The 57,671-nt window shown below is 51.9% G+C and carries 47 protein-coding genes (2 of these 47 cut by a window edge); 22 read left to right on the plus strand and 25 right to left on the minus strand.

Features of this window, described 5'->3' with window-relative positions:
* Positions 1-378, plus strand: partial view of a DMT family transporter gene (locus ACSTTO_RS03190; RefSeq protein WP_439271691.1) — the final stretch only. The gene continues 537 nt to the left of window position 1, outside the view; only the last 378 of its 915 coding nucleotides appear in the window; its start codon lies beyond the left edge, outside the window; the stop codon is at positions 376-378.
* A 76-nt stretch (positions 379-454) separates the two neighbouring features.
* Here the strand turns inward: ACSTTO_RS03190 and ACSTTO_RS03195 are convergent, their stop codons facing one another.
* On the minus strand, positions 455-2,041 hold the full coding sequence (locus ACSTTO_RS03195; protein WP_439271692.1) for a DHA2 family efflux MFS transporter permease subunit: 1,587 nt from the start codon (positions 2,039-2,041) through the stop codon (positions 455-457).
* Positions 2,042-2,051: 10 nt separating this feature from the next.
* Entirely contained in the window at positions 2,052-3,332 is a 1,281-nt protein-coding gene (locus tag ACSTTO_RS03200) for an HlyD family secretion protein (RefSeq protein ID WP_439271693.1), read from the minus strand.
* Between the two features lie 273 nt (positions 3,333-3,605).
* On the opposite strand from ACSTTO_RS03200, the gene ACSTTO_RS03205 reads away from it, so the two are divergent.
* From ACSTTO_RS03205 to ACSTTO_RS03215, 3 genes are all read left to right on the plus strand, one after another.
* The gene (locus ACSTTO_RS03205) at positions 3,606-4,301 is read left to right on the plus strand and encodes a TetR/AcrR family transcriptional regulator (protein WP_439271694.1); all 696 of its coding nucleotides are present in this window, start codon (positions 3,606-3,608) and stop codon (positions 4,299-4,301) included.
* A 113-nt stretch (positions 4,302-4,414) separates the two neighbouring features.
* Positions 4,415-5,131, plus strand: coding sequence for a lysoplasmalogenase (locus tag ACSTTO_RS03210; protein ID WP_439271695.1), 717 nt, complete (start codon positions 4,415-4,417; stop codon positions 5,129-5,131).
* Complete coding sequence (locus ACSTTO_RS03215; RefSeq protein WP_439271696.1) at positions 5,128-6,531, plus strand: coniferyl aldehyde dehydrogenase; 1,404 nt, start codon at positions 5,128-5,130, stop codon at positions 6,529-6,531. The genes ACSTTO_RS03210 and ACSTTO_RS03215 overlap by 4 nt, the downstream gene beginning before the upstream one ends.
* A gap of 188 nt (positions 6,532-6,719) precedes the next feature.
* Here ACSTTO_RS03215 and ACSTTO_RS03220 read toward each other — a convergent pair whose 3' ends face one another.
* From ACSTTO_RS03220 to ACSTTO_RS03250, 7 genes are all read right to left on the minus strand, one after another.
* A complete protein-coding gene (locus ACSTTO_RS03220; RefSeq protein ID WP_439271697.1) occupies positions 6,720-12,221 on the minus strand; it encodes an alpha-2-macroglobulin family protein in 5,502 nt (1,833 codons plus the stop codon).
* A gap of 360 nt (positions 12,222-12,581) precedes the next feature.
* The gene (locus ACSTTO_RS03225) at positions 12,582-14,234 is read right to left on the minus strand and encodes an OFA family MFS transporter (protein ID WP_439271698.1); all 1,653 of its coding nucleotides are present in this window, start codon (positions 14,232-14,234) and stop codon (positions 12,582-12,584) included.
* A 145-nt stretch (positions 14,235-14,379) separates the two neighbouring features.
* Positions 14,380-14,604 (minus strand): formate dehydrogenase subunit delta, encoded by a 225-nt coding sequence (locus ACSTTO_RS03230; protein WP_439271699.1) that lies wholly within the window; start codon positions 14,602-14,604, stop codon positions 14,380-14,382.
* Between the two features lie 2 nt (positions 14,605-14,606).
* Positions 14,607-17,492: a formate dehydrogenase subunit alpha gene (gene fdhF / locus ACSTTO_RS03235; protein WP_439271700.1), complete on the minus strand. Its 2,886-nt coding sequence runs from the start codon at positions 17,490-17,492 to the stop codon at positions 14,607-14,609.
* A 12-nt stretch (positions 17,493-17,504) separates the two neighbouring features.
* Positions 17,505-19,073, minus strand: a complete 1,569-nt coding sequence (locus ACSTTO_RS03240; protein ID WP_439271701.1) for a formate dehydrogenase beta subunit — start codon at positions 19,071-19,073, stop codon at positions 17,505-17,507.
* Positions 19,070-19,591, minus strand: a complete 522-nt coding sequence (locus tag ACSTTO_RS03245; protein WP_439271702.1) for a formate dehydrogenase subunit gamma — start codon at positions 19,589-19,591, stop codon at positions 19,070-19,072. The genes ACSTTO_RS03240 and ACSTTO_RS03245 overlap by 4 nt, the downstream gene beginning before the upstream one ends.
* A gap of 109 nt (positions 19,592-19,700) precedes the next feature.
* A complete protein-coding gene (locus ACSTTO_RS03250) occupies positions 19,701-20,600 on the minus strand; it encodes a LysR family transcriptional regulator (protein WP_439271703.1) in 900 nt (299 codons plus the stop codon).
* Positions 20,601-20,762: 162 nt separating this feature from the next.
* Between ACSTTO_RS03250 and pbpC the strand changes: the two genes are divergently transcribed.
* The 4 genes from pbpC to ACSTTO_RS03270 all read left to right on the plus strand — a co-directional run bounded on the left by pbpC (position 20,763) and on the right by ACSTTO_RS03270 (position 25,987).
* A complete protein-coding gene (gene pbpC / locus ACSTTO_RS03255) occupies positions 20,763-22,835 on the plus strand; it encodes a penicillin-binding protein 1C (protein ID WP_439271772.1) in 2,073 nt (690 codons plus the stop codon).
* A 442-nt stretch (positions 22,836-23,277) separates the two neighbouring features.
* Positions 23,278-24,129 (plus strand): MetQ/NlpA family ABC transporter substrate-binding protein, encoded by an 852-nt coding sequence (locus ACSTTO_RS03260; protein WP_439271704.1) that lies wholly within the window; start codon positions 23,278-23,280, stop codon positions 24,127-24,129.
* 201 nt (positions 24,130-24,330) lie between these two features.
* Positions 24,331-25,341, plus strand: coding sequence for a methionine ABC transporter ATP-binding protein (locus ACSTTO_RS03265; protein ID WP_439271773.1), 1,011 nt, complete (start codon positions 24,331-24,333; stop codon positions 25,339-25,341).
* Positions 25,322-25,987 carry a methionine ABC transporter permease gene (locus ACSTTO_RS03270; RefSeq protein WP_439271774.1) on the plus strand — a complete coding sequence of 222 codons (666 nt, stop codon included), beginning with the start codon at positions 25,322-25,324 and terminating at the stop codon, positions 25,985-25,987. Before ACSTTO_RS03265 ends, ACSTTO_RS03270 begins: the two co-directional genes overlap by 20 nt.
* 66 nt (positions 25,988-26,053) lie before the next feature.
* Here the strand turns inward: ACSTTO_RS03270 and ACSTTO_RS03275 are convergent, their stop codons facing one another.
* The 3 genes from ACSTTO_RS03275 to rpsU all read right to left on the minus strand — a co-directional run bounded on the left by ACSTTO_RS03275 (position 26,054) and on the right by rpsU (position 28,210).
* A complete protein-coding gene (locus ACSTTO_RS03275) occupies positions 26,054-26,464 on the minus strand; it encodes a VOC family protein (protein ID WP_439271705.1) in 411 nt (136 codons plus the stop codon).
* A gap of 89 nt (positions 26,465-26,553) precedes the next feature.
* Entirely contained in the window at positions 26,554-27,402 is an 849-nt protein-coding gene (locus tag ACSTTO_RS03280) for a tetratricopeptide repeat protein (protein WP_439271775.1), read from the minus strand.
* Between the two features lie 580 nt (positions 27,403-27,982).
* Complete coding sequence (rpsU, locus tag ACSTTO_RS03285) at positions 27,983-28,210, minus strand: 30S ribosomal protein S21 (RefSeq protein ID WP_439271706.1); 228 nt, start codon at positions 28,208-28,210, stop codon at positions 27,983-27,985.
* Positions 28,211-28,804: 594 nt separating this feature from the next.
* Here rpsU and ACSTTO_RS03290 point away from each other — a divergent pair.
* The 5 genes from ACSTTO_RS03290 (at position 28,805) to ACSTTO_RS03310 (ending at position 35,364) form a co-directional block, all read left to right on the plus strand.
* Positions 28,805-30,058, plus strand: a complete 1,254-nt coding sequence (locus ACSTTO_RS03290) for a sarcosine oxidase subunit beta family protein (protein WP_439271707.1) — start codon at positions 28,805-28,807, stop codon at positions 30,056-30,058.
* Positions 30,059-30,069: 11 nt separating this feature from the next.
* Positions 30,070-30,417: a sarcosine oxidase subunit delta gene (locus ACSTTO_RS03295; RefSeq protein WP_439271708.1), complete on the plus strand. Its 348-nt coding sequence runs from the start codon at positions 30,070-30,072 to the stop codon at positions 30,415-30,417.
* Complete coding sequence (locus ACSTTO_RS03300) at positions 30,414-33,416, plus strand: sarcosine oxidase subunit alpha (protein WP_439271709.1); 3,003 nt, start codon at positions 30,414-30,416, stop codon at positions 33,414-33,416. Before ACSTTO_RS03295 ends, ACSTTO_RS03300 begins: the two co-directional genes overlap by 4 nt.
* Entirely contained in the window at positions 33,409-33,966 is a 558-nt protein-coding gene (locus tag ACSTTO_RS03305) for a sarcosine oxidase subunit gamma (RefSeq protein ID WP_439271710.1), read from the plus strand. The genes ACSTTO_RS03300 and ACSTTO_RS03305 overlap by 8 nt, the downstream gene beginning before the upstream one ends.
* A gap of 231 nt (positions 33,967-34,197) precedes the next feature.
* Positions 34,198-35,364 carry an alpha/beta hydrolase gene (locus tag ACSTTO_RS03310; RefSeq protein ID WP_439271711.1) on the plus strand — a complete coding sequence of 389 codons (1,167 nt, stop codon included), beginning with the start codon at positions 34,198-34,200 and terminating at the stop codon, positions 35,362-35,364.
* Between the two features lie 4 nt (positions 35,365-35,368).
* Here ACSTTO_RS03310 and ACSTTO_RS03315 read toward each other — a convergent pair whose 3' ends face one another.
* Positions 35,369-35,842 (minus strand): MaoC family dehydratase, encoded by a 474-nt coding sequence (locus tag ACSTTO_RS03315; RefSeq protein WP_439271712.1) that lies wholly within the window; start codon positions 35,840-35,842, stop codon positions 35,369-35,371.
* Positions 35,843-36,314: 472 nt separating this feature from the next.
* On the opposite strand from ACSTTO_RS03315, the gene ACSTTO_RS03320 reads away from it, so the two are divergent.
* Entirely contained in the window at positions 36,315-37,634 is a 1,320-nt protein-coding gene (locus ACSTTO_RS03320) for an NAD(P)H-dependent oxidoreductase (protein WP_439271713.1), read from the plus strand.
* Between the two features lie 177 nt (positions 37,635-37,811).
* Here the strand turns inward: ACSTTO_RS03320 and ACSTTO_RS03325 are convergent, their stop codons facing one another.
* The 7 genes from ACSTTO_RS03325 to ACSTTO_RS03355 all read right to left on the minus strand — a co-directional run bounded on the left by ACSTTO_RS03325 (position 37,812) and on the right by ACSTTO_RS03355 (position 46,241).
* Positions 37,812-39,212: an NAD(P)(+) transhydrogenase (Re/Si-specific) subunit beta gene (locus tag ACSTTO_RS03325; protein WP_439271714.1), complete on the minus strand. Its 1,401-nt coding sequence runs from the start codon at positions 39,210-39,212 to the stop codon at positions 37,812-37,814.
* Between the two features lie 11 nt (positions 39,213-39,223).
* Positions 39,224-39,640, minus strand: a complete 417-nt coding sequence (locus ACSTTO_RS03330; protein WP_439271715.1) for an NAD(P) transhydrogenase subunit alpha part 2 — start codon at positions 39,638-39,640, stop codon at positions 39,224-39,226.
* The gene (locus tag ACSTTO_RS03335) at positions 39,637-40,959 is read right to left on the minus strand and encodes a Re/Si-specific NAD(P)(+) transhydrogenase subunit alpha (RefSeq protein ID WP_439271716.1); all 1,323 of its coding nucleotides are present in this window, start codon (positions 40,957-40,959) and stop codon (positions 39,637-39,639) included. The genes ACSTTO_RS03330 and ACSTTO_RS03335 overlap by 4 nt, the downstream gene beginning before the upstream one ends.
* A gap of 325 nt (positions 40,960-41,284) precedes the next feature.
* Entirely contained in the window at positions 41,285-41,509 is a 225-nt protein-coding gene (locus tag ACSTTO_RS03340) for an aa3-type cytochrome c oxidase subunit IV (protein WP_439271717.1), read from the minus strand.
* A 184-nt stretch (positions 41,510-41,693) separates the two neighbouring features.
* Positions 41,694-42,440 (minus strand): N-acyl amino acid synthase FeeM domain-containing protein, encoded by a 747-nt coding sequence (locus ACSTTO_RS03345; protein WP_439271718.1) that lies wholly within the window; start codon positions 42,438-42,440, stop codon positions 41,694-41,696.
* Between the two features lie 306 nt (positions 42,441-42,746).
* Positions 42,747-45,068 carry a putative bifunctional diguanylate cyclase/phosphodiesterase gene (locus ACSTTO_RS03350; protein WP_439271719.1) on the minus strand — a complete coding sequence of 774 codons (2,322 nt, stop codon included), beginning with the start codon at positions 45,066-45,068 and terminating at the stop codon, positions 42,747-42,749.
* Positions 45,069-45,470: 402 nt separating this feature from the next.
* On the minus strand, positions 45,471-46,241 hold the full coding sequence (locus tag ACSTTO_RS03355) for an SDR family NAD(P)-dependent oxidoreductase (RefSeq protein ID WP_439271720.1): 771 nt from the start codon (positions 46,239-46,241) through the stop codon (positions 45,471-45,473).
* Between the two features lie 430 nt (positions 46,242-46,671).
* On the opposite strand from ACSTTO_RS03355, the gene ACSTTO_RS03360 reads away from it, so the two are divergent.
* Complete coding sequence (locus ACSTTO_RS03360) at positions 46,672-47,433, plus strand: gamma-glutamyl-gamma-aminobutyrate hydrolase family protein (RefSeq protein WP_439271721.1); 762 nt, start codon at positions 46,672-46,674, stop codon at positions 47,431-47,433.
* Positions 47,434-47,554: 121 nt separating this feature from the next.
* Here ACSTTO_RS03360 and ACSTTO_RS03365 read toward each other — a convergent pair whose 3' ends face one another.
* From ACSTTO_RS03365 to ACSTTO_RS03375, 3 genes are all read right to left on the minus strand, one after another.
* Positions 47,555-48,496, minus strand: coding sequence for an omptin family outer membrane protease (locus tag ACSTTO_RS03365; RefSeq protein ID WP_439271722.1), 942 nt, complete (start codon positions 48,494-48,496; stop codon positions 47,555-47,557).
* Between the two features lie 139 nt (positions 48,497-48,635).
* Positions 48,636-49,649: a LacI family DNA-binding transcriptional regulator gene (locus ACSTTO_RS03370; protein ID WP_439271723.1), complete on the minus strand. Its 1,014-nt coding sequence runs from the start codon at positions 49,647-49,649 to the stop codon at positions 48,636-48,638.
* Between the two features lie 161 nt (positions 49,650-49,810).
* The gene (locus ACSTTO_RS03375; RefSeq protein ID WP_439271724.1) at positions 49,811-50,473 is read right to left on the minus strand and encodes a MarR family winged helix-turn-helix transcriptional regulator; all 663 of its coding nucleotides are present in this window, start codon (positions 50,471-50,473) and stop codon (positions 49,811-49,813) included.
* Positions 50,474-50,587: 114 nt separating this feature from the next.
* On the opposite strand from ACSTTO_RS03375, the gene ACSTTO_RS03380 reads away from it, so the two are divergent.
* The 3 genes from ACSTTO_RS03380 to ACSTTO_RS03390 all read left to right on the plus strand — a co-directional run bounded on the left by ACSTTO_RS03380 (position 50,588) and on the right by ACSTTO_RS03390 (position 53,707).
* Positions 50,588-51,424 carry a creatininase family protein gene (locus tag ACSTTO_RS03380; protein ID WP_439271776.1) on the plus strand — a complete coding sequence of 279 codons (837 nt, stop codon included), beginning with the start codon at positions 50,588-50,590 and terminating at the stop codon, positions 51,422-51,424.
* Between the two features lie 175 nt (positions 51,425-51,599).
* Positions 51,600-52,730 (plus strand): CobW family GTP-binding protein, encoded by a 1,131-nt coding sequence (locus ACSTTO_RS03385; protein WP_439271725.1) that lies wholly within the window; start codon positions 51,600-51,602, stop codon positions 52,728-52,730.
* 2 nt (positions 52,731-52,732) lie between these two features.
* Entirely contained in the window at positions 52,733-53,707 is a 975-nt protein-coding gene (locus tag ACSTTO_RS03390; RefSeq protein ID WP_439271726.1) for a WD40 repeat domain-containing protein, read from the plus strand.
* A gap of 115 nt (positions 53,708-53,822) precedes the next feature.
* On the opposite strand, the gene ACSTTO_RS03395 is transcribed toward ACSTTO_RS03390, so the two are convergent.
* Positions 53,823-54,824, minus strand: a complete 1,002-nt coding sequence (locus ACSTTO_RS03395; RefSeq protein ID WP_439271727.1) for an alpha/beta hydrolase — start codon at positions 54,822-54,824, stop codon at positions 53,823-53,825.
* Between the two features lie 241 nt (positions 54,825-55,065).
* Here ACSTTO_RS03395 and ACSTTO_RS03400 point away from each other — a divergent pair, with 241 nt between their 5' ends.
* Complete coding sequence (locus ACSTTO_RS03400; RefSeq protein ID WP_439271728.1) at positions 55,066-56,085, plus strand: Lnb N-terminal periplasmic domain-containing protein; 1,020 nt, start codon at positions 55,066-55,068, stop codon at positions 56,083-56,085.
* Positions 56,086-56,128: 43 nt separating this feature from the next.
* Here ACSTTO_RS03400 and ACSTTO_RS03405 read toward each other — a convergent pair whose 3' ends face one another.
* Positions 56,129-56,476, minus strand: a complete 348-nt coding sequence (locus tag ACSTTO_RS03405; protein WP_439271729.1) for a RidA family protein — start codon at positions 56,474-56,476, stop codon at positions 56,129-56,131.
* Positions 56,477-56,763: 287 nt separating this feature from the next.
* Here ACSTTO_RS03405 and rpmH point away from each other — a divergent pair, with 287 nt between their 5' ends.
* From rpmH to yidC, 3 genes are all read left to right on the plus strand, one after another.
* Complete coding sequence (gene rpmH / locus ACSTTO_RS03410; protein WP_439271730.1) at positions 56,764-56,898, plus strand: 50S ribosomal protein L34; 135 nt, start codon at positions 56,764-56,766, stop codon at positions 56,896-56,898.
* Between the two features lie 93 nt (positions 56,899-56,991).
* Positions 56,992-57,288, plus strand: coding sequence for a ribonuclease P protein component (gene rnpA, locus ACSTTO_RS03415; RefSeq protein ID WP_439271777.1), 297 nt, complete (start codon positions 56,992-56,994; stop codon positions 57,286-57,288).
* A gap of 208 nt (positions 57,289-57,496) precedes the next feature.
* On the plus strand, positions 57,497-57,671 hold the 5' portion of the coding sequence (gene yidC, locus ACSTTO_RS03420) for a membrane protein insertase YidC (RefSeq protein ID WP_439271731.1). 1,679 nt of this gene lie beyond the right edge of the window; the window shows 175 of its 1,854 coding nt (coding positions 1-175); the start codon lies at positions 57,497-57,499; its stop codon lies off the right edge, out of view.

Here is a 57,671-nt window from a genome sequence, read left to right on the forward strand (position 1 = left end):
ACCAGCTTTGAGACACCGGCCAGCATCTCTGTCTATATGCTGGTACTGCTCACCCCCATCAATGCCACATTGTGGCTTGCCTCAGGCATCGGCATACCGCAAATCGCAGCGCCTGCAGCAGAAATTTGGTCTGTCCTGCTCACTATCGGCATGCTCACCGCTCTGGCACAATATTGCCAGATCAGCGCTTATTCCGCAGCCGATGCAGTCTATCTGCAACCCTTTGATGATCTCAAACTGCCGCTTAATGTTATTCTCGGCTGGATCGTTTTTGCCGCCACGCCTGCCATTAATTTCTGGCCGGGCGCCTTTTTGATTGTCGGTGCATCGCTTTATCTGATGCGGCAAGACAGCGGAAAATCAACTCATACAGCATAAATAAATATGGCGGGCAGCATAAATAAAAACGGCGGGTCTTCCCGCCATTTTCTTTCCTGCTGAATTTTCAGCCCGTTCAGTGCCCGGCGGCATCTTTCGGCACTTCACCGGGTTTGCGCATCATCATGGCAAAAAGTGCCAGCACGCCAAACATCGCCGTCAAAATCATAAACACATCTATAAAAGACATAACCGCTGCCTGCCCGCGCACCATGCCAGAGAGCTTAACCAGCGCGATATTTGCGCCATCAAGCCCTGCCGCATTATATTTTGCCGCAAGACCGGCCAGCATTTCCTCTGCGGCGCGGTTACCCTTGTTCAAATGTTCAGACAATTGCGCATAATGCAAATCACTGCGGCGCATCAGCATTGTGTTAATCACCGCAAGGCCGATAGCCCCGCCAAGATTACGCATCAGGTTAAACAGGCCGGAAGCATTTTTAAGCTGCGCCGGCGGCAGGGTGCCAAGCGCCAGATTATTAATCGGCACCATACACAGCATCATTGAACAACCGCGCAAAATCTGCGGCAACAGCAACTCATCAAAATCCCAGTCCGCTGTCAGCCCTGTCATCAGATAAGTACCGGAAGCAAAACCGATAAAGCCGATCATCATCATCAGGCGCGGATCCATGCGTGCAGAAAGAAAACCCGCCAGCGGCGCACTCATAAACATAGCAAGCCCGCTGACAAACAACGCCTCGCCAATCATCAGCGCATCATAACCGCGGATACTGCCAAGATAGAGCGGATAGAGATAAGTCAGCCCGTAAAGCCCTACCCCCATTACAAAGGAAAAGCCGGAGCCGAGGGTAAAATTAACATCGCGAAAGGCGGTCAAATCAACAATCGGCTCTTCTGCCGTAAAAACCCTGTAGAAAAATACCAGCGCCCCCGCCGCCAGCACAAGGCTCATCATGACAATATGATGATCTTCAAACCAGTCATTGCGCGGCCCCTCCTCCAGCACATATTCCAGAGAGCCGAGAAAAGCCGCCATGCCAGCAAGCCCCCACCAGTCGAATTTATCGAGCAGGGATTTGTCACCCTTGTCAAAATCAATCAAGCTCCATGCGGCAATTGCCACCAGAATACCAGGCCCCACATTGACAAGAAAAAGCCAGTGCCATGAAAATGTGTGCGACAAATACCCCCCGATTGTCGGCCCGACAGTCGGGGCTAATGTTGCCACCAGCCCGACAATGGGAGAGACAACCGAACGTTTTGACGGCGGAAAAATCGTATAAGCCGCTGCAAAAACACTCGGGATCATTCCCCCGCCGATAAAGCCCTGTATCGCACGGTAAATGATCATCTGCTCAATATTGGTCGCCGTTGCGCATAGCAGGCTGGCAAGCGTGAAACCGGCAGCAGAAACCATGAATAATACACGCGTGGATAATAACCGCCCGAGAAAACCGGAGAGCGGGATCATCACCACTTCAGCAATAAGATATGAGGTCTGAACCCAGGAAATTTCTTCAGAGCTTGCCCCAAGCCCGGCCTGAATTTCAGCCAATGATGCAGACACAATCTGAATATCGAGAATAGCCATAAACATGCCAAAAACCATTGCCAGAAAAGCAATGGCTTTTTTCGGATCAATCCTGTCTGCATTTCCGGCGCCTGCAGATGCGCCCGCTATGGTGGTTGAGGCTGTCATGACAGCAGCCCTATTCTTTTGCTGCCGCAGACTGCCCACTGCTGCCGGTGCGCGTATCCACATCCACAACAACACTTAAACCCGCGCGCAATTTGCCGCTTGCCAGTGCAGCGGCGGGAATAGCAATGCGCACCGGCACCCGCTGCACAACCTTAGTGAAATTGCCCGTGGCATTTTCTGGCGGCAGCAGCGAGAAGACAGAGCCCGAAGCCGGTGACAGGGAATCCAGCCGCCCCTCAAATTTCTCGCCATCAAGGGCATCAACAGTAAAATAAACCTTCTCGCCGCCATGCAGCCGTTTCAGCTGTGTTTCCTTGAAATTGGCATCAATATAAAGCGCGTCAACCGGCACCAGCGCAGCAATACGCTGCCCCGCGCTCACCAGATCACCCTTTTTGCCGGTCAGATTGCCGATCACCCCGTCAAACGGCGCGCGGATTGTGGTGAAAGACAAATCGCGCTGCGCTTTATCCCGCGCCAGTTCAAGGCTGCGCGTCTGGCTCTCAGCCTCGCTATATTGTGCTTTTAAAACGGCAATATTGGCCTGTGCTGCCTCAATCTGTGCCTGTGCATTGGCATCAGAAGCTCTGGCCTGTGCCAGCGCCGTTACCGCCTTATCCAGATCCGAATTGGAGACAAAGCGCGTATTATGCAATTTGGTTATGCGCTCCATGCTTGCCTGCGCATTGGCAAGCACTGCCGCTGAGGCCTGCTGTGAGGCACGCGCCTGTGTTAAAGCTGCCTCAGCTGCAAGAATTTGCGCCCGGATGCGTGCAAGTGTCTGTTGCTGGGTGGCAAGTGCTGCCTCTTTTTCGCGCAAGGCAATCTCATAATCGCCGCGATCCAGCTGAAACACCGGATCCCCTGCTTTTACCCTGCTGTTGGCGCTTACCAAGACATCCTCAATATAGCCGGTAACCTTTGGCGACATGGTCATGATATCACCCTGTATATAGGCATCATCAGTGGATACCATAAACCGCCCTGTCGTCCACCAATCATAGCCATACCATGCCGCACCTGCCACAATCACCGCCAGAAGGCCGCCGAGAATTTTGCGCTTGCGGGAGGGTTTGGCAGGCAGGGATACCGCAGCATCAGGCTTTTTCTGCCCGGCATAATCTGTGTGATCAGGCGCAGTGTCAGATCTTGCACCGTCTCCGGTCTGCGGCACACGTTTAAACGCAGCCGGCGCCACAATATGCTCTGTCTTTGCATGGTCAAATCGCGGTGCATCTTCTGCGGATGTTTCATCCGGATTAAGCTGTTCAGCGGGTTTAAGAGCGGACATGGGCGGCTTTCTCTACAAAACAGGCATAGGACGAGTAAATTTTGTCATATGGTAATCGGCGGGCGGTATTCATAAAACCGGAACCGGCAGATATAAAAAAGATAAAATAATGCAGGTTGCCGTTGTGACTGCCCCCGCAATCTGCCACATATCAAACCGATCAGTTCGATGTTGACATAGAGCAAGCGGCGCGGCATATCAATTAAAATCTTACTGATCGGTTCAAATGTTCAGGATTTCCCGCTCACATTTTATTGAAAGGAGCCAGCCAGTATGACCGGTGTCAAAAGGCTGTCCAGTCGCTGCAGTGCAGGACAGGATCCGGTAAAACGTCAGCAAATTCTGGACGGGGCACAGCGTGTTTTCCTGCATATGGGTTTTGATGCCGCCAGCATGAATGACATTACCCGTGAAGCCGGAGTTTCCAAAAGCACAATCTATGTCTATTTTGATAGCAAGGACGATCTTTTTGAAGCCCTTTGCGAGCAGCATCGCAATATCCTGTTTACCGAGATCAGCAATAATCACGGCGATAAACTCACCAGCCGCGAGAGCCTGATAGCCTATGGCATTGCACTGGTGCGCCTGGTAACATCCGATATCGTCATCAGCGCCCAGCGCACAATCCTTGGTGTTACAGAACGCAAGCCGGAAATGGGGGTGCGTTTTTATGAGCGCGGCCCGCGCCGTGGCCTGTCCGTACTGAAAAATTATATCGAAGAACTGAACAGACAAGACATTATCAAAGTGCCGGATATACAACATGCCGCCCATCAGCTGGCGGAGCTTTTTCTTGCCAGTATTTACCGCCAGCGCCTTTTTGCTGTTATGCAGGATATGCCGGACGAGGAACAGATCCGTTATAATGTGGAATCTGCGGTTGATATGTTTTTTGCAGCCTATGGCGCAAAAAATACTCCCGGATTATCAGAGGAGAAAGCCCATAATCTGCCCGCGCCGGCCAAATGATTGCAGTTGCACAGAAACAGATTTGCGCTACTCTTATATGATGCAGTTTACGTTCAGGTAATATCCGGCGGTTCTTATCCGGCTGCATCATTCATACAAGGGAGGCCGGCAAGATGACGGACAGCAATCCTGCACTCAAAAGCAGACAGACTGCCAGCATTATAACCCTTATCTATGGCCTGCTTGCCGCAGGTGCCATAGCAGGTACATTGCTTGGTGCAACCATCGCTCCGCAATGGCGTTGGCTGCATTATCTTACCAAACCGGCAGCCACAGCCTTGCTGCTTTACTATACACTCTCATTGGCAGCACCTTTTTCCGCACGCTACCGCAATGCCATTGCGCTCGGCCTTGCCTTTGCCATTGGCGGCGATTTCTTTTTAATGCTGCCGCAAGATTATTTCCTGGCCGGTCTGATTTGCTTTCTCCTCACCCATTGCGCTTATATTTATGCACTTTTATCTGATCATCTTCCTGTCAAACCGCTTATTTTCACCGGTTTTGCACTCATAGCCCTGCTGATTTTTGCCGGTCTCTGGCATACCTTGCCAACAGGCATGGCCGTGCCTGTTGCCATTTATGCTGCCGCATTGGCGCTAATGGCGGCATTGGCTGTTAACCGCGCTTTTTGCCTGCCTGCAGCCGGCAAGGCGCAACAGCAAGCTGCACAAATTGCAGCCCTTGGCAGCGTGCTGTTTGTGATCAGTGATTCCATCCTTGCTTATGGGCGATTTCGCTTTGACATTCCGCTTAATCCGCTATTCGTGCTCGGCACTTATTATGCCGCACAATGGTGCTTTGCCCGTTCAGTCACAGGAAAACCCGCATGACAGACCCGTTGCGCACCACATTTGAAACCTTGCAGGCGGCATGGCAGAAAAACCGCCCCGATGAACGCCAGCGGCGTGAGGATCTGTTGCGCCTGCGCACAGCGTTCAAAGCCAGCCTGCCTGCTATGACGGCAGCAATTTCCCGCGATTTCGGCCACCGCTCAACACATGAAAGCATGATGGCAGAGGCCATGATTGTGCTGAAGGAAATCGATTTCTGTCTGCGTCGCCTCAAAAAATGGCTGAAACCACAAAGACGCAGCGCAGGCTGGCAATTCTGGCCTGCACGGGCTGAGATCCGCTGTGTTCCGCTTGGCGTTGTTGGCATTATGTCACCGTGGAACTATCCGGTTAACCTGTCTCTCACGCCACTTGTATCAGCACTTGCTGCGGGCAACCATGTCTATCTCAAACCATCGGAACATACACCTCATACCAATGCCTATCTGGCGCGTCTTTTGGGTGATATTTTCCCTGCAAACCGCGTCAATATCGCACAAGGCGATGCACAAACTGCGGCAGCTTTTGCACAATTGCCTTTTGATCATCTGTTTTTTACCGGTTCATCGGCTGTGGGCAGGAAGGTTATGGCTGCGGCAGCGCAAAACCTCACGCCGGTTACGCTGGAACTTGGCGGCAAATCCCCTGCCCTGATCGCACAGGATGCCGATCTTGCCCGTGCCACCGCCCGCATTCTGACCGGAAAATTCTTTAATGCCGGGCAAACCTGCATTGCACCGGATTATGTGCTGCTGCCGCAAACAATGCTGGAACCCTTTATCAATGAGGCAAAAAAGCAGGTCGGCCAACGCTATGCGCAGCCGCAGGCACAAAAAGATTATACCGCAATCATCAATGCTGCACAGTATAAGCGCCTGACAGGTCTGGCAGATGATGCCGCTATCCGCAGTCATCAGATTGTGCCGCTCTGGGAAAAACGCAACGCGGCTGACACACAGGAAAATCATAGTCTTCCGCCAATGCTGATAATTAATCCGGCCGATGACAGCGCCATCATGCAGGAAGAGATTTTTGGCCCGCTGTTACCGGTAAAAACATATACTTCCTATGAAGAGGCAATTCACTTTATTACCAGCCGCGACCGGCCGCTGGCACTTTATTGCTTTTGCAAGGATCGGGATTTTACAGAAACCGCATTATCCAGAATTGTTGCGGGCAGCGTCTGCATCAATGACACGCTCTACCAGTTTGCCTGTTCCGGCCTGCCCTTTGGCGGCGTGGGCATGAGCGGCATGGGGCATTATCATGGCGAGGAAGGCTTCAAAACATTTTCCAAGGCCATGCCGGTATTATACAAATACAGCCCTGCAGTAACAGATTATCTTCACCCGCCCTACGGGTGCATGGCAGATTGTATTATCCGTTTTCTTACCAGATAAAATCTGCAGCTCTCCGCCGGCCATATGAGCGCATATGCAGGGCATAAGCGCAAAATGGGTTTGCCTGCCATCTGTATTAAACACAAATATTTAAAGCGGTTTCCGCGCATTTATCGCAACCAAAGCCGCCAAAGATAAAACCCCGCCTGATCATCTCACGCGGGGTTTTTAAAGTTTAGTTCAGGGTTTCATTTCGCTTTCTGCACCTGCATCATGCCGGTTGCACCGCGTGCAAAATATTGCGGACGATACATATCTTCCACAAAGGGAGCCGGATGCGCATAGGTTCCGGGCGTGACCGCACGAACAATATAGGCAACCGTATATTCACGGGCATCATCGCCACGGCTGTTGAAAGCTGCCACAAAACGATCACTGCGGAACTCGCTATGAGCAATTTCCGTTTCCCCCAGCCAGCCGAAATTGCTCAGATCTGCACTGTTAACAATACGTGGATTATCAATCTCAAAACCGGCAGGCAAGAGATCGGTAATCATCACCCGCGAAGGCCAGTTATTGCCTTCAGCCGCTTTCAGAACAACCACATAACGCTCATTCTGCTTAACTTGTGAAACGCTAACCTCCTCACCATCCAGCGTATAATAGCTGCGGCTGATCGTAAAACCATTGCCCCCTGCAGATGGTGCTGTTACCGGCGCCGCCACTGTGGTGATCACCGCCTCTGCCGGCTTGTCACCGCGATTGCCAAGAGCCACAGGCTGCGCCTCCAGTTCCTCACCGGTCAGACGTTCGGATAATGCGCCCTGATGCGGCTCACCATTATAGGTGAGTGACAAGTCAGCATCAGAATCGTGCAAGCCTTTGGCAGCAAGCAGCAACCAGGCCTGTTCCTGCGTGCTGGTATAGCGGGCTTTATTGCTCATATCCCCGACCATTTTAGTCAATTGCGGCATAATGGAAGGCATTGGGCGGCTTTCGGCAGCCAAGGCCAATATTGCCGCACCATCACGCAATGGCGAGCCATAATCCGCGCGTGCGGCAATTGCCTGCTCGCTCTGCGCCAGACGCAATGCCGCGGCAAAGGCTTTTTCTGAACGCTGCCCATCACCATAAAGCGCAAGGCTTGCTCCCAATTGGGCGCGCGCCAGAGGGGTTGCAAACTCTTCCAGTCGCGTATCTGCATAATAGCGCAGATCAGCAATGGATGCGCGGCGATTTCGCGACAGCACATAAAAAGCATAGGCTATCGCATCGCCGTTATCCTTGACGGAAACATCATAAGCCAGCGCATTTTGCAGATTATCCAGCGCCTGCACCATAGAATGCTGCGGCACATCAAATTTCTGCTCACGGGCGCGGGTCAGAAAATCCGTCACATAAGCATCCAGCCACAAATCGCCGCTATCTGGCGACCAGAGGCCGAAGCTGCCCGAAGATGACTGATTATTCAGCACTTTATAAATTGCGTCCTGTATACGCTTATGCAGGTCTTCCTCGCTCTCCTGCATCGTCATGCCGGCCTGTTTTGCCAGTTCACTCATATAGAGCAATGGCAAGGCACGGCTGGCAGTCTGCTCCGTACAGCCATAAGGATAGCGGTCAAGCGATGTCAGCAATCCCGGAATATCAAAACCGGCTGCGTTGGAAACATGAATACTGACAGAAGCCCCGTCCATGCGCTGTCCGGCAAGCAATTCACGGTCAATCACCAATGAGCCATTAACCGCAGCAAGGGTGATTGTCTCACGTGTTGTTTGCGGCAAAATTGCAGACCGCACCGGCAAAATCAGATCCTGTGTGATGGCAAGCCCGCTTTCATGGGTCAGCTGAACCGTCAGCTCTTCCACGCCTGCACGTTCGGCCTGCAGCGGCAGAATCAGATGGGTCTTTTCTCCCTGCGCCAATGATATGGTTGCAGGCGCCTGATCCTGCACAACAGAAACCAGACCGGAGCCGGCTACGCTGATTTTATAATTGCCGGCAGGTCCGTCCGTATTGGCAATATCCAGGCGCAGTTGTGCCTGATCATCCGGCGCCATAAATTTTGGCAGGGCAGCAGTAACAACCACCGGATCACGGATAATCACATCAGACTGGGCATTGCCCACGGCAGTTTTTGTCCAGGCCACGGCATTGATGCGTACCGTGCCGTTAAATTGCGGAATATCAAAACTGACATTTGCCTTGCCATCAGCGCCCACATCTACAGGGCCTACAAAAAACGCAACCAGCTTTTCGGTTGGCGGCGATCCCTCAATGGCCATTTGCGCACCATCACCACCGGTGCGCAAACGCCCCATAGTGCCAAGCGAACCATCAATCAAACGCCCGTAAAGATCACGTATCTCCAGACCAAGCTGGCGCTGGCCAAAATACCAACCCGCAGGATCGGCCGGCTTGTGATGGGTAAGATTGAGTATGCCAACATCAACAGCCGAGATCATAACAAAGGCCTTATCGCCGGATTTGAGGCCGCCGATGGATAGCGGAATAGTCAGAGCCTGCCGCGGTTCGGTCTTTTCAGGGGCTTCAATACGGACCGAGAGTTTGCGCGCGGCCGGATCAACAGCCAGCCAGCGTATGCCCATCGCACGTGCCGGCATGCGGTTTTCCTCAGCCTTCCCCGGCCGGTAAAGGCTGGCGGTAATATAGGCGCCTGCACCCCAGCTTGCACTGACCGGAATTTCCACCTCTGCCCCGCCGGCCGGAACCGAAACCGTTTTGGTCATCAGCAGACTGTCTGCGCCCACGGTCACCAGCAATTCACCGGCAAAACGCGGTGAGATTTTAAGTCTGGCGGTCTCTCCGTCTTTATAAAGCTCCTTATCCAGCGCCACTTCCAGCCCGTCCGGCGTTTCCGTGGAGCGGGCTTCAACATACCAGCCTGCATCAAATTCAATGCTGGTTTGCGGGCCGTCCGCATCAGCCGTTGCAACCTCAAGACGATAACGTCCCCATTGCACCGGCACCTGAATATTTCCGGCGCTCTGTGCGCTTGTGGAAACTGTGCCGCCGGCAACTTTTCTGACATAGGTGACCGGCTCATATTTCCATGCATTACCACTGCGATACCATTGATAATTGCGCTCAAGCCTGACCAGCGACCATTCCAGCCCCTCTTCATCCAGACGCTGCCCCTGCTGATTGCTGACAATAACCGAGAATTGTGCAACCGTATTTTCAGCAAGGCTGTCACTTTCAAATTCCGGTTTAATGCCAATCATCGCACTCTCGGAAGCAATCGGCAAAGTGAGTGTGCGCTCCACGGCCCGCCCGCCGCCTTCACGCATGCGCACCACAATATCGGCATTAAGGCGCTGTGTTGTAACCGGCAGATCCTCAAGAAAAACAGCAATATCAGCCCTGCCCTTGCCGTTCAGGGCTGGCAGGTTATCCAGCGGAATACGGCTATCTTCCGGCTGCTCTTCATCTGCAAGGCCAAAAACATATTTCGGAAACAGCTCCCATATGCGTGTCGGGCGGATATTCACCTCACCTTCAAGGGTCAGCCCTTCCGCCGGAGCGCCATAAAGATAGCGGCCATCCGCATGAATAACAGCTTCTTCTCCGGCGTGAATTTCCTTGGCATCTGAAGTCAGATCAAGCTCTGTGCGATCAGGCACAAAATCTTCCACCAGAAACTGTTTTTCAGCCAGCGGCTCAGCTTTCGGATCACTCAAAATGCGCAATGTCCATGTGCCGCGCATGGCATTTTCTTCCAGCGGCAATTCAACCGCATGGCCACCGGCTGCCTGCGATGTGCTGACAATGGCACGATCCTCCACCCCGTCCGGACGCAGAAACGAGAAAGTGAGCGGCAGATTTTCAACAGCTCTGGCCGCATTGTCGCGCACCAGCGCCGCAGCATGAACAGTCTCCCCAGTGCGGTAAATGCCCCGTTCCGTCCAGCCATAAACATCCAGCGCCCCCGGAGCCGGACGCCCCGTCACACCACGATCCGAAAGATCGAAGCCTGCGCGTTTCATATCCAGAAAGACATAATCCTCCCCGCCTTCTGCCCCCTTGGAGCGCGCGGTCAGGATTGCCGGTGTCATAGCCGCAGTACCGCGCATCAAACCGGCGGTAAAAGTGGCGCGGCCGTCACTGTCGGTTGTCGCCGTGCCCAGCACTTCATTATTGGTTGCCAGCAATTGCAGCTCAACGCCTTCCAGCGGCTTGGCGGTTGCAAGCGAGCGGGCAAACACATTAAGCCCGTCTTCTCCGGCAAAGGTTGCAAGACCGATATCCGAAACCAGAAACCATTGTGTGGCCTGCGCCGTCCAAAATTCCGATCTCTCCCCCTCGCCTTTGGCAGTCATGACATAAATGCCGGGCTTGCGCTTTGGCAAAGCCTCATCCACCGGAAATGCCGAGATAATTTCCTTGTTCAGATCGCTTTCAACATCAAGCTTGCCGGTATAAACCTTTTCTCCAAGCGTATTAACAATCTGCGCTGTGGCATAGCCATCCAACTGCCCGAAAAAGCTGATCCCGTCCATAGCCCGGGTCAGTGCCCGCTCACCAACGCGGTAAATCTCCAGATCAATGGTTTTCACATTAATACTGACAAGCGGAATACCGCGGCGCATAGTGCTTGGCAGCACAAAGGCATCACCGTTAAAACGCACAGCCGGCGCGCGGTCACGTACATAAACATTCAGCGCCACCGGCGTTTCAATCATTTCGCCAATGGCTGCAGGCAGGCCTGCACGCAAACCGATACGGTAATTTTTACCATGTTGCAGACCCTCAATACATATTTGCCGGTCTTTGGCTTCCACACCTTTCGGGCTTGCATCATCCACAGTTACAAAAGAAGCATAATCAATGCCGCTCTTCATCAATGCTTCTGAAAACTGAATGCAGATACGCGGACTGGCGCTATCGCTGTCCACCGTATGATCCAGCACACGAAAACCCTTGCGCGCGCGCAATTCCTCATAAGCGGCGCTGACCGCGGCAGAATTCTGCACAGCAAGGCTTGCTTTATAAGTATCAATCGCTGGTCGGAAATAATCCCGCAATTCCAATGCCTTTGCCAGATTGCTCAGAGCCTGCGCACGGTTTGAAACCGCATTGCTCAACTGATAAGCAATTATAGCTGAGGCTGTGGCAGCACGGCGCTGCTGCCAGGATGCATCTTCCCCTTGTGCCACAGCCAGTGTTGCGCTGCTCAGCCCCTGCCAGACGGTGCTGTTTTCTTTTGCAAGCGGCACAAGACGGGCAAATTCATCAGCCGCGGCAGAAACATTGCCCGCTTCATAATTTTTCCGGGCATCCCGCAATAATTTGGCAAAATCACCGGCAGGCTTTTCAGCATTATTGAGCTGATTGCGATAGGTGCGCGCTTCATCAAGCAGGCTTGCCGGCACAAATTTAAGCGGAGCTGGCGCACCAAGTGTTGCCTCTGCAGCGGCTGCATCAACAATTTTACCGGCAACAGCGCCTTCAAAAACATTAAGCTGCTTATAATCCGTTTTCAAAAAACACCATTGCGCCTTCACATTATAGGTAAAAGCGCGGCACTGCTCATCCTGCAGGCAGATATTTTGGCACGCATCCAGGCTGACATTTTTCTCGGTGCGCAGGTCAAAGCCCGGATAATCAGCATCCTGCGTGGTTTCTATCATCCTTGTGCTATTCTGCCCTCCCTGTGCCAACAGAGGCTGAGAAGACAAGACAAGTGCTGCAGACATGATAAGGCCAGTAAAGACGGCACGCATCGACATCGGGATTCTCCGGTCAATTAAATATAAAACAGCATGAAACTTGTCCGCACTGTCTTGTCAAGAGAAGGCTGATAGCAATACCGGCAGGCAAATAAGCTTTTAAATAGACAAATAAATGTAAATTGCAGCCCTGCCGCTCTCAATATCATATCCGGAATAAGCGGAATATCCGGATGCATTTGCAGTGTGATAAAAACAATCAGAGCGGCTCCGGCTATTTTGATTAACCGGAACTGCTCTGATCAAATTCCGGCAATGCAAAATTGCTGTATTACAATACGAAACAATTTTACATGCACAGAATATGACTTGATAAATATACTAAAGCACTTTCGGCGCTTCTGCTTTATCGAAACCGCATTAACGGAACAGGATCAACGACTTTTCAAAAGTTGTCCACACGCCCCAGGCAATCGGAATTCCAACCGCCAGCCATGCCAGTGCCGCTTTCATATCCAGTCCGCCTTTACCAATGCCAAAAGATCCGCCGGCGCCGCTATCCTCGGCCTTGGTTGCCGCCTGCAGCTTTGCCACTTCTTCTTCAGACATGAACCATTTATCAGACAAAGGCCGGATGAAAAAATTGGCGATCAGGCCAAGCGCCAGCATACCGGAAAGAATATACATCGTATAATCATAGACCTGGGCGCGCGGCACACCGGCAGCGATCTGAAATTCGCGGATATAATTGACCACCACAGGCCCGACAATACCTGCCGTGGCCCAGGCCGTTAAAAGCCGTCCGTGAATTGCGCCCACAAATTGCGTACCAAAAACATCGGCCAGATAGGCAGGAACGGTGGAAAACCCGCCGCCATACATGGAAAGAATAATGCAGACCATGACCACGAATAATGTGACAGACCCCATATGTGCCGCTGTCGGCAAAAGCATATAAAGGGCAATGCCAAGCGCAAAAAATGTATAATAAGTCGCCTTGCGCCCGATCCGGTCTGACAGGGATGCCCAGAAAAACCGCCCGCCGATATTGAACAATGAGATAAGACCGGTAAATCCGGCTGCAATTGCTGCAATGGCTACTTTTTGTTCAGAGCTCAATTCCGTAAAGGACAATCCGTCCTGCCCGATCAGCTTGCCGCCAAAAATTTCCTGCAACATCGGCGAGGCCATACCGATCACCCCGATACCGGCAGAAACATTCAGGCACAACACTGCCCAGATCAGCCAGAATTGCAGTGTTTTATGAGCATCGCGCAAATGTACATGGCGCGTTGTAATCATGGTTTTCTTTGCCGGCGGCGCAACCCAGCCTTCAGGCTTCCAGCCGGCCGGCGGAATACGATAACCAAAGGCCCCGCCCATCATAAATACAAAATAACCGGCAGCCATAACCAGAAAAGTCTGCCATACGCCAATCGAATCCGGTGTCTTGAAATATTCCATCAGCAAATCTGCCAGCGGAGCGCCGATCATCGCACCACCGCCAAAGCCCATAATTGCCATGCCCGTTGCCATGCCGCGCCGGTCCGGAAACCATTTTATCAAAGTGGAAACCGGCGAAATATAGCCAAGCCCAAGGCCAACGCCGCCAATAAAGCCGGCTCCCACCCACATGAGCCATAATTGATGCGTCATCACGCCAACAGCGGCAATCACCATGCCGCCACACCAGCACAGAGCAGAAACAAAGCCGGCCTTGCGCGGACCGACCCGCTCCAGCCACCCGCCCCATAATGCGGCCGAACAGCCAAGCAACACAAAAAACAGCGTATAAATCCAGCCAAGATCTGCCACCCGCCAATTACAGCTGGTGGTAAACAAGGCTGTAAAGAGGCTCATATCAGCACAAGCGCCAGTTGCAGCCTCCGGCAATGCACGGCTGAGCGGCAGCCAGAACACGCTAAACCCGTAAGCCATGCCGATACAAAGATGAATTGCCAAAGCCGCCGGCGGCACCAGCCAGCGGTTAAATCCGGGTTTTGCTATGATGCGCTCCCTGTCCAGAATGCCCGGCCCGTGCAAACTGCCCAGCGTCTGATCACTCACTGCCATTATAAAGCCCTCCCTTTATATAGTTCTCCTGTCTGCAGACAAGCCGCAGCCTGCCCTCTCCCACGGGCAATGTTGAATTTTCAGGCAAAATATATTGCTGCCGCCACGTCCATCCGGCTTGATCAAAACCGGATGGAACCGCCTCTTATGAAGCGGGGCGTTTTATATACGGGGCTGCAGCCACAACCAAAGGGTGCAACCCCTCGCCGCCTGCATCTAACAGCGCAAAAAGCTGTGTACGCATGCGGGGTTCCCAAAACATATTAATATGTTTAGCCACATTTTCAGCCTGTCCCTCGCCGGGTTGCGTGGCAAAAAAAGTGGCAATCTGTGAGGCCATCATCGGAATACGGCTGCGATATTCACTCATGATCAACCCGCCGTTTCCAGATTATGCGCAATGCGGCGGCTCTGTTTTGTATGCGCCTCATAATCACGCTGCCATTCAGACGGGCCGTTGGAAGCACTGACCTGCACTGCAGTTACCTTATATTCCGGACAATTGGTTGCCCAATCAGAAAAATCCGTGGTCACAACATTGGCCTGTGTGCCGGGATGGTGGAAAGTTGTATAAACCACACCCGGCGACACACGATCGGTAACCAGCGCGCGCAAGGTTGTTTCTCCCGCACGGCTGGCAATTTTCACCCAGTCGCCATCACGCAGGCCGCGCATCTCCGCATCATGCGGATGGATTTCCAGCCGGTCCTCCTCATGCCATGCCACATTGCCGGTACGCCGTGTCTGCGCCCCGACATTATATTGCGAGAGAATGCGCCCTGTGGTGAGCAAAAGCGGAAAACGCGGGCCTGAACGCTCATCCGTTGCCACATATTCCGTGCGGATAAACTTGCCCTTGCCGCGCACAAAACCATTAATATGCATAACAGGCGTGCCAAGCGGCGCCTTTTCATTGCACGGCCATTGTACTGAGCCCTCCCGCTCAAGAAGATCATAGGACACACCGGCAAAGCTTGGCGTTGTCATGGCTATTTCATCCATAATCTGCGACGGATGAGTATAATTCCAGCCAAGTCCCATTGCACGCGCCAGATTCTGCGTCACCTCCCAATCCGCATAGCCGTTTTTCGGTGTCATCACCTTGCGCACACGGTTAATCCGGCGCTCGGCATTGGTAAAAGTGCCATCTTTTTCAAGGAAGGTAGAACCCGGCAGAAATATATGGGCGTAATTTGCCGTTTCATTCAAAAACAAATCCTGCACAACCACGCATTCCATAGCCGCAAGGCCGGCGGCAACATGGCGCGTGTCAGGATCAGACTGCAAAATATCCTCACCCTGAATATAAATGCCCTTGAATGTGCCCTCCACAGCCGCATCCAGCATATTGGGAATGCGCAATCCTGGCTCATTTTCCAGCGTCACACCCCAGACACTTTCAAAAATTTCACGCGTGGCAGCATCAGAAATATGTCTGTAACCCGGCAATTCATGGGGAAACGACCCCATATCGCAGGAGCCCTGCACATTATTCTGCCCGCGCAGCGGGTTAACCCCCACACCTTTGCGGCCGATATTGCCGGTTGCCATAGCCAGATTGGCAATAGCCATCACCGTGGTGGAGCCCTGGCTGTGTTCCGTTACACCAAGCCCGTAATAGATAGCACCATTACCGCCGGTTGCAAAAAGCCGTGCGGCACCGCGCAAATCCTCCGGCGGCACACCGGTGAGCTCTGCAATTGCTTCAGGGCTATGGCGTTCTTCGCTCACAAATTCCGCCCAGTCCTGAAACTCGTCCCAGTCACAACGCTCCCGTATAAACGCTTCATTGTAAAGGCCTTCTGTCACAATCACATGTGCCAGCGCCGTTACAACCGCCACATTGGTGCCGGGGCGCAGCGGCAAATGAAAACTTGCCTCCACATGCGGCGAGCGCACCAGATCAATCCGCCGCGGATCAATCACAATCAGCTTGGCGCCCTGCCGCAGGCGCTTTTTCAGACGGGAGCCAAAAACCGGGTGTCCGTCTGTCGGATTGGCACCGATGACCAAAACCACATCGCTGTGTTCCACACTGTCAAAATCCTGTGTGCCTGCCGAGGTGCCAAAAGTCTGGTTCAAACCATAACCGGTAGGAGAATGGCAAACACGCGCACATGTATCGACATTATTATTGCCAAAACCTGCACGGATCAGTTTCTGCACCAAAAATGTCTCTTCATTGGTGCAGCGTGAGGAGGTGATGCCTCCGATAGCGTTTTTGCCATATTGCTTCTGCAGGCGTTTAAATTCTCCGGCAGCGCGCGCATAGGCCTCCTCCCAGGAGACTTCCCGCCACGGATCCGTAATTTTTTCACGGATCATCGGCTTGAGGATGCGGTCTTTATGGCTGGCATAGCCATAGGCAAAGCGCCCTTTAACACAGGAATGGCCACGATTGGCCTTGCCGTCCTTATAAGGCACCATACGTACCAGTTCCTGCCCGCGCATTTCAGCCTTAAAGGAGCAGCCAACACCGCAATAGGCGCAGGTTGTGACCTTGGAATGCTCAGGCTGACCGATTTCAATCACCGATTTTTCTGTCAGTGTTGCCGTCGGGCAGGCCTGCACACAGGCACCGCAGGACACGCATTCAGAACCCAAAAAGCTCTCATGCATCCCGGCAGAAACACGCGAATCAAAGCCCCGCCCCTCAATAGTCAGCGCAAAAGTGCCCTGCACTTCCTCACAGGCGCGCACACAGCGCGAGCAGACAATACATTTGGAAGGATCATAGGTAAAATAAGGGTTGCTTTCATCTTTGGGCAGCCATTTTGCATTCAATGCGCCGTCATTGCGCCCCTGCCTGAAAACATGGTTGGCGCCATCCTGGCCATAGCGCACATCGCGCAGCCCCACAGCACCTGCCATATCCTGCAATTCACAATCACCATTGGCAGCACAAGTCAGGCAATCCAGCGGATGATCGGAAATATAAAGTTCCATCACCCCTTTACGCAGGGATTTGAGGCGGCTGGTTTGGGTATGCACCACCAGCCCCTCAGCCACCGGTGTTGTGCAGGAAGCCGGCGTGCCGTTGCGCCCTTCAACCTCCACAAGGCACAGGCGGCAAGAGCCAAAAGCATCCAGCATATCCGTTGCGCAGAGTTTGGGAATGCTGATTCCCGCCTCCATGGAAGCCCGCATGATCGAAGTGCCTTCCGGCACGCGCACCACATGGCCGTCAATTGTCAGCGTCACCATGTTTTCTGAATGAGAAACAGGGGTACCGTAATCTTTTTCCTTGATCAAAGACATGAGAAAACCCTCCTATTCCGCTGCCTGTGCCAGATGCCGGTCAACAGGTTGCGGGCGAAAATCCTGCGGGAAATGTTTAAGCGCACTCATCACCGGATAAGGCGCAAATCCGCCCAGCGCACAAAGGGAGCCGAATTTCATTGTCTGGCAGAGATCGGTCAGAATTTCGATCTGCGTGTCACATTCAATACCGGCTGCCAGCCGGTCAATCACTTCAACCCCGCGGGTTGAGCCGATGCGGCACGGTGTGCATTTTCCGCAAGATTCTATGGCGCAGAATTCAAATGCAAACCGCGCCTGTTTCAGCATATCCGCCTGATCGTCAAAAACAACCAGACCGGCATGGCCGATCAGGCCATCTTTGGCTGCAAAAGCTTCATAATCAAACGGCGTATCAAACAGGCTGCGGGAGAAATAAGCCCCGAGCGGCCCGCCAACCTGCACCGCCTTGACCGGACGTCCGGTTGCGGTTCCCCCGCCGATAACCTCAACAATTTCACCCAGCGTCAGGCCAAAAGCGGTTTCAAACAGCCCGCCATATTTAACATTACCGGCAATCTGTAACGGAATGGTGCCCCGTGACCGCCCCATGCCAAAATCACGGTAAAAATCCGCACCCTTATCCATAATCACCGGAACAGAAGCGAGCGAAATCACATTATTAATCACCGTTGGCATGCCAAACAGCCCTTTATGAGCAGGAAGCGGCGGTTTGGCGCGCACAAGGCCGCGTTTGCCTTCAAGGCTTTCCAGAAGTGCGGTTTCCTCACCGCAGACATAGGCACCGGCACCGGTGCGCACCTCCATATCAAAGGCAAAATGCGAACCCATAACCGATGCGCCAAGTATGCCGGCCTTGCGGGCAATCGCTATGGCCTGCTGCATCATGGCAATCGCATGAGGATATTCCGAACGCGTATAGAGATAGCCCCGCGTGGCTCCCACCGCGATACCGGCAATAGCCATCCCCTCAATCAGCACAAACGGATCACCTTCCATGATCATACGATCAGCAAAAGTGCCGCTGTCGCCCTCATCGGCATTGCAGACAATATATTTACGCGGGCTTTGCGTATCGTGAACCGTCTTCCATTTGATCCCCGTCGGAAAACCGGCGCCACCGCGGCCGCGTAAGCCGGAATCCGTAACCTGCGCCACGATTTCCGCAGGCTGCATGGCAATAGCCTTTTGCAAGCCCTTCAATCCGTCATGGGCGCGGTAATCCTCCAGCGACAAGGGATCAGTCACACCGCAACGGGCAAAGGTCAAACGGGTTTGTTTCTTTAAAAACGGGATCTCTTCTGTCAGCCCCTGACAAAGCGGATGCGCAGCGCCCTGCAAAAAGCCACTGTCAAAAAGCGATGTAACATCTGAAACATCAACAGGGCCATAGGCCACACGCCCCTGATCCGTCTCCACTTCCACCAGCGGCTCAAGCCAGATCATCCCGCGTGAGCCATTGCGCACCAGCCTGATATCCTCGCCCCGCCGCACAGCCTCCTGTGCAAGCGCAGCCGCCACCTCATCGGCACCAAGGGCAAGCGCTGCAGCATCACAAGGCACATAGATTTTCACACTCATGCCCGCGCCTCCGCAATTATCTTCTGTGCTTTTGCCTCTGTAAGGCGGCCAACCGGCCGGTCATCTATTTGCGCGGCAGGCGCACAGGCACACAGGCCAAGACAATAAACCGGCTCCAGAGTAACTTTGCCGTCAGCAGTCGTCTGGTGCCAGCCAATGCCCAGCAATTTCTGCACTGCTGTGGCTATCTTATCCCCCTCCATCGACTGGCAGGCCTCGGCGCGGCACAGGCGGATCACATGGCGCCCTGCAGGTGCCGCACGAAAATCGTGATAGAAAGTCATGACACCATGCACTTCCGCGCGCGACAGGTTGAGCACCTGCGCAATCAGCGTCAATGTTTCTGCGGGCACATAGCCAAATTCTTCCTGTATGGCATGCAGGATCGGCAATAGCGGCCCTTCAACGGCCTTATATTCATTGATAACATCTATTGCCCGCGCGAGCGTATCAGAACCCGGCACTGTCTTTGCAACGCCGTTACCACTGCGCTTTTGCTCCGGATATATGCCTGACATGAATATCAAGCCCTCCTGTCACCTTTTATTTTTATCCCCAATCTAGAACAGATCAAAACTAAGCACCAAGTTCAATAAGCGAAATCCGTCAAGCGATAGAAAAAATCAATCACATCGAAATCATCATCTGCCTGGAGAGTGCCCTTGCCTCATGGAGCAGGGCGGCGATCAGGGGGGTATGGGGTTCACGATGAGCAGCAATCAGCCCCACACTGTGGCTCGCCTGCGGCTCGACAATGGGAATGGAGCGGATCGGCTCGCTAAAGCCGAGAATATGTGTCAGATTGAGTGGCATAATGCTTGCCCATTTGCCCGTGCGGATATGAGAAAACAGCACAATCATGGAATTGGACTCAAGCGTTGGCTGCACATTGACACCCGCCTGCTCCAGATGCTGGTTTATGATGCGCCGGTTTTGCATATCTGTGGTCAAAAGGCAGAGCGGCAGATTGCCGACCTCGCTCCATGTGACGCTTTCACGCTCTGAAAAGCGGCTGCCTGCCGATGTGATCAACTGATACCGCTCCCGATATAGCGGCACCGCCGTTACCTTTCCAAGCGGCTCATTATCCAGATAACTGATACCCGCATCTATATCAAAATTATCAAGCGCGGCCAGCACTTCCACCGAGGTGCGGGAAATCACCGTAAAAGTGACATCCGGATGTTTTTCACGAAAGGGTGTCGTTAATTGCGGAACCATCGCCAGAGCTGTGGGAATAGCCGCAATGCGGATATGCCCGCCAAGGCCGAAGCGCGCTGCACGCATTTCCTCTTTCATGGTGCGTGCATCACCAACAATGCGGCGCGCCCATTCCAGCACCCGCAAACCTTCCGGTGTCAGCCCCTGAAAACGCGAACCGCGCTGCACCAGCATCACCCCCAGCATATCCTCAAGCTGGCGGATACTGGCAGAAAGCGTGGGCTGCGTGATGCCGCAATCTTCCGCAGCGCGCCCGAAATGCTTTTCCCGCGCAAGGGCGATAAAATATTCAAGCTTGTCGATCATGGTGTTCCCCGTTATTTTTAACCAGTTATATGCAGCAAAAGACCTCCGGCACAATCTGTAGCACAACCGGTTATGCTTTGATCATGCCTGCCCGGCAGGCGGAGACGGATTTTGGATAAAGCCCTGAAACCTTATAAACATCCTGTTTCTGTCCGGCTGATCATGGCGCTCACTGGCACCGCCGTTTTTATCAGTGTGTTTTTGGCAAGCCTTCTTATTCTCGACAAGGCTTTCCCGCCCCCGCTGGAGATTGTCCGCCACACATCCAAAGAGGTGCTGGATCGTGATGGCAGGCTGTTACGCGCTTTTGCAATTCCGTCAGGCCATTGGCGGCTTGCCGCAACCAGAGAGGATGTTGACCCGCAATTTATTGCAATGCTGATTGCCTATGAGGATCAGCGTTTTCGCAGCCATGCCGGTATTGACCCGCGGGCAATGTTGCGTGCTGTTATTCAGCTTGTGCGTAACAGGCGTATTATTTCCGGCGGCTCCACCTTGTCCATGCAGGTTGCACGCCTGATTGAACCGCGCAGCGAACGCTCGCTCACTGCCAAGCTGCGCCAGATGTTGCGCGCCCTGCAGATTGAGCGCCGCCTCAGCAAGGATGAAATTCTGGATGCCTATCTTACCCTTGCCCCTTTTGGCGGGAATCTTGAAGGTATTCGTGCGGCAAGCCTTGCTTATTTTGGCAAGGAACCACGCCGCCTCACCACATCCGAAGCCGCATTATTGATTGCCTTGCCGCAATTGCCGGAACGCCGCCGCCCGGATCGCTACCCCGATAATGCCCGCACCGCGCGCGATCGTGTGCTGAACCGGCTCACCGTTACAACACTGCTCGGCAAGGATGAGGCAGAGCGCGCCGCCCGTCTGGCTGTGCCCGCACATCGCCTGCCCTTGCCGGCACTGGCTGCCCATGTAAGTGAGGCGGCTTTGCGCCAAAATCCCGCAGCCAATATGCATCATGTCTCACTGAAGCGCTCCGTGCAGCAGGCACTGGAAACCGTGGCACGGGATGCAGCCAAGCGGCTTGGCCCTAAAATTTCTGTTGCCATGGTTATGGCCGATGCAATGAGCGGCGAAATTATCGGGCAGGTCGGCTCATCCGATTATTTCGATTCCGGCCGCAGCGGCTGGATTGATATGACAGATGTGCAACGCTCCCCCGGCTCCGCGCTCAAGCCCTTTATCTTCGGACTGGCCTTTGAAGATGGTCTGGTGATGCAGGGAACCATTATTGAAGACCGGCCAACTAATTTTTCCGGCTATCGCCCGCGCAATTTTGATATGAATTATCAAGGCGATGTAACCGTGCGTGAGGCTTTGCAGCTGTCGCTCAATGTGCCATCCGTCCGTCTGCTGGATAGTGTGGGCGCAACAAGGCTGATGGTGCGCATGCGCCGCGCACAGGTTAAAACCACATTGCCGCCGGGGGAAAGCCCGGGGCTGGCAATCGGCCTTGGCGGGCTTGGCATCAGCCTCAAAGATCTGGTGCAGCTCTACACTGCGCTATCCAATCGCGGCAAGGCGGTTATTATCTCCAATGGTGTAGACGGCCGCTGGCAAAATGGCAGTCCGGCAATCAGTGGCGAGCCGTTGCTGCAACCAGCAGCCGCATGGCAGGTGGCCGATGTGCTGGCAGGGGTTAAGCCTCCGCTTGGCAGCCTGCAACGCGGCCTCGCCTATAAAACCGGCACCAGCTATGGTTATCGTGATGCATGGTCAATCGGTTTTGATGGCCGCTATGTGCTGGGCGTTTGGGCCGGCCGTGCCGATAACAGTGCCGTGCCCGGCCTGAGCGGCTATGGTTCCGCCGCTCCGATCCTGTTTGAAGCTTTTGCAAAATCCGGTGTCGGTTTTACCCCTCTGGCACCGGCGCCTGCAGGCACAATGCGGCTGGCACAAGCGGAGTTGCCGATTTCTCTGCGCCGTTTTACCCCTCATCTCTCGGCTCTTGTAAGCGCTTCCGTGCGGGAGCCGGCGCCGCAAATCCTCTATCCGCCGGAAGGCGCCCGCATTGAGCTGACCAATAAACAAGACGGCACAACAGCACCGCTCGCACTAAAAATGCAAGGCGGCCGTGCGCCTTTTCTCTGGCTGGCCAATGGCAAACCACTGCCAAAAACCTCACGCAAACGCACCGGCCTGTGGCAGCCGGATGGTGCGGGCTTCTCCACCCTTACGGTGATTGATGCGGCAGGACGTGCTGCAAGCGTTCGGATTTTTATCGACTGATGACAGCGCATTTTGCCCCTGCCTGACAGCTTAACATCAATCTTGCAGCTTTATATCAGCCTTTTAAAACCTTGTTTCGGGCGTGGTTTTTACCACGCCTTTGCCACTTTTTATGTGCCGGAACCACAATAGCCGCGCCGCAATGGCGCGATATTTTCGCTTGATCGATTCCGAAAATACAAGCCAGATATCACTGTACATACAATGATAAATATAAACATATATTTATCTGCGATAGTTTTATTTGTTAAAATTAAAAATTACGCAAAATTATCCTAATAATTATGAATTCATAGATTATTGTTTCTTGTTATCGCAGCCCGTTCTGTGAAGAATGGGATCATACGCATTGCCGCCCTCCCGATGGAGAAAACCGGCAGGCGTTTGGAGAAATAATTTGACGCTGATTTCGCGTCTCATCAAACATAAAAGGAAAACAGCAATGTCGTTGTCAGATATCGCCCGCGTTAGAACCTTAATTTCGCGCCGCACCGGCATGAAAATGATGCTGCTTTCCGCTGTTGCCATGAGCGTTGCTCTTGCCGCTCCGCTAACGGCTCAGGCCGGGGAAAAAACTGTTAAAGTCGGCATTATGGGCGGAGAAGATGAAGATGTCTGGAAAGTTGCCGCAGAACAGGCAGCCAAAAACGGATTGAAAATCGAAACCGTTGTCTTCAATGATTACACCCAGCCCAATGAGGCGCTGGAGCGTAAGGAGATTGATGCCAATGCTTTCCAGCATGAGCCTTATCTGAATGAACAGATCAAGCAGCATGGCTATAAAATCTCGGTTGTCGGCTATACGGCGCTCTGGCCGATCGGCATTTATTCCCGCAAGGTTGAAAAGCTTGAGGATCTTAAAGAGGGCGCCATTGTCGGTGTGCCCAATGACCCCACCAATGAAGGCCGCGCCCTGCGTGTGCTTGAAAGCAAAGGGCTGATCAAACTCAATCCGGATGCCGGTATTCTTGCAACCCCGATTGATATTGTTGAAAATCCAAAGAAAATCGAGATCAAGGAACTCGATGCCGGCGTTGTCGGCCTCTCCATTGATGATCTTGATGCTGCGGTGGTCAACAATAACTGGGCGGCAAAATCGGGGCTTGATCCGGTCAAGGATGCAATCGGCTGGGAATCCAAGGAAAACAATCCTTATCGCAACTTTATCGCTGTGCGCACGGAAGACAAGGATGCTGACTGGGTAAAACCGCTTGTGGCTGCATTCCAGAATGAACCGGTCAAGGCCGAGCTCGACCGCGCCTATAAGGGCACCGGCATTCCGGCCTGGGAATAAAAGCTGGTTTTTGCATCAGCTTATCCTGTAATGTAAACGGTCCGGATCTTCCGGACCGTTTTGCACTTGAATTTGCATCTTTTAATTGAACAAAAACCCGGGGATAAAGTGGTTACTTCAGCTCCCAATAATAATAAACCAACGCAACCGCCCTCATCCGGCGCTGATGATGAGGTTGTCAAACTTTTAAATATTAAACGCATGTTCGGCTCCACACCGGCCGTCAATAATATTTCCCTTTCAGTAAAACGCGGTGAAATTCTTGGCATTATCGGCCGCAGCGGAGCCGGAAAATCAACCCTGATCCGCTGCCTCAACGGGCTGGAGCGCCCCGATAGTGGTTCTGTGATTATAGAGGGGCAGGAAATTACCGGCCTGAGCGAAAATCAGTTGCAACCGGTGCGCCGCCGCATCGGCATGATTTTCCAGCATTTCAACCTGATGTCAGCCAAAACCGTGGCACAAAATATTGCAATGCCGCTTAAAATTGCCGGCATCATTAAAGAAGAGCGCCGCAAAAGGGTAGATGAATTGCTGGAGCTTGTCGGCCTGTCTGACCGTGCGCAGCATTATCCGGCACAACTCTCCGGCGGCCAGAAACAGCGCGTCGGCATTGCCCGCGCATTAGCGGCAAAACCAAGCCTGCTGCTCTCGGACGAGGCCACCTCAGCCCTTGATCCGGAAACCACACAATCCATTCTGGCGCTTTTGAAAGATATCAACCAAAAACTCGGCCTGACGATTTTGCTCATCACCCATGAAATGGATGTGATCCGCAGCATTGCAGACCGTGTCATTGTTCTCGATCACGGCACGATTGCCGAACAAGGCTCTGTCTGGGAGGTTTTTGCCCGTCCGCAGGCCGAAACCACCAAAAATCTTTTACAGATGCTCACCCCTGCCCTGCCCGAAAGCATTGCCGCCATTCTGCAGCAACAGCCTGCAGCTGAAGCCATTATCCGCATCCGTATTTCCGGTGCGGCGGCACAAAAGCCGCTCATGGCAGATATTGCACAGGCCTGCGGCCTGAATGCGCGCCTTATTCATGGCGGTATTGATACTGTTCAGGGGCAACCTGTCGGCACCCTGTTTCTCGGGTTACCTGCGGGCAATGCCTCGGCACTGCAAAAAGCCACGGCTTTTCTGCAAACAATTTGTGATGAAACGGAGATTGCCGGATATGTTCCAGTTCCTGACACCCGCAATGCTTGATCTGCTCTGGCGCTCGCTTGGCGAAACCCTGATCATGACCGGTTTCTCCTGTTTTTTCACGCTGATTTTTGGCCTGCCGCTGGGGCTTCTTCTGGTGCTGACCGATCGTAACGGCCTGATGCAGAACCTTTTTGTCAACCGTATCATCGGCGCAATCGTCAATGCATTCCGCTCTGTGCCTTTCATCATTCTTCTGGTGGCACTCATTCCCTTCACACGGCTGATCATGGGTACCGCGCTTGGCACATGGGCATCCATCGTGCCCTTGTCCGTTGCCGCCATTCCCTATTATGCGCGTATGGCAGAGGTTTCCCTGCGTGAAGTTGATCACGGCCTGATCGAGGCCGCGCGCTCAATGGGCGCCAACCGCCACACAATCATTCGCGATGTGTTGATACCGGAATCCATGCCGGGGCTGATTGCCGGTTTTACTGTAACCATCGTTACGCTGATCGGCGCATCTGCCATGGCCGGCGCAATCGGCGCCGGCGGGCTTGGCGATCTCGCAATCCGCTATGGCTATCAGCGTTTCAACTATCCGGTTATGGCCGCAGTTGTTGCCGTTCTGATCATTCTTGTCTGCCTCATTCAATGGGCAGGCGACAAATTGGTGCAAAAGGTTGATAAACGCAGCATAAAACGCTGATAATCATCTGCAATCCAGTAAAAAGGCCGGCTACAGACCGGCCTTTTATAATGTCTTTAAACACAACTATATGCGCGGCTCATGCACGCCAACCTCTATAGTATTGCCATCAGGGTCATAAACCAACGCCACGAAATATCCCATCTCCTGCGGCCCCTGATAGGAAGGCGCGCTGTTATCCTTGCCGCCTGCCTGCAGCGCAGCATGATAAAAAGCCTCAACCTGCGCCTGACTTTCTGCCCTGAATTTGAGATATAGCCGGTTTGCAGGATGAATATCCGCATCTTGCGCATTTTCGTCATGCGCCGCACAAATACGGATAAACGGCATGGGATCATGTGCATCGCCGCTGATAAAAAACAAATTATCAGATGTTTGTAAAACTTTAAGCTCCAGAATTTTCATGGTTCCGGAGTAAAAACGATAGGAATCTGTAATATTACGGCTATCAAAGCCGACATGATCAAATAAAGACATAGCAAATAATATAACGCACTTATGCTATAAAAAAAGAGCCGCCGGAAATCATATCCTGCGGCTCTTTTACATCATCACCCTGTCGGCTTTTATCGTGTGCGGCTCAACCCGTCCTTGGCAGGCTTATATTGCGGATCAAGCTGCACAGCGCGCGCGTAAGATGCGGCAGCACGCTTCCTGTCGCCGCGGTGCTCATAAACCAGCGCCTGATTGGCCCAGCTCTCCGCCACCTTGTCATCAAGACCGATTGCCGTGTTAAAATCATCAAAGGCATTATCATAATCGCCAAGAGCGGCATAGGAAATACCACGCCCGTTATAAGGCTCCGGCGCATTGGATTGCAGCGAGGCGGCAGCCGAAAAATCCTCAATCGCCTTTTTGTGCTGGCCGCGTGCCTGATAGATCAGGCCACGATTATGATAGGCGCGGCCATCGGTCGTATCCAGCTGGATGGCACGGTTAAAATCAAGCATTGCTTCATCAAGCCTGCCCGCCTGACGATAAACATTACCACGGCCGATATAGGCGGCATCATATTGCGGATTGATCTGAATGGCGCGGCTATAATCCTCCACCGCGGCAACATCATTTTTCAGATAACGCTGGATCAGGGCGCGATTGGCATAGGCCTGATAATAATTAGGATCCAGCTGGATTGCCGTATCAAAATCCTTCAGCGCCTCACGGTAGCGCCCTGCCTTGCCATAGGCCGAACCGCGCACATTGTAACTTTCAGGATTACGCGGATTATTCTGGATCACCCTTGTCAGGGAGCCGATATTTTCACTGGAGCCCTGTGCCAGATCAATTGGATTTAAAATAGAATTGGATGTGCTTTGACAGCCTGCCACACCCAAAACGGAAACAGAGGCTGCAACAAACAATGCGCGCTGCAAAAAAGTGCTCCGCACGGATGAAGCCCTGTCGATAATTTCCAAAGACGCCATATTCGGTCTCCCTGAGCATTTCCGGCAAAAGTGCGAGCGGTTTTGCGTTCGGATAATGCGTAAAAATAAAGAATCAGAACATTTCATCATTTCCGTAAAAAACAGAAATGTCCCAACAGCAGCCTTGACACGCGCCTCATCGGAATATTTCACTCCGGCATATCAGGCAATTTCACCAGAAAACTACCTATCTTGCTGAAATTGCGTCAATCAGCAATTTGTCAGACCGCTGAAATGCCACCCCCAATAATACAATCAATTATCAACTTCATAGCCACACAGAAAAAGGCGGAAGTGAAAATCACCCCACCTTAAAACTGTTTTGCAGTGATGCAAACATCCCTGTGTGCTCAATCTTATAATGATGCTGTTATATTGCGTTAAAAAACTTTCAGCAAAAGGCACAATCAGATGATTATGAACCAGCATATTATAAATCAATTTCCAGCTGCCTGAAAATATAAGTCCCATACCTGTCATCAGGCTGAGACAAACCGGCCAATAAGCCACAAAAAGCCAATGCCCGGCAACAAAGCCGCCGGCCGGTTAGTTAAACCGCCGGCACCTTTTATCAGCGGGCTGCTACGCGGCCGCCTACCAGACCTTCACGCTGTGCGCGCTTACGAGCCAGCTTACGGGCGCGGCGAACAGCTTCAGCTTTTTCGCGAGCGCGCTTTTCAGACGGCTTTTCATAATGACCGCGCATTTTCATTTCGCGGAAAATACCTTCGCGCTGCATTTTTTTCTTCAATGCGCGGAGAGCCTGATCAACATTATTATCGCGTACGAGTACCTGCACGTGTAATCCCGTTCCGTTTCAGTTAGATTTTTCAGTTTAGCCTGAAGGCACTGGTGAGCGTCGAAGAAAACTCAGTCTGGCAGTTCCGGTAAGGGAGCCGTCTTATGGCTGACAAATCTTAAGACTTCGCAACGGCCTTCCGATGCAAATTCGTGAGCCGTCTAGCAGTATCTGACGCAATTGTCCACACAGAATCCGCCAACACACAGCCTGTCAGGCTTTATTGACGCTATTATTACAGTTTCAGCCTTTAAAATCACCCCTGTTTTGCAAAAAATTGATAAAATTTCTTTTCTCCGACACAAATATGCCGGCAATTTCAGCGCGGCTTTGCATAGATTCTCTGACCAGCAGGCAGAGATTCTCTTAAACCTTTCAACAGGTCTTTCAACAGGCAAGGCCGCAAACAGGCAGGCCGGCCGCCAATAAAATTTCCACCAAGCGGCCTTACTGTCCGTTTTTATCAAAATTCCCCTGCCCCCGTATTTCAAACGCCATAACCCGTCGCAAAATGGCAAAGTTACTGTCGTCATCTGGTTTAGTTATAAAGGAGACAAGCGGGACAAAATACACCGCTCCCAAAGAGGGAACATTATGCGTAAATTTTCAGTATTTGCAGTTGCCCGTGAAGCACTGCGCGGAAATAAGGGCTGGGAACCGCAATGGACTTCGCCGGAACCGCGTGCCAGCTATGATGTGATTATTGTCGGCGGCGGCGGCCATGGCCTTGGCGCAGCCTATTATCTGGCCAAGGAGCACGGCATTACCAATATTGCGGTACTGGAAAAGGGCTGGATCGGCGGCGGCAATACCGGCCGCAACACCACCATTATCCGCTCCAATTATCTCTATGAAGAGAGTATGAATATTTATGAGCATTCGCTCAAAATGTGGGAAAGCCTGTCGCAGGAACTGAATTATAATGTGATGTTCTCACCGCGCGGCGTGATGATGTTGTCGCATAATATTCACGATAAACAATCATTCCAGCGTCATATTCATGCCAACCGCCTCTATGGCATTGACAATGAATGGCTCACCCCCGAACAGGCAAAAGCCTACTGCCCGCCGCTGAATATTTCGCAAAATTCCCGCTATCCTATCAATGGCGCAGCCTTGCAGCGCCGCGGCGGCGTAGCCCGCCACGATGCTGTTGCCTGGGGCTATGCCCGTGCCGCCTCAGACCGCGGCGTGCATATTATCCAGAATTGCGAGGTAATCGGCATTCGCCGCAATGCAGATGGCAGTGTCAGCGGCGTCGAAACCAATCGCGGCTTTATCGGCGCCAAAAAAATCGGGGTTTCCGCATCCGGTCATTCATCGGTCATTATGAATATGGCTGATGTGCGTGTGCCGCTGCAAAGCTCGCCACTGCAGGCGCTGGTTTCAGAACCGATGAAGCCGATTGTCCCCTGTGTGATCATGTCCAACAGTGTGCATGCCTATATTTCTCAGTCAGACAAGGGGGAGTTTGTTATTGGCGCGGGCACGGATCAATATAATTCCTATTCCCAGACCGGCGGCTTGCAGATCATCACCCATACGCTGGACGCAATTTGCGAATTGTTTCCGATGTTCCGGCGGGTAAAAATGATGCGCCAATGGGGCGGTGTTACCGATAATACTGTCGACCGCGCCCCAATCCAGAGCAAAACCCCTGTGCCGAACCTGTTCATCAATGCAGGCTGGGGCACCGGCGGTTTCAAGGCAACGCCGGGCTCTGCCCATTTATTTGCCCATCTGATCGCCCGCGGCGAGCCGCACCGGCTTGCTGCCGGTTTTACGCTTGATCGTTTCCGCACCGGTCGCCTGATCGACGAGGCAGCCGCTGCCGCAGTTGCGCATTAAGGAACCCGCCCATGTTACTGATCCATTGCCCCTATTGCGGTGAAGACCGCTCGGAACTGGAGTTCCGTAATGCTCATGATGCCCATATTGTCCGTCCGGCCAATATAACCGAGCTTTCAGACGAGGAATTTGTGGAATTTCTCTATTGGCGCGACAATCCCAAAGGTGTGATTTTTGAACGCTGGCGGCATATTCACGGCTGCGGGCGCTTCTTCAACGCAGCGCGCGATACGGTGAGTGATAAATTTCTTGTCACCTATAAAACCGGCGAGCCAAAGCCTGACCTCAACACAATCACACAGGGCAAAAACTCTGCCACACAGGGCAAAAATTCTGCGATCAGGGAGAGTGGTCAATGAGCGGCTCAAAACGCATTACCGGAAAAGGCCGTTTAATCCCGGCAAAAACCGCCCGTTTCACCTTTGATGGCAAAACCTATACCGCATTGGCCGGTGATACTGTCGCCTCTGCACTCCTTGCCCATGATATTCATCTGGTCGGGCGTTCGTTCAAATATCACCGCCCGCGCGGTTTTCTCTCAAGCGGTCCGGAAGAGCCGAATGCGCTTTTGGATATTGCCCGCGATAAATCCCGCCGCCAGCCCAATGTGCGCGCCACCGTGCAGGAAGTTTTTGACGGTATGCAGGCGCAATCCCAAAATCGCTGGCCGTCCTTATCTTTCGATATTGGCGCGGTGAATGATTTATTCTCGCCATTCTTCGGAGCAGGCTTTTATTACAAAACCTTCATGTGGCCCAAAAAAGCCTGGGAAAAGCTCTATGAGCCGGTTATCCGCCGTGCAGCAGGGCTTGGCGTTACCCCGACAGAACCGGATCCCGATCGCTATGCAGGCCGTTATGAGCATTGCGATGTGCTGGTTGTCGGCGGCGGTGTTGCGGGTCTGAGCGCCGCTCTTGCCGCTGCACGCACCGGAGCCAAAGTTATTCTCTGTGATGAACAACCGGAGGTTGGCGGTGCCCTGCATCATGAAAACGGCACGCAAATCAACGGGCGTGATGGTTTTGACTGGGCGCAGGACACAGCCGCACAATTATGCGCCATGCCCAATGTACGCCTTCTCACCCGCACCACGGCTTTTGGCTATTATAACCATAATTTTGTGGCGCTTGCTGAGCGGGTTAGCGATCACATTGCACAACCAGAAAAAAACACTGCACGTGAACGTTTATGGCAGGTGCGTGCCAAACGTGTTATCCTCGCCAATGGTTCTATTGAGCGGCATATGGTGTTTGCCAATAATGACCGCCCGGGTGTGATGCTGGCTTCTGCCGCCCGCACCTATCTCAATCATTTCGGTGTGGCTGTCGGCTCAAATATTGGCGTTTTCACCGCCCATGACAGTGCCTATGAAGCCGCCTTTGATCTGAAAAATGCCGGTATTGATATTCCGGTGATTGTGGATAGCCGCGCCTATCCGGGCGAAGCGGTGCTGGCCGAAGCCCGCCGGTTGAATATTCCGGTTTTGACCAATCATTGCGTATTAACCGTTGGCGGCAGGTTACGTGTCAAATCCATGACCGTTGCCACCAATGGCGCAAAATCAGGCCGCAAATATGCTATTGATGCCCTGATCACCTCCGCCGGCTGGACACCATCGGTGCATCTGTTTTCACAATCACGCGGCAAGCTGCGCTTTGATGAAACAAAACAGCGTTTTCTGCCGGATATTTATGCGCAAGATTGCATTTGCGTGGGCGCATGCAACGGCACAGATGATGTGCAGGCAATGGTTGACGAAGCTGTCAGGGCCGGCACCGATGCAGGGCTTGCCACCAGTCCGTCTGGCGGCAAGGTGCAGGAGAGCCCCGCAATCACCGCAAAAACGGCCTATAGCTGGAGCGGCGGCATGGTGGGCACAACAGCCGGTGCAGGCCCCGACAGCAATGTAAAAGCCTTTATTGATTTTCAGCATGATGTCTGCGCCAAGGATATCCGCAATGCTGTGCGGGAGGGCATGCATTCTATCGAGCATATCAAACGCTTCACCACCAATGGCATGGCCTCCGATCAGGGCAAGATGTCCAATATGCACGGGCTGGCAATCGCTTCTGAGGCGCTGGATAAACCGATCCCGCAGGTCGGCCTCACCACTTTCCGCCAACCTTATACGCCGGTAAGTTTTGGCACGCTGATCAACGCCTCGCGCGATCATCTGTTTGATCCGGCACGCCACACAGCCATGCACCGTTTTGAAGAGAAAAACGGTGCGGTTTATGAAGATGTCGGCAATTGGAAACGCGCCTGGTATTATCCGAAACCGGGTGAGACCATGCATGATGCGGTTGCACGCGAATGCAAAACCGTGCGTGAAATTGCCGGGATTTTTGATGCCTCCACCCTTGGCAAAATCGAGGTTGTGGGGCCCGATGCGGCAAAGTTCCTCAATCTCATGTATACCAATGCCTGGGATACGCTGAAACCAGGGCGCTGCCGCTATGGTATCATGACCGGTGAAGACGGCTTTGTAATGGATGACGGCGTGGTTGGCCGCATGGCACATGACCGTTTCCACGTAACCACCACAACAGGCGGTGCGCCGCGTGTGCTCAACCATATGGAGGATTATCTCCAGACCGAGTTTCCGCATCTCAATGTCTGGCTCACCTCCACCACCGAGCAATGGGCGGTGATTGCCGTGCAAGGGCCAAAAGCGCGTGAGATTATCGCGCCGTTTGTTGAGGGCATTGATATCTCCAACGAGGCCTTCCCGCATATGAGTGTGGCGGAAGGTAAATTCTGCGGCGTGCCTTGCCGCCTGTTCCGCATGTCCTTTACCGGCGAGCTCGGCTTTGAAATCAACGTGCCGGCCGATTACGGCCAATCGGTGATTGAAGCCGTATGGGAGCAGGCACAATCCATGGGCGCCTGCCTCTATGGCACAGAAACCATGCATGTGCTGCGCGCGGAAAAAGGCTATATTATTGTTGGTCAGGATACGGATGGCACACTAACACCCCATGATGCCGGTGTTGCATGGGCTGTTTCCAAAAAGAAAACCGATTTTGTTGGTATTCGCGGTATGCGCCGCCCTGATCTGGTGAAGACAGGCCGCAAACAGCTGGTTGGCCTCCTCACACAAAATCCGAATACAGTGCTGGAAGAAGGGGCGCAGATTGTGGCAGACCCCAACCAGCCCAAACCGATGACAATGCTTGGTCATGTCACCTCGGCCTATTGGTCGGCCAATTTGGGGCGCTCCATTGCCATGGCAGTGGTACAGGACGGATTTAACCTGCATGGCAAAACCCTTTATGTGCCGATGAATGACCGTGTCTTGCAAGTTGAAGTAACGAGCCCCGTCTTTATTGACGAAAAGGGAGAGCGCCTGCATGTCTAAATCAGAAATAACCGCACAGCGCGTCACCGTTTTAGGCAAGTGCCGCACTGGCAATAATGCGGTGCAGATCACAGCGGCAGAACCGGCAGAGCGTATCTCGCTGCGCGCCCGTGCCGCTGATATTGCCGCCCTTTCCAAAATTCTCGGCGTTTCCCTGCCGCAGCAGCCAAAACACAGCGCCACCAAAGGCACGCGTTCAGCCTTATGGCTCGGGCCGGATGAATGGCTGGTGATTGATACCGGCGGAAAATCGCCTTTTGCCGATTTGCAGGGTGTGGATATCCTTCATTCCGCGACAGATATTTCACACCGCAACACGGCTATCCTTGTCTCAGGCGAAGGCGCAGAGGCAACCATCAATGCCGGTTGCCCTCAGGATCTGTCACTGACCGTCTTTCCTGTCGGCGCTGCATCGCGCACAATTTTCGGCAAGGCGGAAATCGTGCTCTGGCGCCTCTCCGAGACAGAATTCCGCGTGGAATGCTGGCGCTCCTTCGCTGCTTATGTCTTTGCCTTATTGAGTGAAGGGGCGCTGGATGCAGCGGTTTAAAACAGCCCGTTAAAGCATTTGCAGACAACAAATGTGAAACTGTTTTAAGCTTATTGCTTTAAATGTCCTCAAAGCGTCATAATTCACTTTTATAGCGCCGCGTCACACTTTTGACGCGGCGCTTTTGTTTTTTAAATCAACGGGAAATCATCAAATTAAAAGTGATCACTCATTTGCGCCATTTTACAGTAAACACACGGCCTCACGCATTCATTTTTACAAGCCATCTTCATGACCATTCAAAAACGCCTCATTGTCAATTTTACCGGCTATGAGGGGCTCCACCCCAAAGCTGTTCGCATCCGGCACCGCAAAATCATGAGTGATTTTGACAAGCTCTGGGGCACCAAAACCACACTGTCGCCTATGTCCGCCGAGCAGAATGGCAGTGCAGCCATGCAAATTGTCGTACAGGCAAAAAACTGGCGCACACAAAGCGAGTTCTGCCAGTTTGGCACTGCTGATATTTTTGATGATTATGCGGCACGCTCCCTGCCTCTTCGCCTTTTTACCGGCAGTCGCGCTTTTCTCAACATTCTGTTGACCGGCACACTATGGCGTTACGGCCGCACCAGCTGGCGCTTTGTGCTGTTTTTTCTGTGGCCGTTTTTAATGGTGCTGGCATTGCTGACCCTGACACTCGGCATAACGGCAGCACCGGTTCTGGCGGGTTTTTCCGCATGGCATATGCTGTGGTCGCTGCCGCTTGCACTTGTCATTTGCAATCGCCTGATAAAAGCACGCGATGAAAAACTGTTCATCTCCTATCTGCTGGATGACTGGTCAGCCGCCTATGACCGGATTTACAACAAAAATGCCGCACTGCTTGCACGTAAACAGGCTTTTGCACAAATGCTTGCTGAAAAATTGCGCGCAATCGATGCGGATGAGGTTATCATTATGGGGCACAGCCTTGGCACGGTGCCCGCCATTGAGGCATTGGCAGAAATTGAGCGCACAGAACCCGAGCTGTTGCGCAAACAACCGGTCTCATTGCTTGCCGCCGGCTCCTGCCTGTTGATGATTGCCCTGCATCCGCATGCAAGAAGCCTGCGGGAAGATGTGCGCCTGCTTCTCAATCACAGTCCGGTTTTCTGGGCAGAGTTTCAGGCACTGACCGATATTATTCATTTTTATGATTCCGATCCGGCACAAGCCCTGAAGATTACCACGCAAAATGCACCGCTGATCCGCCATATCCGGTTCAAACATATTCATTCCCCTGCCCGCTATAAGCAGGCCAAGGGTAATTTTTTCAAAATGCATTTGCTGTTTATTTCCGGCAGTCAGCAAAAAAATGCCTATGATATCGGCATGTTTCTGCACGGGCCCTTTGCCTTCAGATCATTGCTGGAAAATTATCCGGATCAGCCCGCACCGCTTGATAAGCTGCAGTGAAACCTCAGCCCTGGGGAGGAACGACAGCGATGGTCAGCCACCGCGCTGTCAAAGCCGGCTTGGCCAGCCCCTCCACTTCCAGCGTCACATCATAATGATTGACCACGCGGCCGGAAGGCCGGATATCGGCATCTGCCAGTTTAAAACGCGCGCGCACACGAGTGCCGGTTTTTACCGGAGACATAAAACGCACATTGTCAAAACCATAATTAATACCCATTGTAGCGCCCTGCAACATAGGCAGCGCCTCAAAAGCCAGAGTGGAAAGCAGGGACAGGGTCAGAAAACCATGAGCGATCGTGCCGCCAAAAGGGGTTTCTGCCGCAGCGCGCTCCGGATCAACATGGATAAATTGATGATCATCCGTTGCATCGGCAAACTGATTGATCATTTCCTGAGTCACCAGCCGCCATTCAGAACAGCCGATTTCCGTGCCGATTGCTTCGCGCAGCTGATCCAGAGTGATCGCATCTTTCATGATTACCAACCTTTATAACGGAATCACCATTGCAGAAAATATTATTCTTTATCTCTTGCCGGGTGCTATAAACAACTTTGGCAGCTTTTTCCAAAAGCTTTTGCCTGTGTTTTTATAACTCTATCCGCAGCTATACGGCGAATTGCTGCGCAATTCGCCGGTCAGAGCATAATATCTGCCTGTTTCTCTCCCGCATATTAGGCTGCAGGATCATCCGGAACCGGTATATTATAACAGGCACAGATATTACAAAAAGCCTCTGCGGCAAGCCGCGCACTATCAACCGGCTCCTGTTGCGGTCATAAATCGTCAAATTCCGCTTATCATCATCCTGTCCGGCACTTTATACCCTTGATATGTGCTGATGAGATGGCTGATGAGCCCAAACAGATTGAATTTCAAACCAGTCTTTTATAGGTGTCATTATCAGACTGGTATGTCAGCCGTAAAACAACAGATGCGGAGAATAAAAATGGCCACCAATGTCGCCCTCACCGGGCTTGCCCGCGATATGAAAGCCCGCGCAGATTCCGGCAGACCCATCCGCATCGGGCTGATCGGCTGCGGGGAAATGGGTACGGATATTGTAACCCGCGTTGCCCATATGCCCGGCATCGAGATTGGCGCAATTTCTGAAAACAGGCCTGAACGCGCTCTAAAAGCCGCAGAGATTGCCTATGGCGAACAAGGACATGCCCGCGAGATCACATCCGGCTCTGACCTGAGCCTTGCGCTTGCAGCCCATAAAATTGCTGTTACAGACAATGCAGACCTTATTTTGAATAATGAGCAGATTGATGTGGTGATTGATGCGACCGGCATTCCTGCCGTCGGGGCGGAAATCGGCCTGCGCGCCATGGAACATGGCAAACACCTTGTCATGATGAATGTTGAAGCAGATGTCACTATCGGCGCTTATCTTAAACGCGAGGCCGACCGTCTTGGCGTCACTTATTCACTTGGCGCCGGCGATGAGCCTTCTGCCTGTATGGAGCTTATCGAATTTGTCACGGCAATGGGCCACCCTGTTGTTGCCGCCGGCAAGGGCAAGAACAACCCGCTTAATATTGATGCAATCCCTGATAATTATATGGAAGAAGCCGCACGGCGGAATATGAATGTGCGCCTGCTGGTGGAATTTGTTGACGGCTCCAAAACCATGGTTGAAATGGCAGCCATTGCCAATGCCACCGGCCTTGTGCCCGATATTGCCGGCATGCATGGCCCTGCCGCCACCCTTGACCAGCTCTCTTCCACACTTATTCCGGAAAAAGACGGCGGTGTGCTCTCAAAAACCGGTGTGGTGGATTACACCATTGGCAAGGGGGTGGCACCGGGCGTGTTTGTGGTGGCCGATATGTCCCACCCGCGCATTACTGAGCGCATGGAAGATCTGAAAATGGGCAAAGGCCCTTACTTCACCTTCCACCGTCCATATCACCTGACATCGCTGGAAGTACCGCTGACCTGTGCCCGCGTTGTGCTCTATGGCAAGCCGGATATGGTGCCGCTGGACAAACCTGTGGCAGAGGTGGCTGCCGTGGCCAAAAAGAATATAGCTGCCGGTGAAACGCTGGATGCGATTGGTGAATATTGCTACCGCGCATGGATCATGACCGCAGGTGAAGCCCGCGCGGCCGGAGCCATTCCCTGCGGCATGCTCACAGGTGCAACAGCCACCAAACCAATCCAGAAGGGTGAGCTTATCACCTATGATAATGCCTGCCTGCCGGCCGGCTCCCGTCTTGCGGAACTGCGCGCCCGTCAGGACAAGCTGATTTATGGCCAATAGGCTGCGCATTCGTTGAATCTCCGCATCAAGGTACAGAAACAAGCAACTGACAACAGAGGCATTTGCCTGCTATATATTTGAAAAACCAACAAAAGACGGCAGAAATATTTTATAAGAACACAATAATAAAAAGGCGGCCAAAGGCCGCCTTTTCTTCAATCTTTATTATGATCTTGTTTATTCCAGTGCCTTGACAATATTTTCAACCATCTTCTTCGCATCAGCAAACAACATCATCGTATTGTCACGGAAGAACAATTCATTCTCGACACCGGCATAGCCAGAGCCCATACCGCGCTTGATAAACAACACGGTTCCGGCCTTGTCGACATCCAGAATAGGCATGCCGAAAATCGGTGATTGCGGATCGGTCTTTGCAGCCGGATTGGTCACATCATTTGCACCAATCACAAAAGCCACATCTGCCTGCGCAAATTCAGAATTGATATCCTCCAGCTCAAAGACTTCATCATAAGGCACATTAGCTTCAGCCAGAAGCACATTCATATGCCCCGGCATACGCCCTGCCACCGGATGAATGGCATATTTAACCTCTACACCCTCTTCCTTCAGCTTATCGGCCATTTCACGTAAGGCATGTTGTGCCTGTGCCACAGCCATACCATAGCCCGGTACAATAATAACCTTGGAAGCATTTTTCATGATGAAAGCTGCATCATCGGCCGAGCCCTGCTTAACCGGACGCTGCTCAACTTCGCCACCGGCACCGCCAGCCGCCGCATCTCCGCCAAAACCGCCAAGGATTACGGAAATGAATGAGCGGTTCATACCCTTACACATAATGTAAGACAGGATAGCACCGGACGAACCAACCAGAGCACCGGTAATGATCAGCGCCAGATTGCCCAATGTAAAGCCGATGCCAGCCGCAGCCCAGCCCGAATAGGAATTGAGCATGGACACCACCACCGGCATATCCGCACCACCGATCGGAATAATAATCAGCACGCCAAACAGCAGCGACAAAACCACAATTACCCAGAACACCAGATGGCTCTCGGTCATTGCCAGCATAATAACCAGCACCACAATGGCTGCACCCAATGCGGCATTGATCATATGGCGCGATGGCAGCATGATCGGCTTGCCGGACATGCGTCCGTCAAGTTTAAGATAGGCAATAATTGAACCGGTAAAGGTGATGGCGCCAATGGCCACACCAAGCGACATCTCCACCAAAGCCTGCGCATGAATGGTGCCAACCTCACCAATTCCAAAAGAATGTGGTGAATAAAGCGCGGCTGCAGCCACCATGACCGCGGCAAGGCCAACCAGCGAGTGAAAGAACGCCACCAGTTGCGGCATGGCGGTCATGGCAATACGTTTGGCCACAACTGCGCCGATACCCCCGCCGATTGCCAGCCCCAGCACGATCAGCGCCAGACCGCCAAAAGACGGCTGCGCCAGCACCAGAGTGGTGACAATGGCAATGCCCATGCCGAGCATACCATAAAAATTACCCTGACGGCTGGTTGTTGGATGAGAAAGTCCGCGCAATGCCAGAATAAACAACACGCCTGAGACAAGATAAAGAAAGGCTGCCAGATTAACACTCATATCCACGCCCCTCACTTATCTTTTTTCTTATACATGGCAAGCATACGCTGGGTAACCAGAAAGCCGCCGAAAATATTAACACTGGCCAGTATCAGGGCTACAAAACCAAAACCGGTAGCCCAGCCGGAAAGTGAAAGCCCGACAGCCAGAAGCGCACCCACAACAATCACCGAGGAAATTGCATTGGTCACAGCCATCAAAGGTGTGTGCAAGGCGGGCGTTACCGACCAGACCACATAATAGCCGACAAAGATCGACAATACGAAAATTGCCAACTGGAAAACAAAAGGATCAATCACCCCGCCACTGGCCGCATGCACGGCATTGCTGATGGAATCCGCATTACCCAGATTTTCCGCCACAGAGCGCAGATTCTCAACCGCCTGATCAACCTGCCCAAGCGCCTCTTTCAAAGTTTCCGCACTCATGCCTCACCTCCTTCACCGCCGGCTTTCTCGTTTGTGCCGGCCTTTGCGGCCGGTTTTTCAGCAATAACTTCTTCCGCAACCTTTTTCGGCGTAACCTTTTTCGGTGTTGTCTTTTTCGGGGCTGTCTTTTTCGGTGTTGCCTTTTTCACTGGCGTTTTTTGGGGCGCGGGTTTTGCAGCGCCGCCAGCCACCGCACGCTCAGCAAAAGCCGGATGCACAATCGCGCCGTCACGGGTCAGCAAGGTTGCCTTAACCAGCTCATCCTCAAAATTAATCGCCAATGTGCCCTTGTCAGCCAATGTTTCAAGAAATGACAACAGATTGCGTGCATAAAGCTGCGAGGCAGAAGCCGCAATGCGGCCGGCCATATTCATATGACCAACAATCTTCACGCCATTCACTTCCGTGATCTGGCCTGCCACAACGCCTTCCACATTGCCGCCGCGTTCAACCGCCAAATCCACCAATACGGAGCCGGGTTTCATGCTGGCAACCATAGCAGCACTCACAAGGCGTGGCGCTGCACGCCCCGGAATAAGCGCGGTGGTAATCACTATATCCTGTTTGGCAATATGTTCTGCCACCAATGCGGCCTGTTTTGCCTGATAGTCGCTCGACATTTCCTTGGCATAACCGCCCGCTGTCTCCGCAGCCTTGAATTCCTCATCCTCAACGGCCACAAATTTTGCACCAAGCGATGCCACCTGTTCTTTAGCTGCAGGGCGCACATCGGTTGCAGTGACCACAGCACCCAGACGGCGCGCCGTTGCAATGGCCTGCAAGCCTGCAACCCCTGCCCCCATGACAAAAACCTTGGCTGCGGGCACGGTACCGGCTGCAGTCATCATCATCGGCATGGCGCGGTCATATTCCGCCGCCGCATCAATCACCGCCTGATAACCGGCAAGATTGGCCTGTGAAGAGAGCACATCCATCACCTGCGCGCGGGTAATACGCGGCATAAATTCCATGGTAAAAGCGGTAAGCCCCGCTTTGGCAATTGCGGCAACCGCCCCCTCATGCCCGTATGGATCAAGCATCGCAATGAGCACAGCGCCCTGTTTGTAATTTTTAAGCTCCGCCTCAGACGGACGGCGCAATTTCAAAATAATATCTGCGGTTTTGATATCAGCAGTTTTGCCAAGCGTGGCACCGGCATCGGCAAATGCCTGATCGGTAATGCGCGAGGCAAGACCTGCACCGCTTTCCACAATAACTTTAAATCCGGAACTGATCAGCTTTTTCACGGTTTCCGGCGTTGCCGCCACTCGTGTTTCAACCGGATCAGTTTCAACAGGAATGAATATTACCTGAGACAAAACTGCCCTCTCTTTCCTTATCCCCAATCATTTCAAAAAACGGCCCATGCTTCGCGCCTGGCACAATTTTGAACGAGGGCAGTAAATCACGGAAAAATCAGGCTGCAATAGCCATTATGCAAAAAAATCCCTGATGTGATCGAAAATACGCACAATCCTGGTAAATCGGGCAGGATAACCCCGCAAAACAGATGTCGCACACAGAACAATCTGTTGTTATACACAGGCAATCATTATCAATTATTATCCTGACAGGCTTTCAAAAGCACTTTTCCTGCGCCGCGTTTGGCAGGCGGCACAGGTAATAGAGGGCATTTGCAACAACTCAGGCCAGAAAAAACGCAGCCGCAATAATCAGCACAAACAAAATAAGCCCCGAGAACCAGCCCGCAGCAAAAAAGGCAAAAGCCATTGAGATCAGCACAGCGCAAAGAGTGATTATTCCCCATTTCACCAATTTGGTAAAACCCTGATAGGTGCGCTCATGCTCAGGATAATCCATCGGCGCTCCCATCCCCATTTCAGCAGAACCATGTGGTATTCTGGACATCGCTTACCCCTCCCAAGGTCAATATCTGCAACGCTTTCCCGTCTGCCTGTTATCCGGGTCAAAATTGGCATGTTCCGGATAACATCCAGTTGATACAATTATCTGCCCACAAGCAAGTATCCGCACCAATCTCCCCTTGCGACAATCTGCAGCAAGGCAATCTGGTGCACGCGCAAAAGCCCGCTCAGGCACCAAGTCCGGTATATTTTGCCGTTGGCAGAATGGTCAGCGGAATATTGCCCTGCCCAATATCTGCAAACATATTGCGTCTTTCATGAACTTGCGATTTGAAAAAAGGAAATCTTATCGCCACTGCATCACGAATCGAGCTGACCGCCGCAGCCCCCAACCCCACCTGTATGCCATAACCCTCATGATCACGCGGATCGGCCAGCATTTGCGAGCCAAAAATACGTTTATAGAAAGCCATATGCTCAGGTTTAACGGCGGCAAGACAAAAATTCGCGTTAAAATGCTCTGATGCCATCGCAGCAATACGCAAGGTAAGATAAGGAATTGCAGGAAACTCCGTCAGATAGACAGGATCAGCAGCAAAACGGGTTGGGTCTACAAAACTCAGTTGCTGATCAAGCATCGGCTCAAGCACATCCGGAAACAGCTTGACACTGGTGCCAATGCGGTGATCTGCGGTAATGTAATGTATGCGCAAGGTGCTGACCAGAATCCCGTCAATATACACACCATAGACATAGGCCTGCGGATCGCGATCAACATCATCAATAATAGTGCCAAGGCAATTATCGGTCATGACATTGCGCGTCATATAGGAGCGATAGCGCAACCTGCCAATCTCTTCGAGATCTTCCGCATGGATAACCCGCCGGTATTCCACCCTGTCGAGAAATTCCAGCATATGCCGGGCAAAATTAGAAAGAACCGGTGCTGCCGCAGCCGTTTGTGAGACCGTCATATATATTTGTCCGCTGCCGGTAAATTCAGCATGATCATAGCCCGCCATGCACAAATGCACATTTCAGCAGGCAAATACTGAATCTTCAGGAAACTCCATACCATTACAGGCATTACTCTATATCTGCGATGCGAATAACATGCGGATATATTGATAATCATTTCCCTTTATGTGCGTAAAAAAGCAAGAGTCCAAAAACAAACAATTAAAATTTTTTTATTTTTCAGCCAGCTCACACCGGCAAATCATTTTATCGGTCTTCAGAAACAGCGCCAAAGGCGCCTGTAACCATAGAAAAGCCGGCATTTAAGGCCGGATCGGCTCGCTGTCATGCCCCTGTTTGAATATTGCCGGCGTGACCGACAGGGAACGGCGCAATTGCGCGCTGATTTCCCCGCTGCTCAGCGGCGTGCCAAGCAAATATCCCTGCACCAGATCAGCGCCACCGGTATTGCGGATCAGCTTCAGTTGCTCTTCCGTTTCAATACCTTCAATTGTAACACCAAAACCCAGCTCATGGGATAATTGCGTCACACCACGCAGCAACATGAACGCACGGCGATCATTCACAATATCGCGCACAAAAGAGCGGTCAATTTTTACCTTGGTCAAAGGCAATGTATTAAGATAGCTCAGGCTGGAATAGCCGGTGCCAAAATCGTCAAGCGCAATATTAATGCCGGAATTTTTAAGACGCTGCAGCATTTCACAGGTCTTCAGCCGATCGCTGATAATCGCACTTTCTGTAACTTCCACTTCCAGAAGATAAGAGGGCAGCTGCGCTTCTTTCAGCGCATTGGTGACCATATCAACAATATCCGGATTTTTCAGATCAATTGCCGAAAGGTTGACAGAAACACCAATCCGGTGCCCCCATGTGCTGCAATCCTCACAGGCACGGCGCAGCATGAAACGCGTCAGTTCCGTGATTATGCCCATTTCTTCGGCAAGCGGAATATAATCGGCAGGGCTGATCGGCCCCAGTTCCGGATGATGCCAGCGCGACAAGGCCTCAACGGCAACAATACGCAGGGTATTAAGGCTGACGATCGGCTGATAAACCACTGTCAGGGTGCCTTCAGCGATTGCTTCCCGCAATTCGTTCTTCAGTTTCTGGCGTGAGCGATATTTGGTATCCATCGCATCAACAAATTTTACCCAGCGATTATGCTCACTGCTTTTGGCTTCAGATAAAGCCAGATCCGCATTCACATGCAGGCCACGCAAATCAAAGCTGCCGGCTTTATCAATTGCAACACCGGCGCTGATATCGAGATAAATTTGCTGTGAATCAAAGTCATAAACCCCGCATAAATTGGCAATCACCTCATCCATAAGCTCGCCAAGATGCTGATGATCGTGAATATTTTGAATAAACAGCACAAATTCATCGCCACCAAAACGTGATGCCACATACCGGCCGGGGTCAAGGCCGCCCAGCCGCTTGGCAAACTGGCATAGCAAGGCATCACCGGCATGGTGGCCATGTGTGTCATTCACATGTTTGAAATGGTTAAGATCAATCACAGCCAGCGCCACCAGCGCATCCGGCTGATTATTAGCAACACGCGAGCGAACCTTGCCCTCAAAATAATATCTGTTTGCCAGTCCGGTAAGCCCGTCATAGCGCGCCATATGCTGGATCTGTTTTTCCGCCTCAATGCGCGATGTCACATCATCAAAGATCAGCACAGTGCCTTCATCACGGCGCTGATTGCACATCACTTCCACATAGCGTTTTTCGCCAAAGCGAAAAATCTCCCTCTCACACCGTCCTTCAAGAAGATCGATAATACGCAGGCGCACATCATTCAGCTCATGACGCGGAAACAGACCATGTTTGGCGCTATAACGCAAAACCACCTCAAAAGACCGGTTTAAAAGGCTGATATCCTGGGAAATATTCAGCATGCTGCGCACCTGTTTATTCACAACGGAAATCATACCCCTGCCATCCAGCATCATTAATCCCTGCGGCATATTATTCAGCGCCGCATCAAACCGGCCAACAACAGTGCTAAGCCGGCGCTCATTCATAACAGAGGAGAACAGTGACTTTCGCAGGCCGTTGGCCATTTGCACATTGCTGAGAAAATACGGCACCAGCAAAAGGCCGATTGCGATATGAAAAGGACTGTTAACCATGATAAAACCGGCAAGCACCGGCATCAGAGTGCATACAGACATCATAATAACAGCACTGCGCGATGCATAATTGCGCCCGACAATGGACACAACTGAAGCGAGCATAATGGAAAGACTGGCCAGTTCAGCAAGCGGGTCAGCAATAATATATGTGCTGTAGAAACATAAAGTGCCAAGCAGGAAACAGACAGCGCAGGCGCCGATAAGATAATGCGTTTCCCAGCGATCAATATCGCGGTGCTCCAGACGGCTGAAGTCACTCCTGTCAAACAGGTACATATCAAACATACGGATACTGGTGACCAGCGTGAACAAACCGGCAAAAATCAGGAATTCCATATGTCCGGTTTTGAGATATATAACCAGACAGGCAAGAACATGGGCAGCCAGACCAAACCACAATGTGGCCCGGTTACCATAAAGCGCCCTGACAAATGACAAACGAACATCTGCCGGAATACTGGTTTCAAATAACCGCGCCATTATCATCTTGCTCCCATACAGAGTAAGAATGGCAAAAATACTTTAAAAATAAGTTTCAATTTTTTCTACTTTAAGGTGTTTTTTTATAAAAATCAACATCATAAGGTTGTTTAGCAACTTCATATTCATCATATAAGTAAAACTAAAAATAACTCACAATCTATTTAACTCTGTTACCATTCTTGAAATATACACATCTATAAGGCTTAAACAAAGCTTGGCGCGCCTATTTCTGCTAAAAAAATTAAATATTTATTGCTAAAAATAGAAAATTATAAAAATCACAACATCACATTTACGCACAATAAGATGAATAGCCATTTTTTCGTGAACCGGCATCAAAACAAAGCCGCATTACAGATGCGAATCATCGCGTCAAAACATATGCCCTTCCTAAAGCGGCTATCCTTGCAGACTATGCCCCCCGTCTACGGTGATTGTTGTGCCGGTTATGTAGCCGCCGGCTGAAGAGGCAAGCAACAGCAACGCCCCTTCCAGATCACCAGCCGCGCCTAAGCGCCGCATCGGATTTTTTGCCTTGAGATAGCCCTGTGCCGGCCCTTCCAGAAGATCCTGATTAATACCGGTCGGAAACCATCCGGGAGCAAGCGCATTGACGCGAATATTATGCGCCGCCCATTCCAGCGCCAAAGAGCGCGTCATCTGCGTGAGTGCCGCCTTGGACATAGAATAGGCAGTGGCACCTTTTTGAGGAATCTTGCCAAGTATGCTGGTTGTATTGATAATTGCACCGGCAGTTTTCGCCTCAATCATGCGGCGTGCTGCCTCCTGTGCCACATAAAAGGCACCCTGCACATTCACATCAAAAACCTGTTGCAGCATCTGCGGCGTTGTTTTCAGCGCAGTTGCCTTGCAGGCAATACCGGCATTGTTAAACACAACACTCACGGTGCCAAAATGTTTTTCCGCCCTATCAAAGGCCGCAACAACCTCTTCCGGCCTGGAGACATCAGCATTTACAGAAAGAATATTTTTAGCATCATAGCTGCAATCAGCATGCGCATCATGCGCATGGCTGCGGGCAACAGAAATAACTCTGGCACCATGAGACGCTAAAATATGCGCCATATAATGCCCAAGACCGGATGAACCACCGGTAACAAGAATAACCTTGTCTCGAACCGAAAAAACATCCCGATGATCTGCGTCCATTTCCCCCGCTTCCGCTACTTCTGTAAGAACGATCCGGCTGAAAAAAAATGCCGTAACCGCCTTAAATACTTGTTTTATCACACCACAGCCGCACAAAACCGCTTCATATGTTCGGCTTAAAATGCCCTGTTCTCAATCTTTACTCCGCTCATAAAGCAATTATATGAAAATTGGCAACCATTTTGCATCAAACGCGCTTTTCCCCTTATATTGCAAATAAATCGCACAAAAATATATTTTAAAAGCCTGCAGCTTGCAGTAAAGACAGGCCGCATCTGTAAGACTGATCTGCATAGCATTTCAATTTTTCCCAGAGGCGATAGAATGCCCTGTTATTTGCATGGCAGATTTATATCCCCATATTACTGCAAAACATCCGTCTATTCCTGAACAAGCTGTATATCACCATGCAGCATACAAGGCTCCTGCAATGACACAAAAATCCCGCCCGCTGATTGCCGTCACTTCTGATATCCGCGCTATTGACGGTAATAACTGGCACGCCACCCCTTCCGAATATATTGCCGCGCTTGTCGATATTGCCGAGGTTACGCCGGTTCTGGTGCCCAATATCGGCGGGAAGGTTGATTACGACGCATTATTCTCCGCAGTTCACGGCCTGCTTGTCACAGGATCGCGCAGCAATCTGCAGCCTGTCCTTTACGGAGAGGAAAACACTGAAAAGCACGGTCCTTTTGATCCCGATCGCGATGCAACAACATTGCCGCTGATCCGCGCCGCCCTTGAGCGCGGTATTCCGGTGCTCGGTATATGCCGCGGCCTGCAGGAGATGAATGTGGCGCTTGGCGGCTCTCTGGCCAATGATATTCAGGAGCTTGACGGCAAAAATGACCATCGTGCGCCGGAAACAACCGACCGCGACACACGCTATGCTATCCGACATCCTGTTGAAATAAAACAAGGCTCATGCCTGTCTGCCATTGTGCAAAGCCAGACCATCAAAACCAATTCTGTTCACCGGCAGGCTATTGACCGCTTATCAAACAGGCTGGAAGCATTGGCTCTTGCTGAAGACGGCACTATTGAAGCCGTTACTGTCAAGGGTGCAGCAGACTTTGCCCTTGCCGTACAATGGCATCCGGAATATTGGGTGCATTCCGATGCACCATCCGCCAGCATTTTCCGCGCATTCGGCGATGCCATACGCCAACATGCAGACAAGACAAAATAGCCCCGCAAATTGCAGTCCGGCATTTTCCGGTTCAAGCCGCTCATTAGAACATCGGGCATTAAAAATATCGGGCTGCAATTTTTCATATTTTTTGCAAAGCGCGGAAAATATAAACTGCTGCTTAAAACCTGTATTGAAAACCGGCAGAAATTGCCAGACTTTGCAGTTTCATTCCCGCAGCATCCGGATAAACAACCAAACTCTTACCGCTTTTTATATCAAAAATTTCCGTATCACCGGTTTTGTGAAAATACTGGTCAAAATTTCCTGCCAGAAACATAAATAATCTTGAATTCAGGGCATATTCTGCCCGCACCCCCAATGAAATAAACGGGGTTTGTCCGTATGTTTCAATAAAATATATATCTCTCATCCAATGATGGTCATCATCTCTGGGGGCAATCGAAATACCGCCACGGGCAAAGGCAGAGAGCGTCCAGCCAGATAATTGCGTAGCTATCTCAGCCCCCAAAAACAGCGCCGGATAGCTCTGTTCATAGGATATAGCCGGCTCTCCCGCATTAAAATCACCGGAAACATCCCGGAAACCGCTATAACTGCTATAAACATAGGAGCCGCCATAAGCAGTCCATTTTACATTTGTATATTTAAAACCACCATGTAAATTAATAACAGACGCCTCAGTCAGCGGCACATTTCGCCCAAAGGCGATATCAACCGTCCAGTAGCGGATAAGTTGCGTATCAGGATGGACGGAGAGATCGCTCCAGGCATCAGGCGGATATCCGGCAGGCAGCGTCTCCCCCCAGTCATAATCCTCCATATAGCTATCACCGCTCATAGCCGCCAACAAATTGGCCGATATAGTGAACGCATTGTCAGACACGAATTTTGCAGCCATTTTAAGAGCCGGAGCACTTGATTTCCAGATCAATTGACTGATTTTTGCGCCTTGCTCATCATAAACAAACTCATCGGCACGCAATGAGGTGTAACCAATACCACCCAGAAAATAAAAATCCGGCCCCCTGTAGCTGAATTCATTTATTTTTTCGCCCTCTGCAATATCCGCGGCCTGCAAAGGCAAAACAGATAAAAACACAGCATTGCTTATCAATAACGGAAAAACATATCTCAATATACCCACCCCTTATATTGAAGAAGGTATATTGAATAACTTTTTTAAATAAACTGAAATGCCAATTAGTATCTATAACTATACTGCGGGCAAAAAAATAAAATCAGCGTGGTTTGCTGGTGGATTGACGAATATGCAATTCCGGCTTGATCAGGGGCTGATTGCTGTGCATTTCCACCCCGTTCAATTGATCAAGCAGGGCGCGGGCGGCCTGCCGCCCCACTTCCCTCTGCCCGTTCCAGACTGTTGTCAGTGCCGGAGTAGCAATTGCCGCCTCTTCCAGATCATCATAGCCGGTAACCGAAATATCCTCACCCGGCACAAGACCGGCACGGGCAATACCGTTCATCAGCCCAATAGCCACCAGATCATTCCAGCAAACGGCAGCAGTTGGCTTATCTTTGAGCGAAAGAAATTGCGGCGCCACCTCAAAACCGCCCTGCTTGGTGCGCGGCCCCGGAATGCGCCATTCCGGCCGCACACTGAGGCCGGCTTTTTCCATTGCATTGACATAACCCTGATAGCGATCACGGCCGGTTGATGTCTGATCCGTACCGCCAATCATCGCAATACGCGTATGTCCAAGCGAGATCAGGTGATTGGTGGCAAGGCTGATACCATAGGCATCATCCCCGCGAAACACCGGCACATCCGCCCCTTCCACATTACGCGCAATCAGCACCACTGGCAGGCCGTTATTTTCAGCCAGTTCAATATCTTCAGCCGGCGTGCCTATCGCCGGAGACATAATCACACCATCGGCGCCGAGCTGCAAAAGCGTATCCACAAATGTGCGCTGCTTTTCCAGCTGGTCATAATGATTGCTGAGAATAAAAGTTTGTCGTGAGCGGTCGAGTTCCGTTTCAATCGAACGCAGGATTTCAGCAAAAAACGGGTTCATAATATCATGAACCACCACACCGATAATGCCCGAACGCGATGTGCGCAGCGAGGCCGCACGGCGGTTATAAATATAACCGATCATGCGGGCATGTTCTTTAATACGGTCGCGGGTCTGCTCTGCCACCAAAGGGCTGTCACGCAGTGCAAGAGAAACTGTGGCCGTTGATACGCCAAGTGCATCAGCAATGGTTGAAAGCTTGATCTTCTGCGCCAAATGCGGTTTGCCCCTCATCTACAAAACATTTTCCGCCACCGATATTAATAACCGGCATCGCATCCAGAAACCGCAATTATGGCTTGCCGTTTCATTTAATCAATATCTAGAATAGAGTTTTATAAATAGCGAGATGAATTCTTAGCGTATTTTTCAAAATATCACGTCCCGCCCGCCTCATTTTCCTCAGCAATATCTGCATTATCGCCTTTTTCAGACACTATGCGTGATATGCGCCCGCTCATTTCCGCATCAAGATTGCGCTCTATTCTTGTCAGTAATTTCACCAGGAGCCTGCGCTCTTTTTTCTCAAAACCGCGCAGACAATCTTTTTCCGTCCTGCGTACCAGTTTTTCAATAATAAGAATAACATCATGGCCGCGATCGGTCAGAAAAATATGAGACTGGCGCTGATCACTGTCTGATGCCTGACGGCTTACAAAACCCTGCGCCTGCAACCGGCTGACTGTTTTGGTAATTGTTGGCGGACGCACCCCCAAGCGCTGCGCCAAAACCCCCGGCGGCAATCCGTCCTCTTCAGCAAGCTGCAGCAAAACCGCATCCTGTCCGGCATAAAGCCCGTGCTCCAGAAGGCGCGTGGCCAGAATTGTCCGCATCATACGCGCTGTATGCTGCACAGGTTGCAAAATCGCAGTCTTGCCGGTTTTTTTCATATTCTCCCCGTCCGTTGCCGCAGGCACGAATTGATCCCGATGATAGCACCATAACCGGCGGGAAAACACAATGTCCGGCAATTGCCATACTTCAATAGTCGCGGCACGTTCATCAATAAGACTTGCCCGAAAAATCCCCTCAGGGCGCATTTAGAATAGTCGCATGGCTTTTCCCCCGTTATGATGCTTGCGCGAATATATCCGGCGGTTATGCCTGAGGAGTAAATCCAAGGGTTCAATGACAGGAGAAAGATTTTGTCCCAGATCAAGCAGAACGGAAATTCAGCCCCTACTGCCCAGCCGTTTCACAACAGCCAGACATCCCCTTCCGAGGGTGAAGCAGAAACGGTTCCGGAAAATCTTATCGCCGTCCTGCCGCTTGGCGCCCATGAGCAACACGGCCCCCATTTGCCTTTTGAGACCGATACAATTATTGCCGAGGGCATTGCCGCACGGCTGGAGAAAAATCTGCCGCCCCATATCAGCGCCCGTTTTTTAAGTGCCGAGCCTGTCGGCTATTCTGTTGAACATATGGATGTTGAAGGCACGCGCACACTGGCTTTTTCTGAAGCCGTCAACCGCTGGATCGGTATTGGTGAAAATCTCTGTGCCGGCCATATCCGCAAATTACTGATCCTGAATGCCCATGGCGGCAATTCTCCGCTGGCCACAATCGTTGCCACGGAGCTGCGCGCGCGGCTGAACATGCTTGCCGTGGCCACGCATTGGACACGTTTTGGCATTGCGCAGGAGCTGATCAGCCCTGAGCAGAAACATCTTGACATTCATGCAGGCTATATTGAAACCTCGGTCATGCTGGCTCTGGCGCCAGATCAGGTACATATGGACAAAGCGCAGGATTTTGCCAATGCGCAGCAGGATTTTATCCGCGATTACCAATATTTACGCGCCTATGGCCCCCATGCCTTCGGCTGGATGATGCATGATCTCAACAAACAGGGGGCGGCGGGCAATGCCTTGCGCGCCAATGCGCGCGATGGCGAAAAAATCATCGCCCGTGCGGTTAGCGGCCTTACCGGCCTGATGGAGGATATGCACCGTTTTGACATGTCCGCTTTCGGGGATAATCCTTTATACTGATGCTGCTTTTTCTGTTTTTCATAAAAACACAAAAGATTGCTCACAACATCCGCTCTGTTCTATAGAAGAGCGGTTGCGCATTTCCTATATGCAACAGGAATTGACACCACAACGAAATATAGCAAACAACTCTGCCAGCAGACAGAGCCTGTTTTGATAATGAAGAGGCACTCTCATGAGCGATAGCCCTGAAACAGCCGTTGAGGCAGCGGCCGAAACCAGAAAAATTCCTGTTACCGTGCTGACCGGCTATCTCGGCTCCGGCAAAACAACGCTGCTCAACCGTATTCTGAGCGAAAATCACGGCAAACGCTATGCGGTCATCGTCAATGAATTTGGCGAGATCGGCATTGATAATGACCTTATTGTCGAATCTGACGAAGAAATTTATGAAATGAACAATGGCTGCATCTGCTGCACCGTGCGCGGCGATCTGATCCGCGTGGTGGAAGGCTTGATGCGCCGTCCGGGTCGTTTCGATGCCATTATTGTTGAAACCACCGGCCTTGCTGATCCTGTACCTGTTGCCCAGACATTCTTCATGGATGACGATGTCCGTGCCAAAACCGAACTTGACGCGGTGATTGCCCTTGTTGATGCCAAACATCTGCCATTGCGACTGAAAGATTCCCGCGAAGCGGAAGACCAGATTGCCTTTGCCGATGTGGTGCTGCTCAACAAGACCGATCTGGTTAACGCTCAGGAACTGGCAGATGTGGAGGCGACAATCCGCGCCATCAATCCGCATGCCATTATTCACCGCACCCAACGCGCTGCAATCGACCTGACAAAAGTGCTCGATCGCGGCGCTTTTGATCTCCAGCGCACATTGGATCATGATCCGCATTTTCTGGATCATGATCATCCCGACCATGTTTGCGGGCCGGATTGCGACCATCATGATCACAAGTATGATCACGGGCATGAACACAGCCATCACCATCATCATGATCATACCTGCGGGCCGGATTGCGATCATGATCACCACCACGGTCATGCCTCCGCCATTCATGATGTAACCGTTATGTCGGTTTCCCTGCGCACCGGCGAGCTGGATCCTGCCAAATTTTTCCCCTGGATCCAGAATGTGACACAGGTACAAGGGCCTGATATTCTGCGCCTTAAAGGTATTATTGCCTTTGCTAATGATGATGACCGCTATGTGGTGCAAGGCGTGCATATGATTATTGAAGGCGATCATCAGCGCCCGTGGAAAGCGGATGAAAAACGTGAAAGCCGCCTGGTCTTTATCGGCCGCAACCTCAATGAACAGGCGCTGCGCTCCGGTTTTGAAAAGTGTAAATAACCATGCCGACAATTGCCCCGATTGATCTGGGAAGCCATTGCCTCAAGGCAGGTTTTCTTGATGATAAAGCCTATTATGCCCTCGCCGATGGTTCATTGCACTGGCTGGATGATGCCCATAAAACGCTTGCCATTCATGATGGTTTGCTTTGTGTGGCTCCCACAGCAGATAATAAAGCACTGATCACCGGCGGTGAGGACGGGCGCGTTTGCCGCACAAACAGCACAGGCACCACAGAAGAGCTGGCCGCCCTGCCGCGCAAGTGGATTACGGCTGTTGCCAGCGGGCCGCATGGCGCTGTTGCCTATGCATCCGCCCGCATTGCATGGGTGCGTGAGGCCAATGGCAACACCACTGAATTTGCCCATGAACGCAGTGTGGAGGGCGTGGCCTTTGCCCCCAAGGGGCTGCGCCTTGCTGTTGCCCGCTATAACGGGGCAACATTGCATTGGGCAGGCACCGCCGGCAAACCGGTTGATCTGGAATGGAAAGGTGCCCATACCGGCATTATTTTTTCACCGGACGGGCGTTTTCTCATTACCGCCATGCAGGAAAATGCGCTGCATGGCTGGCGACTGGAGGATAACCGCAATATGCGCATGACCGGCTATCCGGCAAAGGTCAAGGACTGGTCATGGAGCCCCAAGGGTAAATGGCTGGCCACATCCGGCGCTCCGGCGGCAATTATCTGGCCTTTTGCCGGTAAGGACGGACCAATGGGCAAGGCGCCGCTGGAGCTTGGCTTGCGCGGTGATACAATGGTCACCGCTGTTGCCTGCCATCCGGAGGAAGAGATTGTAGCCGTTGGCTATCAGGATGGCATGATCCTTCTATGCCGTTTTGCCGATCAAAAAGAAGTGTTGCTGCGCCGCCCGGGCAAGGGTGCCATCAGCTCCATGGGCTGGGATAAATCCGGCGGCCGCCTTGCCTATGGCGCTGAAACCGGCGATTGCGGCCTGATCAATATTGCCTGGTAAAACAAGCCACATCTAAAAGGCAGCCTTAATGAACTGCCCCCAAAAAATCGGATTGATGTCCGGCTATCGGGGGCAGTTTCAAACCGGTCCGGCTTTTAATTTACCAAAACCTTGATTATTCAGGCTGTTTCAATGCCTGCTTATCAGATTTTTCCGGTGCACCCTGCTGCAATTTTGCCTTATCTGCCCTGTTCTTTATTTTATCCGGCAGTGCTTGTGACATTGCCGGAGCGCCGTCCGGCCCCTGTCCTGATAACCATGCAGTTACCAGCGCAACATCCTTATCACCAATCATATGGCCGGCCTTGACTACCCGTGCATCCACTTTGGCACCACTATTGCGCAACAAATCTGACAATGCAGGCGCAAAAGGCGCATACATCTTATCCTCTGCACCGGTCACCACCAGAACTCTGGTTTTGGACAGATTGGCCTCCGGTGTCTGATCCAGCACCGGCATTGAGCGCATCAGCACAGCCTTTTTTACCAGATCCGGATGCAGCATCATGGTAGCAGCCAGAAGATTGGCACCATTGGAATAGCCAACAAAAGTGGTGCGGCTCAGATCAATTTGCTCTTCACTTGCCAGTTTTGTTAAGAAGCCGACAAAGGCGTTCGCCTCATGGCGCACATCCTTCTGGTCAAATTTAACCGGTGTGATACGCGCATACCAGCGGGTGCGCCCCTCCTGCAAAATCCGTCCGCGAATGCCAAGCAGTGTGGCGCGCGGCCAGACTTTTTGCGCAAAAGGCACCAGACTTGTTTCATTGCCGCCAGAACCATGCAGCAACACAATGGTCTCTCCGCTGGTATTTTCCGGACGGGTAAAATGATAGATAAATTTCTGACTGCGGGAAATGACATCCTTAACCACTTTGCGCCCATCTTTCGGTTTGGCTACCTGCGCTTCAGGCTTATGCATGGTCAGCCCGCCTGGTACCGGCATCATCCTGTCAGTTTTTTTAATAAAAGCTGCCTTGCCGGAATCCGGCTCAACAGAATTTACAGGCGCAGCAGGCAATATTGCGGTCTGCGCATGGGTTATTTGCGGCAATAATACAACCAGACCAGCGGCCAGCACCGCAGAACCGGAAAAAGAAAAGAACTTGTTTACCATAATGGTGTTTTGCCGGATAAAAATTAAAAAAATCTAACGCCCTGATAAATTCACATATCCTGCAGCAAGGCAAGCGCAATGATCGTGATAATCTTGTCTGTTTTTGCAGCATACGGGATAGGGAAAACGTCCCTTAAACCGCAAAAAGGGCAAAACATGCTGCAACCGGTTGCAAATTATTGTTTTATGTTAAACATTCCGCGCAATACCCACATATCTCTTCATCCGGCAGCGGACGATAATGGCAAAACAAACATCCCTGACATTGCTGAATTTTCTGGCGCGGGCGCTCATCAGCCTGCTTGTGCTGATTATCACCCTGTGGGGCAGTTTTGCCTTTTATTACCAATTGCAGCAACCACCTGCTCTCACCGGTTTTACTACCGGCCTGTGGGTGCTCACAGCCTTGGCCGCATTCAGCAGCTTATGGTTTGCGGGCTTGCGCCAATATCGCACAATTCTCTTTCTGCTGTTTGCCGGTTGTTTTATCCTGCTGCTCATCTGGTGGCACAGTATCAAACCTTCACTTGACCGCGACTGGGAACCGGAAGTCTCGCAAACCGTGACCGCGGAAGATGATGGCAATCTTGTGCGCCTCAAGCATATCCGTGATTTCGACTGGCGCACCGAACACGATTACACGGCTCGGTGGAAAAGTGCTGATTATGATCTTGATAAGATCACATCTGTTGATCTGTTTTTGTCTTACTGGTCAAGCCCTGCCATTGCCCACACACTTGTCAGCTTTGGTTTTGAAGACGGGCGGCATATCGTATTCTCGGCAGAAATCCGCAAAAAACGCGGTCAGGCTTTTTCAGAGATCGGCGGCTTTTTCAAAGATTTTGAACTGGCAATGATCGCAGCCGAGGAAAGTGATATTATCTATCTGCGCACCAACGTGCGGGGCGAGCGTGTCTATCGCTACAGGGTTGATATTGCAAAGGAACAGGCACAGAAGCTTTTCCGGCTTTATACAGATACCGCCAACCGCCTGAGCAAGACGCCGGCATTCTATAATACATTGACAGCAAACTGCACCACAGTGGTGTTTGATATGGCCAGAATGCTCGATCCTTCCATTGCGATGGATTATCGCGTGCTGCTCTCCGGTTATCTTCCGGAATATATGTTTGAAAAACAGCTCATTATCACGCCGGAGACAAACGCGCATTCCATGCGCCTCAATGCCAGTATCAGCACCATGGCTGAAGGAGGCCGTGAGGGTTATTCACAGCGCATCCGAACTGAGCCGGCACAATAAAGAACCGGCACTGTTCATCACCAACAGCACCGGTTCTTAATATTTAGTCGATTGCAGCCGTCACAATGAATTCCACCTTATAGCCCGGTGTTGCCAGATGAGCAGAACCGGTGGCGCGAGCCGGTGTGTTTTCCGGATCAACCCAAGCCTCCCACACAGCATTCATCTCTGCAAAATCCTTCATATCATCCAGCCAGATAATGGTCTGAAGGATTTTGGATTTGTTTGTGCCAGCCAACGCCAGCAAACGGTCAACCTCGGCAAGCGCGGTTTTGCACTGTTCCGTCACGCTGGCATTTTCCGTGCCTACCTGTCCGGCAAGATATACAGTATTACCATGAATAACCGCACCGCTCATCCGCTTAGTCGTTTCAAGACGCTTAATGGCCATTGTTTTTTCCTCTCATTACCAATGCATCACAGGTTTATAATCATCCTGTCCCGGAATTATTATTCGCCTGTCATGATAAAATTCAAAACAGCATATATTTTTGCATATTGCACCTCTGCAACAGCATAAAATAAGAATAATCCGCACTATTCTTGACTCAAAACCGGCCTGCCTCTATAAGCCGCGGCAAGTTCCGGATTTTTTAAAAGGGTCTTTTGCCCGCACCGGAACCAGCTCCTGTTAAAAAAACAGATTTAAGAAGGGCCGCACACCGCGGTATTAAACAAATGAAGCGCACCTATCAGCCATCCAAAATCGTCCGCAAGCGCCGTCACGGTTTCCGTGCACGTATGGCAACACCAGGCGGCCGTAAAGTTATCGCAGCCCGCCGCGCCCGCGGCCGCGCCAAGCTTTCTGCATAATGTTACGCCCGCGTAGAGCATAACGCGGTGGCAGAGCAGCAAGAAAAACAGACCAAAATACTCCGCCTTCGCAAGAGAGCGGAGTTTTTGGCTGTGCGCAGCGGAGAAAAGCGCCGCGGCAAATATTTTCTTCTGGAAGTTAAGCCGCGCAATGAAGCAGCCAGCAAACAGGCAAAAGCAGGCGATTGCCCGCGCATTGGCTTCACAGTGACCAAAAAAAACGGCAATGCGGTTATCCGCAACAGGATTCGCCGCCGTCTCAAGGCCGCCGCACGCCTCAATGAGGCAGCAATGGCCGCGCAAACCGATTATGTTATTGTTGGCCGCAAGGAGGCGCTGAATGCACCTTTTTGTGCACTGACAAAGGAACTTGCAAAGCGGTTAAAGTAACCGCCGCTTAAAATAGGCCTGAATTATATCTTCCAAGCGTTCGCTTTTCTGATCTGATCGTATTATAAGGCAGGCACTCGAAACTCTGACAGGCAGGGCATATTTAATGCACAGCACCCTGTCAGCCGGCATATTTATAAGCCAGGGCAGTGCAGCCATGCGGATGCCGCCCTGCCTGTAATGAACTGACAGGAACCAGGACCCGTCAATGGAAAAAAACCGTAATTTCTTTCTCACCATTGCCCTGTCGATTCTGATTCTCACGCTCTGGCAGGTGTTTTATCTGGGGCCAAAGACAGAGGCTCAGAGAGAACAGGCGCGGATTGAGGCGCTTAATAATCAGGCCAAACCGGCAGCAAATGGCAGCCCGTCTTCCGGTGTGC

The organism is Pseudochrobactrum albidum (genome assembly GCF_051851455.1).
Taxonomy (GTDB): Bacteria; Pseudomonadota; Alphaproteobacteria; order Rhizobiales; family Rhizobiaceae; genus Pseudochrobactrum.

Excerpts from the sequence above, each read along its gene's own strand:
- ACSTTO_RS03195 (WP_439271692.1), bottom strand. The coding sequence starts at position 2,041 with ATGACAGCCTCAACCACCATAGCGGGCGCATCTGCAGGCGCCGGAAAT.
- ACSTTO_RS03200 (WP_439271693.1), bottom strand. The coding sequence starts at position 3,332 with ATGTCCGCTCTTAAACCCGCTGAACAGCTTAATCCGGATGAAACATCC.
- ACSTTO_RS03205 (WP_439271694.1), top strand. The coding sequence starts at position 3,606 with ATGACCGGTGTCAAAAGGCTGTCCAGTCGCTGCAGTGCAGGACAGGAT.
- ACSTTO_RS03210 (WP_439271695.1), top strand. The coding sequence starts at position 4,415 with ATGACGGACAGCAATCCTGCACTCAAAAGCAGACAGACTGCCAGCATT.
- ACSTTO_RS03215 (WP_439271696.1), top strand. The coding sequence starts at position 5,128 with ATGACAGACCCGTTGCGCACCACATTTGAAACCTTGCAGGCGGCATGG.
- ACSTTO_RS03220 (WP_439271697.1), bottom strand. The coding sequence starts at position 12,221 with ATGTCGATGCGTGCCGTCTTTACTGGCCTTATCATGTCTGCAGCACTT.
- ACSTTO_RS03225 (WP_439271698.1), bottom strand. The coding sequence starts at position 14,234 with ATGGCAGTGAGTGATCAGACGCTGGGCAGTTTGCACGGGCCGGGCATT.
- ACSTTO_RS03230 (WP_439271699.1), bottom strand. The coding sequence starts at position 14,604 with ATGAGTGAATATCGCAGCCGTATTCCGATGATGGCCTCACAGATTGCC.
- fdhF (WP_439271700.1), bottom strand. The coding sequence starts at position 17,492 with ATGTCTTTGATCAAGGAAAAAGATTACGGTACCCCTGTTTCTCATTCA.
- ACSTTO_RS03240 (WP_439271701.1), bottom strand. The coding sequence starts at position 19,073 with ATGAGTGTGAAAATCTATGTGCCTTGTGATGCTGCAGCGCTTGCCCTT.
- ACSTTO_RS03245 (WP_439271702.1), bottom strand. The coding sequence starts at position 19,591 with ATGTCAGGCATATATCCGGAGCAAAAGCGCAGTGGTAACGGCGTTGCA.
- ACSTTO_RS03250 (WP_439271703.1), bottom strand. The coding sequence starts at position 20,600 with ATGATCGACAAGCTTGAATATTTTATCGCCCTTGCGCGGGAAAAGCAT.
- pbpC (WP_439271772.1), top strand. The coding sequence starts at position 20,763 with ATGGCGCTCACTGGCACCGCCGTTTTTATCAGTGTGTTTTTGGCAAGC.
- ACSTTO_RS03260 (WP_439271704.1), top strand. The coding sequence starts at position 23,278 with ATGTCGTTGTCAGATATCGCCCGCGTTAGAACCTTAATTTCGCGCCGC.
- ACSTTO_RS03265 (WP_439271773.1), top strand. The coding sequence starts at position 24,331 with ATGTTCGGCTCCACACCGGCCGTCAATAATATTTCCCTTTCAGTAAAA.
- ACSTTO_RS03275 (WP_439271705.1), bottom strand. The coding sequence starts at position 26,464 with ATGTCTTTATTTGATCATGTCGGCTTTGATAGCCGTAATATTACAGAT.
- ACSTTO_RS03290 (WP_439271707.1), top strand. The coding sequence starts at position 28,805 with ATGCGTAAATTTTCAGTATTTGCAGTTGCCCGTGAAGCACTGCGCGGA.
- ACSTTO_RS03295 (WP_439271708.1), top strand. The coding sequence starts at position 30,070 with ATGTTACTGATCCATTGCCCCTATTGCGGTGAAGACCGCTCGGAACTG.
- ACSTTO_RS03300 (WP_439271709.1), top strand. The coding sequence starts at position 30,414 with ATGAGCGGCTCAAAACGCATTACCGGAAAAGGCCGTTTAATCCCGGCA.
- ACSTTO_RS03305 (WP_439271710.1), top strand. The coding sequence starts at position 33,409 with ATGTCTAAATCAGAAATAACCGCACAGCGCGTCACCGTTTTAGGCAAG.
- ACSTTO_RS03310 (WP_439271711.1), top strand. The coding sequence starts at position 34,198 with ATGACCATTCAAAAACGCCTCATTGTCAATTTTACCGGCTATGAGGGG.
- ACSTTO_RS03315 (WP_439271712.1), bottom strand. The coding sequence starts at position 35,842 with ATGAAAGATGCGATCACTCTGGATCAGCTGCGCGAAGCAATCGGCACG.
- ACSTTO_RS03320 (WP_439271713.1), top strand. The coding sequence starts at position 36,315 with ATGGCCACCAATGTCGCCCTCACCGGGCTTGCCCGCGATATGAAAGCC.
- ACSTTO_RS03325 (WP_439271714.1), bottom strand. The coding sequence starts at position 39,212 with ATGAGTGTTAATCTGGCAGCCTTTCTTTATCTTGTCTCAGGCGTGTTG.
- ACSTTO_RS03330 (WP_439271715.1), bottom strand. The coding sequence starts at position 39,640 with ATGAGTGCGGAAACTTTGAAAGAGGCGCTTGGGCAGGTTGATCAGGCG.
- ACSTTO_RS03340 (WP_439271717.1), bottom strand. The coding sequence starts at position 41,509 with ATGTCCAGAATACCACATGGTTCTGCTGAAATGGGGATGGGAGCGCCG.
- ACSTTO_RS03345 (WP_439271718.1), bottom strand. The coding sequence starts at position 42,440 with ATGACGGTCTCACAAACGGCTGCGGCAGCACCGGTTCTTTCTAATTTT.
- ACSTTO_RS03350 (WP_439271719.1), bottom strand. The coding sequence starts at position 45,068 with ATGGCGCGGTTATTTGAAACCAGTATTCCGGCAGATGTTCGTTTGTCA.
- ACSTTO_RS03355 (WP_439271720.1), bottom strand. The coding sequence starts at position 46,241 with ATGGACGCAGATCATCGGGATGTTTTTTCGGTTCGAGACAAGGTTATT.
- ACSTTO_RS03360 (WP_439271721.1), top strand. The coding sequence starts at position 46,672 with ATGACACAAAAATCCCGCCCGCTGATTGCCGTCACTTCTGATATCCGC.
- ACSTTO_RS03375 (WP_439271724.1), bottom strand. The coding sequence starts at position 50,473 with ATGCGCCCTGAGGGGATTTTTCGGGCAAGTCTTATTGATGAACGTGCC.
- ACSTTO_RS03385 (WP_439271725.1), top strand. The coding sequence starts at position 51,600 with ATGAGCGATAGCCCTGAAACAGCCGTTGAGGCAGCGGCCGAAACCAGA.
- ACSTTO_RS03390 (WP_439271726.1), top strand. The coding sequence starts at position 52,733 with ATGCCGACAATTGCCCCGATTGATCTGGGAAGCCATTGCCTCAAGGCA.
- ACSTTO_RS03395 (WP_439271727.1), bottom strand. The coding sequence starts at position 54,824 with ATGGTAAACAAGTTCTTTTCTTTTTCCGGTTCTGCGGTGCTGGCCGCT.
- ACSTTO_RS03400 (WP_439271728.1), top strand. The coding sequence starts at position 55,066 with ATGGCAAAACAAACATCCCTGACATTGCTGAATTTTCTGGCGCGGGCG.
- ACSTTO_RS03405 (WP_439271729.1), bottom strand. The coding sequence starts at position 56,476 with ATGGCCATTAAGCGTCTTGAAACGACTAAGCGGATGAGCGGTGCGGTT.
- rpmH (WP_439271730.1), top strand. The coding sequence starts at position 56,764 with ATGAAGCGCACCTATCAGCCATCCAAAATCGTCCGCAAGCGCCGTCAC.